The organism is Xenorhabdus aichiensis (assembly GCF_028598775.1).
In the GTDB taxonomy this organism is placed as follows: Bacteria; Pseudomonadota; Gammaproteobacteria; order Enterobacterales; family Enterobacteriaceae; genus Xenorhabdus; species Xenorhabdus bovienii.
The window spans coordinates 1-57,671 of sequence record NZ_JAQRFO010000010.1 but is presented as its reverse complement, the minus strand read 5'-3'; the positions used below and the strand labels follow the sequence as shown (position 1 = coordinate 57,671).

37 protein-coding genes and 1 pseudogene (1 of these 38 running past the window's edge) are annotated in these 57,671 nt (G+C 44.4%); 6 read left to right on the top strand and 32 right to left on the bottom strand.

The genetic code is table 11. The features are described 5' to 3' along the window. From PSI22_RS06680 to PSI22_RS06655, 6 genes are all read right to left on the bottom strand, one after another. Nucleotides 1-4,493 carry the 5' portion of an RHS repeat-associated core domain-containing protein gene (locus PSI22_RS06680; protein ID WP_273579092.1) on the bottom strand. The gene continues 25 nt to the left of window position 1, outside the view, so the window shows 4,493 of its 4,518 coding nt (coding positions 1-4,493); it begins with the start codon at nucleotides 4,491-4,493; the stop codon falls past the left edge of the window. Between the two features lie 10 nt (nucleotides 4,494-4,503). Further along, nucleotides 4,504-4,860 (bottom strand): DUF4150 domain-containing protein, encoded by a 357-nt coding sequence (locus tag PSI22_RS06675; RefSeq protein ID WP_273579091.1) that lies wholly within the window; start codon nucleotides 4,858-4,860, stop codon nucleotides 4,504-4,506. Next, a complete protein-coding gene (locus PSI22_RS06670; RefSeq protein WP_273579090.1) occupies nucleotides 4,850-6,070 on the bottom strand; it encodes a DUF2169 family type VI secretion system accessory protein in 1,221 nt (406 codons plus the stop codon). Before PSI22_RS06670 ends, PSI22_RS06675 begins: the two co-directional genes overlap by 11 nt. Nucleotides 6,071-6,082: 12 nt before the next feature. Beyond that, nucleotides 6,083-7,972 carry a type VI secretion system tip protein TssI/VgrG gene (tssI, locus tag PSI22_RS06665; RefSeq protein ID WP_273579089.1) on the bottom strand — a complete coding sequence of 630 codons (1,890 nt, stop codon included), beginning with the start codon at nucleotides 7,970-7,972 and terminating at the stop codon, nucleotides 6,083-6,085. 11 nt (nucleotides 7,973-7,983) lie between these two features. Further along, on the bottom strand, nucleotides 7,984-9,720 hold the full coding sequence (locus PSI22_RS06660; protein WP_273579088.1) for a type VI secretion system baseplate subunit TssF: 1,737 nt from the start codon (nucleotides 9,718-9,720) through the stop codon (nucleotides 7,984-7,986). A gap of 635 nt (nucleotides 9,721-10,355) precedes the next feature. Continuing rightward, nucleotides 10,356-11,792 (bottom strand): NAD(P)/FAD-dependent oxidoreductase, encoded by a 1,437-nt coding sequence (locus PSI22_RS06655; protein ID WP_273579087.1) that lies wholly within the window; start codon nucleotides 11,790-11,792, stop codon nucleotides 10,356-10,358. 432 nt (nucleotides 11,793-12,224) lie between these two features. Here PSI22_RS06655 and PSI22_RS06650 point away from each other — a divergent pair. Further along, nucleotides 12,225-12,326: pseudogene (locus PSI22_RS06650) on the top strand (fructose-bisphosphate aldolase class-II family protein); the annotation flags it as partial. A 3-nt stretch (nucleotides 12,327-12,329) separates the two neighbouring features. On the opposite strand, the gene PSI22_RS06645 reads toward PSI22_RS06650, so the two are convergent. The 20 genes from PSI22_RS06645 to PSI22_RS06550 all read right to left on the bottom strand — a co-directional run bounded on the left by PSI22_RS06645 (nucleotide 12,330) and on the right by PSI22_RS06550 (nucleotide 35,939). Then, nucleotides 12,330-13,277, bottom strand: coding sequence for a hypothetical protein (locus tag PSI22_RS06645; RefSeq protein ID WP_273579086.1), 948 nt, complete (start codon nucleotides 13,275-13,277; stop codon nucleotides 12,330-12,332). A gap of 201 nt (nucleotides 13,278-13,478) precedes the next feature. Further along, nucleotides 13,479-14,639 carry a YwqJ-related putative deaminase gene (locus PSI22_RS06640; protein WP_273579085.1) on the bottom strand — a complete coding sequence of 387 codons (1,161 nt, stop codon included), beginning with the start codon at nucleotides 14,637-14,639 and terminating at the stop codon, nucleotides 13,479-13,481. A gap of 244 nt (nucleotides 14,640-14,883) precedes the next feature. After that, nucleotides 14,884-15,867: a hypothetical protein gene (locus PSI22_RS06635; protein WP_273579084.1), complete on the bottom strand. Its 984-nt coding sequence runs from the start codon at nucleotides 15,865-15,867 to the stop codon at nucleotides 14,884-14,886. Nucleotides 15,868-15,993: 126 nt separating this feature from the next. After that, entirely contained in the window at nucleotides 15,994-16,284 is a 291-nt protein-coding gene (locus PSI22_RS06630; RefSeq protein WP_273579083.1) for a LysR family transcriptional regulator, read from the bottom strand. A 317-nt stretch (nucleotides 16,285-16,601) separates the two neighbouring features. Further along, nucleotides 16,602-17,483, bottom strand: a complete 882-nt coding sequence (locus tag PSI22_RS06625) for a Pvc16 family protein (protein WP_273579082.1) — start codon at nucleotides 17,481-17,483, stop codon at nucleotides 16,602-16,604. A gap of 82 nt (nucleotides 17,484-17,565) precedes the next feature. Continuing rightward, nucleotides 17,566-19,653 (bottom strand): ATP-binding protein, encoded by a 2,088-nt coding sequence (locus PSI22_RS06620; protein WP_273579081.1) that lies wholly within the window; start codon nucleotides 19,651-19,653, stop codon nucleotides 17,566-17,568. 36 nt (nucleotides 19,654-19,689) lie between these two features. Next, the gene (locus PSI22_RS06615) at nucleotides 19,690-21,351 is read right to left on the bottom strand and encodes a contractile injection system tape measure protein (RefSeq protein ID WP_273579131.1); all 1,662 of its coding nucleotides are present in this window, start codon (nucleotides 21,349-21,351) and stop codon (nucleotides 19,690-19,692) included. Between the two features lie 10 nt (nucleotides 21,352-21,361). After that, the gene (locus PSI22_RS06610) at nucleotides 21,362-22,630 is read right to left on the bottom strand and encodes a tail fiber protein (protein WP_273579080.1); all 1,269 of its coding nucleotides are present in this window, start codon (nucleotides 22,628-22,630) and stop codon (nucleotides 21,362-21,364) included. A gap of 49 nt (nucleotides 22,631-22,679) precedes the next feature. After that, nucleotides 22,680-25,592, bottom strand: coding sequence for a baseplate wedge protein (locus PSI22_RS06605; RefSeq protein ID WP_273579079.1), 2,913 nt, complete (start codon nucleotides 25,590-25,592; stop codon nucleotides 22,680-22,682). Then, a complete protein-coding gene (locus PSI22_RS06600; RefSeq protein WP_273579078.1) occupies nucleotides 25,585-27,771 on the bottom strand; it encodes a baseplate J/gp47 family protein in 2,187 nt (728 codons plus the stop codon). The genes PSI22_RS06605 and PSI22_RS06600 overlap by 8 nt, the downstream gene beginning before the upstream one ends. Before the next feature lie 90 nt (nucleotides 27,772-27,861). Then, nucleotides 27,862-28,293: a contractile injection system spike tip protein gene (locus tag PSI22_RS06595; protein ID WP_273579077.1), complete on the bottom strand. Its 432-nt coding sequence runs from the start codon at nucleotides 28,291-28,293 to the stop codon at nucleotides 27,862-27,864. Beyond that, entirely contained in the window at nucleotides 28,290-28,712 is a 423-nt protein-coding gene (locus PSI22_RS06590; protein ID WP_273579076.1) for a GPW/gp25 family protein, read from the bottom strand. The genes PSI22_RS06595 and PSI22_RS06590 overlap by 4 nt, the downstream gene beginning before the upstream one ends. A 10-nt stretch (nucleotides 28,713-28,722) precedes the next feature. Then, on the bottom strand, nucleotides 28,723-30,339 hold the full coding sequence (locus PSI22_RS06585; protein WP_273579075.1) for a phage baseplate assembly protein V: 1,617 nt from the start codon (nucleotides 30,337-30,339) through the stop codon (nucleotides 28,723-28,725). Then, nucleotides 30,336-31,025: a CIS tube protein gene (locus PSI22_RS06580; RefSeq protein WP_273579074.1), complete on the bottom strand. Its 690-nt coding sequence runs from the start codon at nucleotides 31,023-31,025 to the stop codon at nucleotides 30,336-30,338. Before PSI22_RS06580 ends, PSI22_RS06585 begins: the two co-directional genes overlap by 4 nt. Further along, complete coding sequence (locus PSI22_RS06575; protein WP_038202106.1) at nucleotides 31,022-31,204, bottom strand: DUF5908 family protein; 183 nt, start codon at nucleotides 31,202-31,204, stop codon at nucleotides 31,022-31,024. The genes PSI22_RS06580 and PSI22_RS06575 overlap by 4 nt, the downstream gene beginning before the upstream one ends. After that, entirely contained in the window at nucleotides 31,201-31,659 is a 459-nt protein-coding gene (locus PSI22_RS06570; protein ID WP_038246066.1) for a phage tail protein, read from the bottom strand. Before PSI22_RS06570 ends, PSI22_RS06575 begins: the two co-directional genes overlap by 4 nt. Before the next feature lie 15 nt (nucleotides 31,660-31,674). Further along, nucleotides 31,675-32,883, bottom strand: a complete 1,209-nt coding sequence (locus PSI22_RS06565; protein WP_273579073.1) for a phage tail sheath family protein — start codon at nucleotides 32,881-32,883, stop codon at nucleotides 31,675-31,677. An 84-nt stretch (nucleotides 32,884-32,967) separates the two neighbouring features. Beyond that, entirely contained in the window at nucleotides 32,968-34,362 is a 1,395-nt protein-coding gene (locus tag PSI22_RS06560; protein ID WP_273579072.1) for a phage tail sheath family protein, read from the bottom strand. A 22-nt stretch (nucleotides 34,363-34,384) separates the two neighbouring features. Beyond that, nucleotides 34,385-35,452, bottom strand: a complete 1,068-nt coding sequence (locus PSI22_RS06555) for a phage tail sheath family protein (RefSeq protein WP_273579071.1) — start codon at nucleotides 35,450-35,452, stop codon at nucleotides 34,385-34,387. Nucleotides 35,453-35,489: 37 nt separating this feature from the next. Next, nucleotides 35,490-35,939, bottom strand: coding sequence for a phage tail protein (locus PSI22_RS06550; protein WP_273579070.1), 450 nt, complete (start codon nucleotides 35,937-35,939; stop codon nucleotides 35,490-35,492). A gap of 772 nt (nucleotides 35,940-36,711) precedes the next feature. Between PSI22_RS06550 and PSI22_RS06545 the strand changes: the two genes are divergently transcribed. Together PSI22_RS06545 and PSI22_RS06540 are read left to right on the top strand one after the other, a co-directional pair. Further along, complete coding sequence (locus tag PSI22_RS06545) at nucleotides 36,712-36,975, top strand: type II toxin-antitoxin system RelB/DinJ family antitoxin (protein ID WP_273579069.1); 264 nt, start codon at nucleotides 36,712-36,714, stop codon at nucleotides 36,973-36,975. A gap of 3 nt (nucleotides 36,976-36,978) precedes the next feature. Then, the gene (locus tag PSI22_RS06540) at nucleotides 36,979-37,254 is read left to right on the top strand and encodes a type II toxin-antitoxin system YafQ family toxin (RefSeq protein WP_273579068.1); all 276 of its coding nucleotides are present in this window, start codon (nucleotides 36,979-36,981) and stop codon (nucleotides 37,252-37,254) included. A 171-nt stretch (nucleotides 37,255-37,425) separates the two neighbouring features. On the opposite strand, the gene PSI22_RS06535 is transcribed toward PSI22_RS06540, so the two are convergent. Together PSI22_RS06535 and PSI22_RS06530 are read right to left on the bottom strand one after the other, a co-directional pair. Next, nucleotides 37,426-48,807, bottom strand: a complete 11,382-nt coding sequence (locus tag PSI22_RS06535) for a non-ribosomal peptide synthetase (protein ID WP_273579067.1) — start codon at nucleotides 48,805-48,807, stop codon at nucleotides 37,426-37,428. Between the two features lie 1,091 nt (nucleotides 48,808-49,898). Further along, complete coding sequence (locus tag PSI22_RS06530) at nucleotides 49,899-50,429, bottom strand: HPP family protein (protein WP_273579066.1); 531 nt, start codon at nucleotides 50,427-50,429, stop codon at nucleotides 49,899-49,901. Between the two features lie 176 nt (nucleotides 50,430-50,605). Here PSI22_RS06530 and PSI22_RS06525 point away from each other — a divergent pair, with 176 nt between their 5' ends. Next, entirely contained in the window at nucleotides 50,606-51,142 is a 537-nt protein-coding gene (locus PSI22_RS06525; protein WP_273579065.1) for a TetR/AcrR family transcriptional regulator, read from the top strand. 698 nt (nucleotides 51,143-51,840) lie between these two features. Here the strand turns inward: PSI22_RS06525 and PSI22_RS06520 are convergent. Both PSI22_RS06520 and PSI22_RS06515 read right to left on the bottom strand, forming a co-directional pair. Continuing rightward, nucleotides 51,841-52,698 (bottom strand): queuosine precursor transporter, encoded by an 858-nt coding sequence (locus PSI22_RS06520; RefSeq protein WP_038185909.1) that lies wholly within the window; start codon nucleotides 52,696-52,698, stop codon nucleotides 51,841-51,843. Next, a complete protein-coding gene (locus PSI22_RS06515; protein ID WP_273579064.1) occupies nucleotides 52,682-53,296 on the bottom strand; it encodes a helix-turn-helix domain-containing protein in 615 nt (204 codons plus the stop codon). The genes PSI22_RS06520 and PSI22_RS06515 overlap by 17 nt, the downstream gene beginning before the upstream one ends. Nucleotides 53,297-53,703: 407 nt before the next feature. On the opposite strand from PSI22_RS06515, the gene PSI22_RS06510 reads away from it, so the two are divergent. Both PSI22_RS06510 and PSI22_RS06505 read left to right on the top strand, forming a co-directional pair. Beyond that, nucleotides 53,704-54,399 (top strand): helix-turn-helix transcriptional regulator, encoded by a 696-nt coding sequence (locus tag PSI22_RS06510; RefSeq protein WP_038202129.1) that lies wholly within the window; start codon nucleotides 53,704-53,706, stop codon nucleotides 54,397-54,399. Between the two features lie 22 nt (nucleotides 54,400-54,421). Next, nucleotides 54,422-55,711 (top strand): cytosine permease, encoded by a 1,290-nt coding sequence (locus PSI22_RS06505; RefSeq protein WP_273579063.1) that lies wholly within the window; start codon nucleotides 54,422-54,424, stop codon nucleotides 55,709-55,711. Between the two features lie 43 nt (nucleotides 55,712-55,754). Here PSI22_RS06505 and iolB read toward each other — a convergent pair whose 3' ends face one another. Both iolB and iolE read right to left on the bottom strand, forming a co-directional pair. Then, nucleotides 55,755-56,585: a 5-deoxy-glucuronate isomerase gene (gene iolB / locus PSI22_RS06500; protein WP_273579062.1), complete on the bottom strand. Its 831-nt coding sequence runs from the start codon at nucleotides 56,583-56,585 to the stop codon at nucleotides 55,755-55,757. Nucleotides 56,586-56,644: 59 nt separating this feature from the next. Further along, the gene (iolE, locus tag PSI22_RS06495; RefSeq protein ID WP_273579061.1) at nucleotides 56,645-57,535 is read right to left on the bottom strand and encodes a myo-inosose-2 dehydratase; all 891 of its coding nucleotides are present in this window, start codon (nucleotides 57,533-57,535) and stop codon (nucleotides 56,645-56,647) included. Between the last annotated feature and the right edge of the window lie 136 nt (nucleotides 57,536-57,671).

Genomic DNA, 57,671 nt, shown 5'->3' with positions numbered 1-57,671 from the left:
TTGATTCCCTTGAAAATACTGACGAATTGGTCTATTACACTATCACATGAACGACATACTCGTAGCTCAGAATGTAAATAAATATGCCCCTGAGCTGTTCGTGGAAATTTACGAGCCAGATGCTCAAATATTTTCACTTCAGAGTCAAAACCTCTTAGATTTTCAGTATTCCGACCCACTGCATAAGTATAGAACTCCCTATTATTTAAATCAGGAATATCCACAAAGTTGTCAACATTCCTCCTTGCTCCACTGATGGCATCTGCTGTACCTGATTCTCCATTAATATTATAGTTAGATGTAGCAATATTTCTATTCTCGTCAACAAGACCTTTTTCTCTGTAATTGATAAATCTGTCCTTAGGCGAACAAGCTACCAACCCAAACGGATCAATCCAAGTTAACGGATTATACACATATCCATACGGATTCACTCCCCCCAACAGCCCTATCGGGTCGGGCGAGATATACTGCCCGGTCTCCGGTGAGTAATACCGAAAACGGTTATAGTATAACCCACTTTCTTCATCCAGCCACTGGCCGGCAAAGCGCAGATTACAGCTAACGTGATAATCTTCATCATTTGCAGCTAGTAGCGGCATCCGCTCGGCTTTGCCCCAAGTGGTCAGCCGGTTTGCCCATACCAGCTTACCGGCTTCGCTCAGTATTTCCCGTGGCGTCCCCTGATGGTCACTGACGATGTAATGTAACTTGCCCTTTTCATAACGAGCCGAAGGCGTAAAGGCACCCGGCGCATACAGCCAACAAATGCGGCGATCATGGGCAGGTGAACCATCTGCATACAGTGGGGTTTCCTCAACTAACTGGTTGCCGCTCCACAGGTAGTCATACCCCGTAATGGTATCCGGTTTCGCCGTCAAATCCGGCTTACCATCCAGCCAGCGTTGCAAATTGGCTGCGGTCAGTTTACCATCGTGGACTTTCAGCTTACGGATACGCCGCCCAAAAGCATCATAACGATAGTGCCAGCGTGAGCCGTCCGGTGTTTCGCAATGGGTCAACTGGTTTTGGGTATCCCAGCGGTAACGCCATATCTGCGGCCGGAAACCATCATGGTGCTCGGTTTTCTCCACCTGTCGGCCATTGTCATCGTAACGATAAGAAACATTACCGCGTTTAACGACCCGTCCCGCCTGCTGGCGCTGTTCAATCTGCTCAACCGCGCCCCGTGCGTCCACCGGCAGGTGTTGGCTCAGGTTGCCGTTGGCGTCATAACCAAACTGTTCTTCATAGGGCAGCCGGCCATTGAAGGTTGCGCTGACTATCTGGTCATTCTGGTTATAGCGGTAGCGGGTTTGCCCCCAGATACCGTCATCAATCACTCTGACGCTGTAGGCGCGATCATATTGCCAGCTACGGTTAACCGCCGTGGCCTGCGGTGGGAAGTGCGGATCATTTTGTGCCAAGGTTTCGCGAAACAGCGCCGTGGCGCGTCCTGCGGATTGGTGTGCCAACAGCCCCGTGGCGGTATAACGGCTGGCAAGGATAAATCCCTCCGCGCTTTCCCGCACAGTTTCCCGCCCCAAGGCATCATGGCTCAGAGTCAGTGGCGTATGCTGGTTAAACTGAAAGTGATTCAGCCCTCCCATCACGGAGTAACCAAAGTGCAGGGCATGATCACCAACAGTCTCGGTGGTGATTTGCCCTGTCAGGCTATTCCACTCACGGGTGATTTCCCGCCCATTGATGCGCTCACACACGGGCAAACCAACCGCATCATATTCATATTCCACAACCGCATCGTTATTGACTGCGCGAGTAAGCTGATGGCGGGCGTTGTACTCGTAGGTAGTGGAGGCTTTCAGTTCAAGCCTGTCCCCGTCCTGATACCAGGTTTCCTGTCGGGTTACCAAGCCCGCCGTTGAATAATGCCAGCGCAGCAAATGGTTATCCGGATAGCGCGCCTGAATACGACGCCCCAGCGCATCATACTGATAGTCGATGGTGCGGCCGGTAAAATCAATTTCACGGATAATTTGACCGGCAGCATCCCGCTCATAGCGGTAAGTTTCTCCTGTAGACGCAGTGACGGAACAAAAACGGGTGAGGCGATCATAACCAAAGTGCAATGTCGTGCCATCGGGACGGGTAACGTGGGTAAGCAAGTCAAAAGCGCCATAACTATAGCGGGTAGTACGGCCTTCTCCATCTGTAACAGCGATAACACGTCGTTCACTGTCATATTCAAGATGCTGGGTAACACCATCCGTCAGTTCAACTTCGGTCACGCTGCCATTCAGGCTGGCATGGACGTTACTGTAGCGATAACGACTTTCCTGCTTCAGTGCATTGGTAATACGGCGCAGACGCCCCAGTTCATCCAACTCCAAACCCGTCGTTTGGCCATCAGGCGTCATAATTGCGGCAAGTCGCTGATGCTCATCATAGGCATAATGCCATTGCCGGCCATCCGGCAACAGATGCTGCCGCAGTTCCCCATGAGTACCGTACTGATATTCTTCTTTGTGTCCTTGCGGATTGGTGACCGCAGCCAGATTACCCTGCTCATCATGATGGAAGTGCCAAGTATCGCCCGTAGGCTGAGTTGCCTCGATCAGTTGACCATGTTCATCATAGTCATAATAAAAAGCGTCCCCCGTTGGTAATACAATTTCAGTTAATGCACCGTCATTGTTGTAATCAAAAGTGGTATAACCACCCAGTGGATCAATTTCCCAAACCTTCTGGTTGTAACGCCACTGAGTCCGCGTTTCACGCCCTAACGGATCAACCTCACGGATCACTTGATTATTTTGGTTGTAATAGGAAAGGGTCTTTCCCCCTTCGGCATCAAGATAAGTGGTCACACGGGCCTCATCGTCATAGATAAAACGATCGCACCAGTGGCCGCTGGAAGAATTAGTGGAAAGTACCCGCCCACGTTCATCGTAAGTAATATAAAAATCTGTCTGCTCCGTGTCGTGCCAGCGGGTCATAAACCCCTGTGCCGTATATTCATACCACAGATGTTTGTCCTGGAAGGCGTCACATTCAGCAAGATAGCCGTGCGAGTCATAATGACAGGTGACTAATCGCTGCTGTACCTGCTGCCAGTGGTAATCCACTGTCTGGAGTTGATGTTCCTGATAACTGAGGGTTAACCGGAAACCGTCATTGCGCACGACCTCAACCAGCCGGTGTTGAGTGTCGTAGATAAACTGAATCGCATTCTGGCGACGGTCAGTGATAGCAGACAGTCGGCGGCGGTTGCCCTGGACGTAGTTAAAATGGAAAGTTTGTTGGCTCGACCGATCAATCAAACTCAGTTCACCATCGAGTTCCCCCGTCAGTAAACCGTGAAGAAGGTGGCGATTACGGGCCAGCACCTGATTTTTGGGTGTAGTAAAACCATATACTTGCCCGTCAGCATCAGTAAAATGGATTACACCGTCATCTATTACTAGCTGGCGTGACCAATCATCTATCCATTTGGATCCAAAAATCCCACTCAGATTGGAAGTAGAACGATAGATTCGGGTCAACCTAATCGGTAACAGCCCGGGAATGTCAATGACTGGGTAAATTTTCAGGTAGTCTCCCGTAGTTATATCGACAGGATCACCTTTTAAGTTACATAAAGAGCCTTTGCTGTTTTTTTCTTCAGACTCGGTTTCTTCTTTTTTCTCTTTTTTCTCTTTGTCTGTTGATTTCTTGGGCTCAGTAGGTTTTCTCTCCCCAGGCTTTACTTTGGAGCCAAGTCCTTGCTGCTCTGCTTTGGCTGTTTTAGATAATGACTTTTCTGCATCAGTTAGCGGCCTGGCTTTATCCAATACTTTTTCTGTTGCAAGAATTTCAGTTATCGCCTTTTCTCCTTTAACTGCTCGTGACAAAAAAGTCACTGACTCAGTACCTGCTTTGATAATTGTCTTTACCTCACCAGGGCCAACAAACAGAGAGGCAACTGTGCCTATCAAAGCCCCGCCTTTTTGAGCAGGGTTACTTAATTCCATATGTAAAGACCCCAAAGCTCCTTGGACTGTATCTCCATACCATTGACCTGCATTAGAAAATGCAGAACCTACTTTGTCAGCCCCTACCGATGTCAGTACATACCCTATTCCTTTCAATTCCATTTCAGGAATTTTCTCTACAAGTTGAGAGAGATCTACCAAAGTATTAAAAAACTCCTTTCCAGCTCCTTTTATTGCCTCTCCTGGGTGCATTACTGCCTCAACAAGATTATGTCCTTGTTCCTTACCCCATTGAGCAACAGAATCAAATTTTTCTTTAAAAAGTTGCGGGGGATGCTCACTAACATAGTTGAATTTTTCCTGTAGATCCCTGAAGACGTCACCAAAGATATTTCTTCTATCTCTATTATGGCTTGAAGCTTGTAATTCTTGTGGTGTTTCCGACTTAACAGGAAGATTAGCTTCTCTTGGACTTTTCCCCGCCTGCCCTGACTGCCCAACAATAATACCTTTCGTATTCCCCGTGCCGGTCGGGCTATCGTCCTTTACTCCTTTTGACATAATCGCCCCCTTATGCCCCATTCATCCAAAATTTATCCCCGTGGCGTAACGTCAATTTGCCACCCGCCCGCACCGTTTGCGTGTGTTCTTCCGGGTGACACTTCCCCCCGACTGTGCCGCTTTTAACACCAGTGGCCGTCCCCGCTTCATCACCCAAAGTCTGCGGCACAAAACTTTGCGCAAATACCACCACCGGCTGCCCGTTTGCCCGTACCGAGGTTGTCGGCACAGAGGCATCCTCCAGTTTGGCGATAACGGGATAGGGGATCGGTGGTGTAGCAGGACCCATCGGGGTTTTACATACATCAGGAACCAGACTGATAATTAGCCATTGAGTATCTTTACGGGCAATATAGTTATCCGCCATGATTCTGCTCCGGTTGGGGTGCAAATGTGATTAAGGGGGCTTTGGGATTTATTTCAAACCGCGCTTCTGTGACTCTGATGAGTAAGTCGATGCTGAAATGCAGACGAAAAGTCAGTTCCAGTGTCATTGCATCGGTGTCAATAATCAGGGTATCGAGGTTCATCAGAACCGGAAAAAGAGCACCATCCTCCATGCGGAACAGAATAAAAGGACGATGCCCCGGCAGTTGAGTTTGTAAGGAGCCATCCGGTGTTAGGTTAGTCAATTGCAATGTGATATCGGTAGAGGGCCAGTCAATTTGCTGATCTTGTGGCGCACCATTCCAGTAACCGAAATCAAAATCCTGTGGCAGATAGGGATGGCGTTGATCCAGCCATGTTTGGTCATAAGTGCCGGCCAGCGTTCGCCGTGGCAGCCACGCCCGCCCGATAACGCCCATCCCTTGTGGCTGGCAGGCGGGTTCAGTCGCCGATAAATGACCGGACAGCATGGCAGCAAAGTGCTGCGCCGTTATGGGCGCATCCGGTCGGGTAATACGCGGTGCTACATAGCGCGGTAGATTTTTGGCCTGCGCATACCAGGGCAAGATAAAACCTGAACCGATAGGGTTGTATTCCAAAACCGCATGAGCAATCGGTGCCTGTTCACCATCAGGGTGCTGGCTGCGCTGTTCAAGGGAGAGTTTATCGTCTTCCGTCAAAGTATTGGCAGCTTCATCATCACCCGCCTCAATCCGGCATTCCCCCCCAAAAGCGTAACGGTAATCAAGGGGCAGGCGATCAAAAGGTTTGGGTTCAGAGAGTTGCCATTGCCCGTTATCCGTGCGGAAAAATTCCCGCTCGCCGGAGATCTCCAGTGTCTTGTCAAGCAGAGTGTCACCGTTAGCATCGGTCAGTAGCAGACGCACAGGAAAAGCCGGACACGGCTGACCTTCTGGCGCATAGGCGGTGCCATTGACAATCACGTCACATTTCGGCTTAAACGGTGCCAGATCACTTTCCTGCAACACCTGCGAGACATTCAGCGCCCCCCGATACTGATCCTGTACACACAAGGACATCACGGGGAGCAGCTCGGCCAGGTATTCGCCCTTTCCCGCCGACAGCAACTGGTAGCCCACTTTCATGGCAACCACATGGTATTCTTCATCTTCCGTATCCAGCATCCGGTAGTTCATGACCGAAAAGGGGGTGAGGTTTCTGAATTCCATCGCCTTGTCTCCTTAGTTCAAGTCAATATCTTTGCCGTGGATTTGCACAGGGCCGCTGGCTTCAAACAGGAACTCCTTCCCTTTGATGGTAATCTTGCCATCGCTGTCCATCCGCATCGTACTGTTACCGCATTTCAGTTCGATCACCTTGCCGGCCGAGATCGTCAGTGTTTGCCCCACGGAGACGGTTTTTTGCATGCCGACCGTTTCGGTCTGACTCATGGAAACTGAGGTATTCATATTGGCACCGACAGAAATGGTATAAGACTGTCCGACCGTCAATGTCTTGGCGAGTCCGACGACTTCGGTGCTGGTATGCTGTACCACTTCCTGTTTGTTTTTTTTCACTATAACGGCCTGATTCCCATCAATCGTTTCCGTATGATTACCCTGCACTTGCGTAGTCCGGTTATTCAGCACCTTGGTGTTCATGTCTTTTTGGGCATGGATAAACACTTCTTCGCTGCCTTTCGCATCCTCAAACCGCAGTTCATTGAATCCTTCCCCTTTATGGGTACGCGTCTTGAAGGTGGTACGGGTTTTCTGCGCGGGTAAATCGAGAGGGGGACGGTTCAGGCCGTTGTAGTTACACCCTGTCACGATAGGACGATCAATGTCACCGTTCAGATAAGAGACAATCACTTCCTGACCGATACGCGGTATCGCCATAAAACCGAAGCCATTGCCGTTCCAACCCTGTGCCACACGCACCCAGCAGGAGGAGCCATCCCCCGGCGTATCATGGCGGTTCCAGTGAAAATGCACCTTAATAGCGCCGTGCTCGTTGACAAAAATCTCTTCGCCCGGCGGCCCCACTACTATTGCCAGTTCATCCCCGTCGGCCAGCGGTTTGTAACGGTACGGGGGACGCCAGTCGTCTTTGCCCGGAATAAAGGTGACGTTATTGGTCAGCGTAGTGCCTTCACCCGCAAGACCTGCCGCCTGTGGCTGGGAACCATAGTGATTAACGGTCACCACCTGCCAGCGGTCATTCATGGTCGCAATGGGATGGGATTTCAGGATAAAGATTTTGCCGGGACGCAACTGAATACAGTTGGTTTGAGCCGAACCCAGCTTACTTTCGCTGTTCAGTTGGTTAAGCCTCACCTCGCCCAGCGGCTTACCTTCTTTGCTCCCCGGGAAACGGCCGTAACTTTCAAACACCGCATGACGCCCGCCCTGAGGCAATGTGGCCTGTGTCTGCAACGGCTGGGAAGGCCGCAGGTAGTTGTAGTCCTTGTGAATATACTCATCCGGACAGAGGTATTCTGCGTACTGCCACTGCCAGGCGGTAGTATCTTTGTCATCGGTACTGGGCTGGACGTTGTAAGTCAGATTAAGATCCGCCGTCATCCCCAAATGGGAATCACTGAAAAACAGTTGTTCTTCCTCAAACCAGAAAACAATCCCCTCTTCCGCCGCCAGCCGACACCAGAAGTCATAGGCAGATTCGCGCTTCTGAGTGGTGTATTCCCGAACGGGGTGGTGATCACTATCGTCATAAAACTTGCTGTCCGACTTGACCCGATGCTCTTTCAGCAATTTTTTAAGTATGTCCGGTACGGGCTCCCGCTGAAACAAACGGCTGTCCTGATGAAGGCTCATCCGCCACATCTCCGGCCGGACAGTAAACGTGTAGTAAGTCTGTCGCCCGTCAGTATTGCCCTGCGCGGCACCCGCTACGATCCCTTTGACCGTGCGATCCACCTTGCCATTGCGGGTGACGGTCAGAGAAGCATAAGTGCCCAATTGATCATTGAGGACCACACTGTTAAGCGGGCTGACTACGGTCAGAGACAAGTGATAAAGCTGTGACAGCCCTTCTTGTAAACTGAAACTCACTACCTGAAAAGTCGTGGCCGGTAACGCACCTATCTGGCAAGTAAACACTAATCCATCCATTTTGCAGCTCCTCACATAATTGGGCGATACCCTTGAAGCGGACAAGGCGATAAAAGCCAGCGGATATCGGAAGTATTCCCGATGACGGTCATTCGCATACGCATATCTTCGGTAAGACAGAACGGCAAAAACTGGTATAAAGCATTAGCAAACCGGAACAGTTCGCCCTGATGGGTATAAGCCGATTCATCCAGTGTCAGTTCGACATGGATACAGCGGTAAGGCACGCCACGGATCAGCCAATCACCGGGCGTGGATTGAATCGCTAAAATGCCCGCAGTTAACCGCTGGATATCACGATGGGCATGACGGTCAAGATCCGCATAAAAATCGTAATCCCATAACAATTGTTTGAGAGCCGATACCGAGTTCAGCCAGAAACCGTTGGCGGCATGGTGTGACAGCAACCCCCAATAGCGTGAAGAATCAGTGACCGGCGGATAGCTGGGCGCGGTGGGCGTGAGATTGCTGACTTGCAGGCCATCAGGAATATCCTCACTCGCGTGGCAGATATCGCCCACCGCCAATGTCGGCAGTCCTGTATCGAATGCCACAAAATGGCAGGTAAATTCCTGCTCTGGCGGCTGTTCCATCGGCCGGGCATGGCTGTCGTAAAACATGAGTGCATACTCCAGATGCCCCAACGCATCACGGGTCATCTCCAGCGCATAAAACCAGACTTCTTCATCAGCATGACGGAAGAAATGCGTGAATTGGCTCATCGGATAAAACTGACATCGCTTGCCGCGCTCTTTACCGGGTTCATCTTTTAACCGGAGGTCAGTCATGTGCAAGAGCCCCTGTCCGGGCGGCAAAGGCAGGGGATAACGAGCAGTATCGGTCGCAAAGGACTGTGTCACCTGCGACCGGCGTTCAAGGTTCACGACGGGGACACAATGGAGCTGAAAAGCATCAGCCAGTTGCGCCTCAGACAAAGGCAGAGTGTCATAGAGTTTCAGCGTCACGCTGAACTGCCGGCTTTCCTTCATGGATAACCGACTGCGCATCACCGTAGGCAGGGATAATGTCAGGAAATGATGAACATGGGGCAGATAGAGCGATTCCATCAGCATTTGCGGCGCCCAGTTACCCGCGACAGCGATCGGCGGTGATAAGATCAGCCGGGAAGCCCCTGACAACGGTTCAAACCAGAAAGGCTCGACCGGATAAGTCAACCCGTCATAGTGCAGTTCTACGCGCTGCAAGAGACGGCACAGGGACAGCATCAATGTATCCGCCACTGCCTCATCAGGGCTGAGAAACAGACTGATAGGACGGATAGGCCAGTGATCATCCTTGCCAATATATTGGAACGTAAGGGTGATCAGGGTGGTTTCTGCCTGATAAGTGATATCCCGCGCCAGCAATATCAGCGGTTCAATAGGGCAATCTCTGCTCGTGACAAACGTCACCCCGGTGCCTGATGAAACTTCGGATCCTCTCGGCAGGGTGCAGGAAAAATCAAACCCTTCCCGCCTGTCGAACTGAACGACACTGGTAGCGGGAATGCCTTTGATAGATTGCGCGGTTAATCGTTGCAACAGAGGCAGGGTCATTTCCGGGAATGCATCATCCACTTTCTGATGCAAGCGAGCCATTAAAGCAGCAAAGCCTTGATTCAGTCTTTCAATATCAGGATCATTTCCATTAAAGTGATCTGCCAGATGGGGCTTTTCCTCACCGACCAGTTTTTCGAGTTGCCGCAGATAATCCAATTCCCAGTGGTAATAAAATTGAAAAGCCTCCATACTTGCCTCCTTCAAAAAGCTATGCTGAGTAAAATATTATTTTCATTTTGAAATATATAATTATTTATGTATTTTTATATTGCAGATTAATAATAAAATGGTGTTTTAAGCATAATCTGATTTATTTTAAGTAAGAAAAATAATATAAAAACGATAAGCGTTAATAAAATAGCTAACTAACATTCAATTCTACAAAAAATAAAATAGCATTATAATTATTTTCAATAACAAAATTACACAATAATATCACTCGATAAAACATCCTTTATTAACATCCAGTTAACAATAATTAATGCAAAACAAATAATATTAAATTCATTATATTTATGGGGATAATTCTAAAATACTCTCACACGGATTCGTTATTCAGAACCTATCCATCAAGTGTAATAGTTGCCGTCAGTTAGAACACGGACTACGCGCCGTAACCGAAGCGTACACGTCGCATGTGAGGGTTTTGAGTATAGCTCAGGTTAAAATGACAAATAAAATAATCTTAATAGGATGGGATCTTAAAATAAGATGGCAGAGAGGTATGCGGCCAATATTGCGATGCATCTTTATCAGAGAATGATAAAGATGCTCGCAGCGCATTTAGGCGGATATTTTTCATGTCCCAGATGGTTTCCGGCGACTTATTTCTTCCAACAACGGTAGTAATCACGTAGCCGCTTTGTTATCTGCTCATCCTTGCAAGAGAATGCAACCAAATCTGGGGGAGGCGTATAGATATCATCAATAGATTCAACTTGTGCACCATAACTATTGAGTAAAGATTCATAGATTAATTCATCCCACCCTGGTTTAAGATTCCAGATAAATTCATAACCCATCGCTACCGTTTGCTTTGCCGCTTCCGAAATGGTCATATCTCGGCTGAGCCCCACTAAAGGCCGACGAATAGGTGTAAAATCCGCCAAATCAATCTCCAGATTAGGTAGCCCCATGAGTGCATTCGCAACATAATCCGCTAAAAGCGGGGATTGATGCAGGCCATCCCGGTATGTACCCGTTACAAGCCACAGCCCGTCTATGCCACACGGCCCAATCAATGGAAAACCATCCGCAGAGATGGGTCTGTTACCCACCTGAATGGCAAGGATCTCTGATTCAAACAAATCAACATTTAACTGGTTGTAAGCGCACTCCAAAAGGAACTGTACAGTAGCAACTGTCGCATGTGTACGAGGCTGGTTGGATAAAAGGTTAGTCGCGCCGACGTAGAGAACACCATCACTACGCGGAACACAATGTAGCCCACAAGCAAATGCCCGATTAGGCGTACGAATCACGGATGTCGGTAACTCATCGGGATTTTTAACTTTGAGCAAAACAGACACCCCATAGCCGGCAAAGAGCGGTGGAATTTTCTGCACGATAGAAGTCTGGTCTGATAATATATCGAGGGATTGCACACCTGCTGCAATAATCACTTTATTTGCGGTAAAACGGACTCCATCGACAGTTTCAACGCCCACTATGATTCCATTTTCTGTGAGAACGCGTTTAACGTTGTTATCGACGATTTCTCCGCCTTCCCGGAGCAATGCAGCATCCAACATTTCAAGCAATAGATGGGAATTAAGGGCATGTTCTTCTGGAATATAAAGCCCTTTAAGCGAACGCGCCAAATCGTTAGGTTTCATTCCCTTAATCGATCGCGGCTCAACAACTTCATAAGGCTCATTATATTCACGAAGAACACTCTCTATAGCATCATAATTAACACTATCAACAACCTCCATTCCGGCGGTATTAAGAATGACATGAGTCCCTTTTGCGGTAAACAGAGGGCGGGTATCTCCCGAAGATGCGGCCAAACGCTGCGCCCATGTTGACCAGCGATCCTTCGCGATACGGTCCATTTTGAGTTTCAGTTTTCCATAATCGCTCGCAATAAGCCCACTGGTCACTTCACCAAAACAACCATTCATTGCCCCTGCGGCTCTCGATGCCGCATTGCTACGATCAAGACGCCCCAACCTGCATACTTTCAATTGGCGACCAGCAAGTTCATAAGCAATTGAACCTGCAATAGCGCCAGATCCTACCACAATCACATCATAGTTCATCGGTTCTATCCTCTTCACATGCGCATTGATAGATAAACGCCCCTAAAAATCTTTAGGGACAAATTAGAGATGATTTTCTGACAGCTAAGTTATGGAAAATACTTCCGTTATGTACTTATTCTGGCTTTAAGGAGATCAGGTTAGATTTGTTTATGATAGTGACTATATCAGGTGTATTTAATCTAACAGAGGGTTTTAAGATTAGTCAACCGCAATATAACGCTTACCGAATAGACATAAAAATCCATATATCCATATATCCATATATCCATATATCCATATATCCATAAGTGTTTATGTGGTGTTTAGCTTTGATCTGATATCTTGAAAGCAAAAAAAGCGCCTCATGCGCTTTTTTTGTAACTTGCAGATTTTGATAAAAATCTATCATCCTGAATTTGGAGCGGAAACGAGATTCGAACTCGCGACTCCAACCCAGAAGGCGCAGACAAACCTAACAAAAAATTCTACGATCCACGTGCTTGGCTGTGTGCGGCTCAGGTTTCCATGACCGTTCGTCCAGAACAAACTTAAAATTCAGCGATATCTGTGTTTAGGTTGATAGCTACTCCATTTAGTGTCAGCGAATATTTCGCTATGGGGTACGGCTTTCCCATCTCGCCAAAATTTTAAATTTTCTTTCACTTCTTTAGTATCTTTATGGCGATATAACCAGCGTAATTCGCTAGATGTTATACTTGCACCATGACCTTTTTTTGATATCACCGTATCAATATCATCGCCAATGGTATCAACCAAAAAATGAACAGGGGCTTTATTCACAAAGAGTTGATAGTCTAAACCGGCTTTACTTGTTTTTTGCCAAAGCGGCACTGATGTCGTTATTGAAGGATTATTAATTAGTTTGGTTATAAGTTCATTATCATTTTTAACATTGTATTTAGGATGTTCTGATAAAAAATCTCTAAATCCAATGACACGCTTGTAATCATGCACCTCTTTTTTGATACTTTTATCAGTAGCATATTCCCTGGGTTTACTGGCATCCCAAGTCGCATTTGTGATGTCATTTTGTATCAGTATATTTCTTTTGGTGTCATTTTTTTTTCGAAAATATTGCCTGAACCTAGAAAACACGTTACCTGAATTAGCTGTAGATTTACTCGTGCGTTTGAAACCGACTTTTGCTAAATCTGCTAAAGCAGTAGCTCTGGGATTATCTAAACCATACAGAATATCTCCTTCTTTAAATTTATGCATGAGGAGTTGTGTTTCTGTTTCTTGTAGTGAATCAGGTGCTAGAACTTTATCCCGCCAAGGAGAAGAAATAGCGTTATATGGATATGTCATCATCCGCTCAGGGGCTTTTGGTTTATTTCTTGTATATTCTCCGCGACTCTCTTTATTCTTCTCAGATAATTCACTCAATTCATTCGAGTAAGCTCCCAATTCCGAATTATCATGATAAGAAGATCCGTTTTTTGAATTAATATCTTTATCATTAAGGTATGTAACATTTGGCATATAAGATCCTACTATTTTTTCTTCTATAATAAAGTCCAGATTAATCTGCACCGTTTTCTAATAAACTCGCTTAAAAACCGGTCATTTAATGAAAGTCATAGGGTAAAACAAATAAATTCAGCAAACTGAATAATATCTTATTCATCTGTATAGATAACGGTGTGACTGGGGTGAGTAAACGCGGCTAACAAAAATGACGGTTTATTCACTCAATGACTGGGAACGATGACGTTTTGAGCGCTGCGCAGAAAAATTGCTGCCTGCGCTGCCTACCATTCCCGTGATGACATTAGCGGGCGACTGAATAATCCCAGAACAGTTATGACAAGCTGGGAAATCGTTTCCTGCATTAGCCGTGGTAAGTCGTTTGGTAAAGATTGATGACTGAAGCATTGCCCTGGCATAACGAGCTGGATTTAAGGGGGAAGAAGACTGACCGGATGTCTCGTCCGATTCAATAAATACCTTATTCAACGCCTGTACTTCAGCATGCAACCCAGCAATACCCGCCATCGTCGGCAAAATATTTCCGTTATGTGCGATATGCTCTTCAACCAGACGTTGAGTCATCGGGTGCAGCGTTTGCCCACTTTTTTCATACATGCTTTTTAACCCCGAGATAAATTTACTGGTGTCCTGTACCTGATATTCATTTGCCATGTTATTTCTAAATTCATCTTCTATGTCATAGCTGCGTTTGCTTTGCCAGCATCCCGCAGGCCTGTTTATCTCAATGGTTTTCTGAGGCAGCAGTTCCACACCAGGAAACAATTTTCCAGGGGCCAGGTTTTGTTTTTTATCCTTAAAGTTAACAAACTCATCTTGATAGGAGCCGTTATGCAAGTAGCCTGCATGGGCAGCAAAGTCTTTTAATGCATTTTTGGTATATTTTTTCATCCCCGGTGATTTTGTCTTAGGCGTTTTTTGGGATTCAGTGAGGATTAAGTCCGTTTTATTTTGGAATGTCGTCATCTCCTTAGAAAAAAACTTACGTTGATAATCAGCGGCTACTTTCTCTGTATCTGGTTTATCAAGATGCAAAACATCCAATACCGTATTCAACCCTTGCTTGTTAACACTATCGCCAACATTGATACGATTTTCTCCTTGAGCATGCCAAGAGGAGGAAATGGCGTTATATGGATATGTCATCATCCGCTCAGGGGCTCTTGGTTCATTGCTTGTATATTCTGCGCGACTCTCTTTATTATTCTCAGATAATTCACTCAATTCATTCGAATGAGCTCCCACTTCCGAATTATCATGATAAGAAAATGCGTTTTTTAAATTAATATCTTTATCATTAAGGTATGTAGCATATGGCATATAAGATCCTACTATTTTCTTTTCTATAATGGTCATAACTCAGTCCGTTCAGTTATTTTTGGTGATTGATTAGATCGCAAAAATCGGACTGAGCTCCCTTCATATGAACGATTATATTGAAAATTCATTTATACATAAATCGCAAATATATAACCTTATTCTCATATTATCCAGATGGGTATCGTCTGGTGCAAGATTACGCCCAGCCTAATATCATTAGGCCAAGAATATGATGGAAAATGGCAAAATTATCATGAAATAATTACTGTTCTCTATTTAATCACGAAAGATTTTTCACTTGTTTATTAATGCTACTAATTCTATTTTCTATTTTGTTTCTTGCCCTAGCCATTGTATCTAATGTTAATTTACTTCCTTTTATTTTAGCGGAAATCCCAGGAAGACTCATTCCACTATCACCATAGTTTTTACGCATAAACGTGACTGCATCAGAATGACTTTCACTTAGAACCTCATGAATATCATGAGTAACATCTAATATATGCTGGGCTTTATCATCTCTCAGCAGTTCTGATGATCTATCATGTGATACAGCGAGATCGATAAGTTCATATGCGGGAAATTTTATTGGGCTGATTTGACCCACCAGTGTTGATACTGCCATGCTGCCACCGGTGACATATCGATTATCTTTGTTAACTTTCTTTTTAATTGCATTAGTGATAGGGTTTTTATCATAATTATTGATCGCAAATATCATATTTTTTGTCTTAGGATAAGGATGTGCTATCTCTAATTTATACTTTAACTTGTCAATAGCTATACCACTAAGAATACTTAATCCAAGCCCTGATAATAAACCAACCCCCATACCAACTCCCGTGCCAACCATAGTTCCAACACCCGGAAATACTGCGGTTCCAATAGCTCCTCCAACCGCTCCTCCAATCGCTGTACTGGCTGCGCTCGATCCTGTACTTAACCCAGTTTGGAGGGCGGAAATCCCCATATTTTTAGCCATATTAATTCCTGAGGATTCTGGAGAGCCCATCGCTTTTAAACTCAAATCCAACTTTTTCAATTCTTCTTTGACAACAACCATCCATTTGTAATAATCGGCAATATTTTCTTTCCAAAATTTATATTCTTTAGCTTGATCCAAGCTAACAGAACCGTTCCTAAACATATCATTCGAGTCCCAGCCTATGTCTGATGTAGCGCTGTCTCTATCCTCATCAGTAGAGTGGCTTGGCTGTACTGAACGAATATTTTCTTCTGCTGTCTTTTTAAAATCGAAAGGCATGTTATATTTCCTTTTTAATCCGGCAATTAGCGGCAACAAGATATATGAAATATCATTCCATAAATACTTAGAGTAATTATGTTAGTAGAAGTTTTACAATTTCCGCATTACATTAAATCATTATATCTATTTTTGATAAACGGAATGATAGGGTGATTTATGATTCTTGTAATCATTTTCAATATTTTCAAGTTGCTCACAAATTGATGAAACTTTATTATATAAACACTCTCCTTCTTCTGTTAAAACTAATCCTTGGCTTTTTCTTTGAAAGAGTTTGACACCTAATGAAAACTCCAGCTTTTTCAAGCTACGACAAATGGGTGACTGTGTAATAAATCGCTCCTGTGTTGCTTTATTTATTGATTTATTCTTAGCTACAGCAATAAAGTTTAATAATTCTTTTGAAGTAAACATCTGAACTCCTTTTTTAATATGGTAGAGTTTTTCTAATATGATAGAGCTATTCACTAGCACTATAAGCTGTTAATGAATTTATTGAATTTTTACCTTCAATACCTTATTTGACTCAGCAAATTAGCATAATACGATCATTGCTGAGGCGACAATCATATATAGACATCAGTATTTGTCAACGATTGAATATATAAATTATTTCCCGTGAAAAAAACTATTTTCTTAAATAATAAATACTAATTAAATAACAATTGAATGTTAAAGCACAATAATAAATCAAAATCATTATTCATAAATTTTATTTAAATAACGAAAAATCAAATCCCAAAAAGATTACCTGTTTCTATCTTTTCAATATAGATATTGCAACCATTGATTGTAGTAATAACCACACTATTATTTCCCCAGCCAGATAATATTTTATTAATATCTGTCAGATATTTCTTATGTGTAATACCCGAGACAGACAAAGATAGCGTCATTTGTGTCAGATTGTCTTGTGCAATATTGGTTGGAACCGTGAATATTTCCACTTTGCTCAGCGCCAACCTAATATCATCTCCCTTCCCTAATTCTGTAATAAGTCGTTCCCGTAAAGCATGACTTATTGTTTCTTGGCTAAGTGATGTAGTTTGTTCCACACTGGAAGAAACATCAATAATCTGAGTTACACTATCTTGACCATTGTTTAGACTAATAGGAACTGTCACTGAATAATTCAGAGAAAGCCGTGGGCGATTACCCAATGCCTGCCAAAAATTACCCAGGCTGTTTAAATTTTCTTGTTGTGGAATGATTTTCGTATATGCACCGGGAATACCGGTTAATTGGCGATTATTAATCAATGCCTCCAAGACTTGTGACATCACACATATTGCCTGATTACAGGGTTGGCTATCTGGGCTGCTGCCATCCGATTTTGGGCCGGAAGATTCCCAATAAGTAATCAGATAGTTGCATTTAACATTGACCCAACCAGGCAATAATTTTCCGGCAGAGGCATTAAACCCTCTTGATTCTGCTGAACGAAGTTGCAAATCTTCATGGATATCATAAAGAAAAACACTGACCGTCGCCTTAGGCGGCACCGTATTCACCTCAGGTAGGTCAAAACGAATCTCAATCTCTTTATTCAGATACTTGCGCAGCATAGTATCCATTGCCTTATTGACATCAATAATAGTTTGCGTTTTTAACATAATATCTCTCTTAATTGATTATTGTGATAACTTTTTGGTAATAAGTTTATTTAATATTCTGATATTTTTATTACTGTGATTTTTAGAAACTTAATCGCCCCATTTTGGCTAATTCACGTGCCAATGCAATTTCGATATTTTCGTTATTAATTTCGTTATTTCCCTCCCCTGCGGCAAAAAATGAAGACAACAAAGCAATATTGCGGATATTCGCACCGGTCACGCTGGTTCGTTGAGCTAATTTATTGAAATCTACATTCTGTGATACTTTTATATTTTTAGGCCAAATTGCCTGCCACATTTCCTTACGGATGTTTTCATCCGGGTAAGTAAAGCGAGTGATAAAAGTAAAACGCCGATTAAAAGCACTATCCAAATGGCTGCGGTTATTGGTGGATAAAATAACTAACCCCGGGAAGTTTTCCAACCGTTGCAGTAAATAAGAAACTTCGATATTGGCATGTCGGTCTTGGGCATCTTTGGTTTCACTGCGTTTACCAAACAGGGCATCCGCCTCATCAAAGAATAAAACACCCGCATCCTGTTCTGCCAAATCGAAAATACGGGATAAGTTTTTTTCCGTTTCACCGATGTATTTATTCACAACGGTAGATAAATCGACTTTTATTAAATCAACACCAATACAGTCAGCAATAACCTCCGCCGCCATCGTTTTGCCAGTGCCTGAATCACCATAAAACAGCGCGCTGATACCGGTGCCATAGCCAATTTTATCTTTAAACCCGCCCGCCAAGATCTGTTCCCGATACTTAATTGCCATCAGTATCTCCTGTATCTGTTGAGCCACTTCATCAGATACCAGCAAATCCTTTAATGAACGCTTAGGGGTAATGCGCTGCGCCAATTGGCCGAAATTTTGCTGGGCACGTAAATTGAGTGCCTTGCGTATATCACATTGCTGCAAAATACCTAAAGGCTCCCGCTGCTGCTGATAAATCTTCGCCTCTTGTAAAATCAATGGCAGGGTTTCAGGGTTAAACGCGTAGCGCTGACTTAAGGTGATAACATCAATATCTTCTGAACAGTTATCCGGTAAATTGGCCGTTAATAGTCTGTTTTTTTCCACCGATGTGAAAACGGGCATTTCAACCAATAATGTCGAGATCTTTTTCAACCATACCAGTGGGGAGTACGGTTCGACCAAACAGACAACCCTTAATTCAGGTTGATTCAATAACGCTGACAGGGAATCCAGTAGCTGTTTATTTTTCTCGGCTAATAAGCAGAAATTCCGTAATAATAAACAAGCTCCACGCATACGGGTTTCCCGCAAAATATGCTTTATCTGGAGAAGTGTTGTTTTATCATCGCTGTCAGCCAATTTAGCGATATCCACCCATAGCGTTTGCCGCTTTTCCGACGCCATCATATTGGCAACGGCATGAGCTCTGGCACTACCGGCCATGCCCCGTAATAAAACAAGGGGTCGAATATCATCATGGTCAGATAATAATAGGTTACCCAATGCCTGTTTTAAACCTACCGGATAACTACTGATCTCTGTGGGTGTGATCCACTCAGCGTAATGTTCTAAAGCCGGCGCAATATAATGATGCCCAAGTAAAAAATGATACACGCCGCTGTCAGTTACAAAAGAAGTCTGGAGCCAGGTCAAGGTTTTTTGACGGCTATCGACGGATAAGAGTTGGCAGCCAATCAAAGGCGCTCGGTGTAGAAAACTGGCTTGCTGCGCCTGTTTCTCCAGCGCCGAGTGACAAAACAGCTCCAATGCCAGCGCAAAACAGGGGAGCCGAGACTGTTGATCTCCTTGAATCAGTGCAAACAGGCGATAATAGCGGCTATCGAAATGAGGCAATAAACCTAACAGCAACACATCTCTTTCAAAATCAGTCAACTCAAAACGGGCAATCAGGTCAGTTAATCGGGATGCCACGGGGTTCACTGTCTGGGGTATTGCCAAATAATCATCATTGACCCAATGAGGTTTACCCAGCGGTTTATCCAGTCTGGCTATGACGTCTTCTTCACTTAACAGAAATTCATCGAGGAGGTCACTTCGCTGACCGGTTATGCAATGGAAATGGTATTGCAATACCAGATCTATGCGTTCCAGTTGGCTAAATAAAAATGACAGATCACGGTCATTATCTTGCTTAAATGCATCAGAGAAAACAGGTGCGATATTCATAAATTTTTACTCAAACTAAATTATTGAGGTCAAGGGTTATAACCACGTCATCGTTATTGGTTGTTTCAACCAGCTAAAACTCGCCATATTAATTGGCCACGGCCATTCGCTTATCAGCGCATCATAAACTTCGGGTTTAATATGGATATTTGTCATGCCGTTTAGCTCACTTAATTCCCCGGATCGTTGTAGAAATAAATAACGTACATCATTTACCCCCATTTTTTTCCAAGCCGGAAGTTGTACGATGGTTTTTTCCAGCCATTGACTGATTGCAATTTGCTGTTCTGGTTCTGGTGTATGCCATAGCGCGTTGTCATTGATGGGGAGGCCGCAAATGATTTTATTCAGCGTCAGCCGCCATGCGGGTATTTCATCCTCAGCCCAAATCAGCCAGTCAAGTAAACAGACGGCCTCTCTTTGTGCTTCAAGGCGGGTAAACCGATTTTGATCCAATAAATCAAAGGAGCGGAAAAATGTTGGTAACAGAGGCCATAAAATCATACAACCGGCATTGCTGATGGGTAAAACCGACGGTGATAATTGGGGATGAATAGTATTATCAGAGCCATGCTGTATGGGTAATACCTGTTCAGGTGGTGCTGATTTCAGTGCAACTTTATGTTGATCCTCATTTTGTAAGATTGGGTGTTTTTGCTCTCCAGAATTCTTAACCAAGCCATAATTCAGTTGTACGGGATTTATTTGATGATGCGTTTGCATGGAATGCTGTGAAAACGACTGCGCTACACCCATCAGGATATTGGTTTCCAAAATATCTGGTGTTAATGGGCTATTGCCATTTCCCGTGACACTTTTCACTGGTGTCAGATTATTTATATCTTGTAATGCTGTTTTTACCTGCTGTGTGGCATTTATATATCTCATCTGATGCAGAAGATAATATTCAGCCGCTAAACTCAATTTTTCTGGTGTCACTTTTGTGTTTATGATTGTCTGCGAATTAACACATTCAGATGTTGTTGTTTCAGTAAATAACTGACAAAGCATACTAAGAACGTCTGGCGGGCAGATCTGAATTAAGCGACTTAGCCCTGTAGGTTGTAAACAGTGTTTAGCTAACATAGGCAACCATTTCTGTGGCTGGTGGTTAACATGTTCTATTAACCAATAACTGAATTCAACATCTTTTACCTGCTGCCGTAAATCAGGTGATTTCCAGCTACCATGCTTTAAATAATTATCAATATTCTCTAACACAGATTGTTCTGAATATAAGGTTTTGGATGTCATAAAATAATATTGAGATATTGATGGAATCTTACTCATGGATTTAACTTTCCTTGAAGCAGATAAATCATTATCAATATTTTGTTTTATATTTTTCGTGAAATCATGAGTTTTGTTTTTTAATTCTCTTTCCAGTCGACAGATAAATTGCTGTTCAAAATTTTCGAAAGTTATCTCTCCAAGATCTAAAATTATTTTTTTAAATAAAGAACCATTCTTCTGTATTGACCATTTTCCCACCTCTTCATTAATTAAATGACGTAGTTTTGATTTAAATAAATTAGAACATTTTTCAATTATTTTATCACTATGACATTTTTCCATTTCAAGTACGATAGATAATTTATCAATCACACTTTTAAAATTTATTTTGTGATTTTTTTTCACAATAATAGTCGCTTTACATTCTATGATTGGGTTTAATGGGCGAAAAATATAAACGCCCATTTTCAAAAAACTATAATTTCATAATAAATGCTAAAATATAGTAAGGTGGAATAACATTTATTGAATGATTATGTGACCCAACGGAGACATTAGTACTATGGGAATGACCATTTCCATCTCCTTCAGAAGAAGTATAAGCATAAACTGGACTACTACTTGTTTCAGCAAATAAATTTCTTCCATTGCCCCCTGTTGCTTGAAAATCATATATCGAATTTTGGTTATCTATTTGTCTACTAGATACTCCTGAAGAAATAGAACTATATTTAAATCCTGTATTTCCATGATAAGCCATTCCACCAGTATGTTTATGGCTAGGTATTTGAGATAAGGTTAATTTTGTATCATTTATTTGAACACTGACAGAACTTTTTTTATCATCAGTTGTTTTACTATACGTTTTATTATTACCAGAACCTGATAATGTAGCATTATTTTTAGAGTTTCTGTCACTGAATTGTCCACCCAAAATAAATCGATCAATTAAGTTTGGTGTATCATTATTTCCATCACATAATGCCCAGCCTTGTGGTGCGCTACTACCAGAAAACATCACAATCATGCCTTTTGGCAATACCTTGTTAGGATCGATAGCAACCCCATTAGTATCTACCTTAATACCATTACCCGCTTTAACATAAATACCTGATGAACCATTACCAATACCGCCATTTGCGAGAGTATTTACATCCAAACCTTGACCACCCACCTTAACTCCCCAACCAACAGCAACTTTTATTCCTGAGTTATCAACGGTGATAGTAGAATTAGCCGATTTCGCTGCCAACGCACCATCTGCGCTAAATTGCAACCCATTGCCCGGTTTTATGGCGATACCACTGGCATCAACAGCCATACCTTTATTGCTCGCTAATTTTACAGCAACATCATTATTGTTAACCTTTATGCCACTTCCTTCACCTACACATATTCCATTGTCTTTATTTACTAAACCACTGCCTAAGTCTACAACCAGCACATCATCATTCAAAATTAAAGGACTATAACCTTTATCATCATATTTCGCATTTATTTTTAGCTGCAAAAGCCCATTTCCAGCCAAATGCATGCCTAGTGCTGGGCCATTTTGACCTGGTGCCAGCCCAGTCGCCTTACGTCCAATATTGGCAATATCAATTAATGTATTGAAATCGGTTTGCAGGGGAATACTGCCCTCTTTAAATTTTTCCTTTAATTGATCAATACCTGGCCCAAATGCTTTTGATTCAGATAATGTTGGTTGTTCTTGTACAGTTGCAGAATAACGCTTCTCTTTCATGGTCAACTCCATTAAATATATTTAATTCAATATGGTTAGAAATAACTATTTATTCTTTCTCGTTCTCTTTAGGAACATAGAATAATTCATTCTGGGTTATCTTATCGGTATACCATTGTTCTCCATTCTCACCGACAACTTCTTCTCTCTGATTAGGCGTCGCAATACGCATTGTACCAATGCCTTTTAAGGCGGAAGGTAATTTACCCAGCGTCAGACTTTCCAAAATGGAATAAGCCGCATCACCCAGTGGAGCACCATTATTTTGCCAATGCTGATAGGTATTGCCTAAATTTAAAAACGGTTCCCGATCCATCCAGTGAATAATCATAGAAATATGAGCAGGAAATTCAGTAAGAATCGTTTCCTTAACCCATTCTTCTAATTTATACGGGTCAACACCGGGTATTTTAATTAAATCACTGTTTACCACCACGCTAATAACAAATGAGAAACGGTCAGTTCTTTCATATTCTTTACCTGAAAAATGCCAACTGTATCGCCATGACTCTTCCGATACAGGAAAAGGTAATGTGGAATTATCTTTACGCTCAATAACCAAGGTGCCTTTGATGCGATCAAAGCTAACCACTTTGGCATACAGTTTCTCTGAATCCTGAGAATACTCCCGTGTTAAATTAATAACTCCAAAGTTCTTTGTCAGGGTAATTTCATTACCTACAGTAATCAAGGCAGGGAAAGGAGTTTGTGTTGTTCGGGTCAAGCGCCGTTGGTTTTCAGGCAATGGGCGGCCATTCTGGGATTGGTCGCTATCGTAGGCCAGACGGTAGTTCATATCTTCCATCCAGACTACGCTATTTTGCCAGAACAATTTTTTTGCTTTGGCAGCGGTCATCACCCGTTCCAGATTGTATTTCAGTTGAGAGCTATTACCCACGTCCAGCCAAAACTGATCCCCCTCTGTTTTAACTATCATTTGACCACGTACCGTAAATCGGTTTTTGTTCTGTTCGCCTTCATAGAGGACTAAATTGATCACCTGCCCTTGTGTCAGTTTGCCATTAATACCGGCCTGCTTAATCACCACATAATGCTGACCAGTTTGGCTCTCTTTTTCTTCTGTTACCGAATCTGGCTTCTGCTCTTTATCAAATTGGCTATTGGGTTTAATTGGCAGCAATGCCCGATGTTCCACCAGATAAAAAGGCAGTTTGCTCAGGTCAGGTTCCGGTTTAAACAGTTCACCGCCTAACCCCATGCGGGCAGCAATGCGTTTTTGTAGTGACGAGACTTGATCAATACGAATATTAGCCCGGTGATAAGTCAATATTGGTTGCTGCGCCAGATAACCCTGTTGCACTGCGCGGAAATCATCAATGGGCGTTGTAAAAGTACGGGGCGCTCGCTGGGTACCAAAATAGCCAAGCAGATAATTGACGATATCCAATTCATGATCACTGTTATGTGCGATCTGTTCTAACAACTTCTTTAACGCAGGTGCATAATCCTGATGAGCTTCATCATTGACAGAACCTGGCTTAAATGGCCATTGATCGCCCCAGACTTCATATCCTTCACGCTTAAAAGCCAACAATTTTGGCAGCATGGCAACTTGCTGGCAGCCGCAAGCCAACAGTTGTTCAAATGGCAGCAGAAACTGATGAAGTGACGATAAGCGCTGGGCATGTTTACTGTCAGATAAGGCAGATAAATCATGCTGTAACTCATAGCAAGCGGGTAGCGTATCGCTGACGGGAGAATAACGACCCACATCGCGATGCTGACCGTAAGCCAATACCACCGGTTTATTCTTAATCAGGGGGGGATTGGGTAAACTGTCTCGAATTTGGTTTTCATCAACCGTGACGCTGATCCCACCTTTGGCTACCACTCTCAGCGGGCCATCATGTTGTGCCAATTGATGGAGTGGATCTTTACCCCAAAGACGAGGGTAGTAGCCTTCTTTAATTGACCATGACCAAGCATCTTCTTTAGCTCGTTCAATCAGGGTTTTATCAAAGTTATCGTCCAGTTGAAGGCGATTAACGTTCTGAATGCCCTTAATCTCAAGCAACTTGTTAACCAGTCGGCTCAGATTGAGGGTGATCCGTTTGGTATAATCACGGACTGCCGGCAATTCAGTGATCCAGCCATGTTCCAATTGTGGCCCGTCAAAAATTTCATCATTGCGCATGCCGGCATCTTGCAGCGTTACCGTACTGAAACGCTGGGCCTCAGGCATCAGATATTGTTCTGCGGTAGTATAGACGGCAGCAAAAATACCCGGAACATCCTGTACCTTTACATCGTCATCCAGTTCAATATCCAGTAATAGCGGAAAATCAACCGGTTTTGACCAGATAATCTGACTGACAGATTCACCAATATTGCGGTTTTGGGTCAAAAAGTCTTTCAATTGTTGTTCGGCTGCTGTCAAGTTCTCCTGTGTCCGACGGGTCGGCTCCAGATAGAGCCAGTAATTTCCCCGCAGGGTAAACTTTTTCGCCTCTTTACTCTCGACAAAGCTATATTCCCTTTTGGTAGCATCATACCAATAGGTATAGCGGTGCTCTTCCTGCTCGCGTACCAATTGCACGTTACGGAACAGAAAATCCCCTTTATCCTGTTCTGACTCTGACTTTGTTCCTGCCCAGTCACTGCTATGCAGATCCAGCAACGCTTTACGATAATCATCAGTGGTTATAGGTCCACACGTCAGCGTATTGTGGGGGCCAAATTCAGCGGGGAAAATTCCGTCTTGCTGTTCCTGCTCATTGGGCGCAGGGGTCAGTAAGTCTTCCAAAGGAAGGGTATGGCGGTAAGCCAGATCTGACACACCGTAACTAAGCCCTTCCAGAAAGGTGATACCGGGATCGTGCTCCGCAGTGTCGCTCCACAGTTTTCCGGCCTGTTGCTCAACCACCTGATGAGCCTGTTCCAGCAAGGTATCAAAGTGAATATCGTCTTTCACACTGTGAAACAGTGCCTCTTGATTACTCATCGTTATTTCCTCGACATTGCAGCTTATCGTCTGCTTCCCAGACCAAAATCAGCACCTCATTATCTTTGGCTTCCACTGATGCGGTGATATCACTGCCTTTGGCGGCATCCGACCAACACAGTGTCAGACAAGTAACCCGTTCAACCAGTGGTTGCTGTTGGATGGCTGCCAGTAACTGGTAATAACTAATGCTGTTATTCAGCATGACGGGACGCTGCTCATCAACGCTCCAGGGCATATACGCCTCACTGAGTTGCTGTCGTAGCTGGCGATAGCCAAAATCTTCGTTAACATCCGGCTTAAACTTCACCGCGTAATTGATTTTCACATCAACATATTGGGGATTGCTGATCTTAATCTCTGCCCAGGGAGAACTTTTTTGCTGTAACCACCCGGCCATTTCTTGCAGGCGTGCCGGGTTGAGTACCGGACGAAATGGATCATCACTGTCGTTGTATCGGTTGGCCGGAATGATGGTCAGTTGCTGTACCTTCCGTGCCGGTACTCGGGTGAGTTCATCATCGCCCGGATACTTAACATCAAAGATGCTGACATAACGCTCTTTTAACAGGGTCGCCATATTGCCCCACGTCAAGGCGCGATTTCGGTGAGACAGATGCTGCGCTGTACGTTCAAAAAAGGCGTTATAAGATTCCGGCACGCGTCCACTCCATGACGGCCAAGGCTGGTTGATTGATGCCACCACAATGATCGGTTCAACCGGACGCTGAATGCTGCCGGCCGGCAAAGGCGTTAAGAAATGGTTGTTGTTGATGCTATCGGCATTGACCAATGTTGCTGTTATGGCGTTATAGATCAGGCCGCATAACCAAGGGTTTTTTCCCCATGAACCTTTGTGTGTAGGGATGACCACGACGGCTTTTAGCCAATAGCGTTCTGTTGGCATCTGTGTTGCTTGCTTGACAGCATCCACGGGCAGGACAACCTGCCAAGTGCCATCCTGATACAGATGTTGGGTTTGATCATTGACCCACGCATCCAGTGCAGCCCATTGATTATTTTGGTTCAAGTAATACCAGAAAACTTTTTCAGGTTGCTGTGGGGATTTCAATTTCCAATATAGCGATAGGGTTTGTCCCGGCTCTACGTCAGTGATACCAAGATATAAAGCGGGATTTTCTGCCAATGGCTCAATTTCAGAGCTATAACCAAAAGGAGTTAGGTGATATGTCTCGAATGCGGCCTTATCGACCGGGGTTTCTTGTACCTTAAGAGCTGTCACTACTGGCAGTGGTTGGCTGTCTTTGCCTTGTAGCCTGAGGACTGGCTGGCTGAAAACCAGATTATCCAAATCCTCCGGGGCAGTGATTGCGGGTTCTTTATCTGAAAGCGTTAGTGTGATTCCTTCTTTATCCACCTTCGCTGTCAAAGTTAGCCATTGATTACCGCTGCTGATCTGGGCGACCAGATTTTGGCTACTAACGTCTTTATCAAAGGTAATAGTAATCTTTCTTACCCCTTCCTCCATCGCCAGTTGTGCAGAGGTGATTAACACGCCGCCCAGCACAGGTTTATCCTGATCCGTTTCACTGAATAACCTTATCCCACCAGATGGCAATGATAACTGTGCCTGAGAATCCCACGGTGTCGCGGTAACCCATTGCTGTTTTTCTTTATTCCGTAACCAGTACAGATCACTGATATAACCACGGTTCGCCAACAAACTGGCATCCAGTGCATATTGCAGGACATTGCCTTGTTCATCTTGTCCCGCTTCAAATAAGGTGCCTTTAGTGAGTAGTTGCTCTATCACGGTGGCATTCAGCTCCACCGATAAGGCAACTTGATCAGGTTGTGCCGGACGGTGGGATAATCCCAAAAGCGCCCGATAATAAAGATTGCGATGTGCCGCAGGCAAGGTATTAAATAAGGATATTGGCGTTTCCAATAATCGCAGTACCGCTAATAGAAAAGCCTGATGAGGTAATAATTCCCCATTGAATTCGATTTCCCCCTGGTATAATTCTGCCAGCTTTTCCGGCGTATTATTCGCCATAAAGAAAAAATCATTCCAATATTTATCACTTTGATTAAAGGGAATTAATGTGGTGTACTCTTCAATATATTGGAGTAATTGCAAATTGGTGCGATTATCTAATTTAAAATCGCTCATCGGCACCAAGTTTGACAATTTATTATTTAACTCAGTTAATTTCATAATATCACCTGTGTTTATTTGGCACAGCGATTCCTCTGTGAATAAACATTTATTCACACCTTTTAAATTCTGTTTAATTCAACCAGTGGCTTAATTTACAGTGGCAAAATTCTGTTGGGTAATAAAACTGCCCTTTCCCGATGAAGGGCTTGGATAATTAGGGTCCGGTTGTGGCGTAGGCCCGGTATTATTTATGGCAGGCGATTCAGGCATAAACAGCGCCGTGAATTTCTGCCCCTTGATAATTAAAGCCGCGCCACTGGTACATTGAAGGGCTTGCTGGCTGGTATCCAATGCACTGATGGTAATGGTTCCTTTTCCCGGCGTTGTATGCGTTGCAGTGATATAGGTGGCAGAAACCCTGACCTGTCTTTCATCCCCCAGAATGCAGACTTTCTTTCCGTTCACCTGCGCATGCCCTGTGCCGCTGATCTTGCCTGGGTTGGGAACCATCACCTGCCGATTTCCAAAGCTGGGATCAAACTGTAGCATGTCTCCGTCCACCACAATGGCTTCACTCATACCGCCTCCATCACCCGACCTTCATTCAATGTCAGTGTTCCCTGCATATGCTGATAGATATCGCTTCCCCGCAGGCGATATATGATCTTCACCTGTAAAGTACTCTTGGTATTTGGGGCTTGACGAACTTGGATATCCGTAATATCAGCTCGGGATTCATAGCGTAATACGCTGTCATGGATACGGGATTCAATATCAGCCAGCAATTCATTGCGGATATTATCAAACATGAAATCATTTAACCCGCAGCCATAGTGTTCACGCATCAGGCGTTCTCCCGGCTCAGTGCTGAATAGAATGTGCAAACTCTGGCGCACATCTTCCGCACCTTCGGCCATCTTTACCCCTTTCTCAAGGGAAAAAGCCGGAGGAAAAGCCCAACCACGACCATAGAGTTGTGTCAGTATTTGGTTTTCCATTGTTCACCTTTCACTGGGTAAGATTAATTTTGGCACCCTTGATTTCAACACTGTTTTTGCCCGATATCGCCACGGATTTATCCATCGTGGCATTCATGGTCTGTGCTTTCAGTGTTAATTCTTTTTTCGTTGTCAGAGCAATATCTTTATCTTGCTGGAGGGTTATTTGATTCTCTCCCGCATTGATTTGGATTATTTTCTCTTTGCCATTAATAAATAACTGTTGTTGGTTTTCACCTTTTTTAACCACCAAGACTTTTTCCTGATTATCCTGGCTCGGTTCTAACGGCGCTTTATTTTTCGGATTATGCATGGCACCGAGAATAACCGGATAACGCGGATCATTTTCAAAAAAACCGACAATTACTTCATCACCCGGCTCTGGATAAAAACAGAAACCGCTTTCGTGGCTGGCATAAGGTTTCCCTAACCTTGCCCACAGAAATTCATTCGGCCGATTTAATACTGGCAGAATAACCGGAATGCGGTTTAATGCCGCACTGTCCTGCTGATATTTCGCCACCGTCGCAATATGCAGTTCAGGGGCATCAGGTAACACCGGCAGATATTCCTGTTGCAAGCCAATATTCACGGTGGTTTCCCAACCCATTCGTCGGTTAAAACGATGGCGAACCGCAGTAATACTTGCCGTGCCGTCCAGTTGTGAACCAAATCCTGTCAGCTGAATATTGTCTCCCAACTGATAACGTCCATCGCCTTTCAGTAGGAACTCGCCCGTAACGCCGGAAATACGCTGATTGAGCAATAATCCCTGTGCCAGATAGCCACTTTCCTGTGTTGTCAGCGGGCTGCTGTAGCGAATATCCCAACTCTCTTTGTTCAGAGATGCCAATCTATCAGGAGAGAGCGCCGCTTTACCCACAGCAATACTGCCGTGACGCCCTCCCGACAACACTTGTTGTTTACTGATATCCCAGCCACTGACTTCCAGCGACGCCGGGTTAAGATGGTTGTCAAACTGCCAGCAGGCATCCTTGACGACGATATCTTTTTTCTCATCTCCGCGACTTTTCAGGGTATAGACGTGATTTGATTTCAGTGCCTCAGGTTGAACAAGCTGAACGCCTTCTATCGTCGGTAACAGCCACACGCCGGTTGCTGATAGCCGGCATAACAGAAAATGCCAGTCTGAACAGCGGAATTGCACCATCTGTTCATGTTTTTGGTCTAACGCCGCGATCCGTTCAAAATGCGCCTTGATACCCGCCTGATTCAACAGGGTGTTTAAGATCGATTTTTCGCTGCTGGCCTTAAACAGTTGTGAATGCTGGGTATCCACCATCAGTTGCAACCGATGCTTGACGACCAGAGTGAGCAATAATTGCTTATTTTTGATCTTCAATGTTTTACGGGTAATCAGACCGTTAAACAGCACCCATTTTCTGCCGCCGTCCGTCAATTCCAGACGCAGAGTTTTCCCTACCTGACAGTGAGCCAGTTCTGCCTGAACATCCTTTTGACTGAAAGAAGAGAGTGGCCTGTCCGGTACGCTCAGTTTCAGAGTTGCAGAAGGGATACTGTTAACCCGGTAACCGGTATCCACATCGACGGCGGCCAAAAGTGACAGTGCCCTGCCATCTGCAATAATTTTCAGTTGGTGGCTCATGATGCGTCTTCTCTGGTGGCCTGCAAGATTTCACCCGGGACAAATCCGTTAAGGTTATCCAGACCGTTTTGCCAAGCCAGTGTCAAATAATCCACCCCACCTGATAACGTCGATGCGGTACTGGCCGCCATCAAAGCCAGAGATACCCCATCCTGTACCCGTAATGCGATTTTCGCCGGCGATTTCAGGTTTTTTTCTGTTTCCTGCAATACCAGACTTTCATCCGCTACCAATGTCAGTATCACCCGCGCCCGCAAGGGAGTAGCATCACGATCAAACAAGGTGTAATTCACCGACAAGCCTTTAGCTCTGCCGGAAAAATAGCCGCGATTGTCCCAACGCATTTTGCCCCATTTAATTTGCAGGAATCGCGTTTCATTACTGGTGGCATCCACGCTGCAAAGCTGCTTAAGCTGCGTAAGTTGCGCTTCAACCGGGGTTTTGTTACCCGGCATGGTGGCATCAAAAATCAGCTCAAGTGATAACCCTGCGGGTTTAGCCTGCACATAAAGGCTGCTTTGTTTCTCGCTATTAATGGCTTGGGATTGCTGATAATCCGTCTGGTAATCCAGATGCAGGGAATCCGGGTTATACATGGCCTGCACAGTGCCTGCCCGTATTTTTCCTTCCCTGTCTTTATAACCATTAATGGTCAGTTTCGCTAAACCACGTTCAATCAGACTCATGGACGCCACCCTTCCTCATCGCGTAATGCGGCCAACACTTCGCGTTTAATTTTTTCAACCCAAGTTGCTTCATCCAGACTCTCCTGAACCAAAGAATGGCCTTGCCTTTCGGATTCAGTCGGTTGCGCTGATGAAACCACTTTTGCCTGAATGATTAATTCTCTGATTTCGACTGTCATACTTTGACTCCTAACCAGCACATATCCTGATAACGCAGTTCAAGAGTATTCACCAATATGGCGTTGCTGTTCGCATCAAAGTCGCTGGTTTGCCAACGTACCGGCAGCGCATTGCTGAGTGTCCAACTGGACAAGGGCAGTGAATTTTCGTTTAACAGCATCACCACCACATCGGCATAGGCGATTTTTTCACCACGTAATACGCGATCAAACATCCAAGTCAAAGGGGAAACCGTCATCACGCCACGTTCCAGCGTTAATGTGCCGTGTTGGATCTTCTCGGCCAGATAGTCATTGCGGGCATTTTCACCGCCTTGGCTATGCTGGGTCACTTGCAGTTCCCGACTGAGACCGGAAATGCGCTGAAAGCGGATATCCAGTGGATCGGGAATGCCATTAAAAATAAAACTCGCCATAAAACGGTGGGATACCACGGGTGTGTAATAATCATTCATTCTGCTCTTTCCTTCTTAAGACAAAAGCGCTCCCGTTTGGGTATCAAACACCAAACTGATCTCAATAAATTCAGCGGGATACAACACGGCCAAGGAGACTTTCATAATCATTTTGCCGGCACGGACATCCTCTTCCGTCATCGTCTCGTTTACCCCTAACTGCACGGTAAATGCCTCATCTTCCCGTGAACCATACAACCCCCCCTGCAACCACAATTGGCGTAACCAGTTGTAGCTTTGCCCCTTGCATTTCATCCAGGTCAGCTCGTTATTAGGCTCAAAGACATACATACGAGCCAGTTGCGCCAAATGAACAGTCACATAGGAAACCAGACGACGCGTTTGCAGGTAGCGCCACGGCGTGTTATCCGAGTTTTCCAGCGTGCGGCAGCCCCATACCCGTATGCCTTTAGCGGGGAAACTGCGGATCACATTGAGCGAGGTGCCATTGGTGTTAAACAGTACAGCTCCCTGAAGATAAGGTTTAACCGGCCGAATAACCTGAGACAACGCAATATTGGCAGGTGCTTTCCACACTCCTACTTCGCTATCCGTGCGCTGGATAACTGCCGCAATGGCGGCGGTGGGAGAAAGTACGATACCTTTTTGATTGAATTTATCCTGATAAGTGGTTTCCAGACGCGGCCAATAGGCGGCTCCCCATTGGCGATATTCTGACGATAAACTTTCCAGACATTGTTGTGCCTGTTTAACCTCATCCGGCGCATCCAGCAGCACAAAGAGATTGGCGCGGATCTGGCTCAGTTGCAGTAGTGTCATCCAACCTTGAGACCATAGATTCACTAAGGTTGATCCATCATCAATAGCGCTGTCATTGAGCCGGGCGATATCCGGTGCCAAAACCAGAGTAATCTGCGTTTCCCCGCCGATGGCTTCTCTTACCGCGTCAGAGCCTAATGCGGCCATCAGTATTTCGGCTTCCGCTTGGGTGATATTAGCCGAGGGCATATTGCCTTGCAGCGGCAAAACAAAAGCCTGTTGCCCGCCATTATCGAAATAGAGCCTGACCGCCAGCGCCATCAGATGATCATCACCAAATAACCGGGTATATTCCGCCAGATTGTTGATACGAACCGCAGTTTTTGCTTGCCGTAGATCATGGGCGGTATAGCCAATAAATACCGGCACCGCGCTGGGAATTTCTTGCTGACCCGTGGTGGTAATACTTTCTGTTAAGGTTACGCCCGGTTGAATTCTTTCCATCATCATCTCCTCTAAAGTGGTGAGATAGGCACTGCCAATACTGTCAATATTGTCAATACAGTGCCTGGTGTTTAATCACGGAGATTACTGAGCAACATCCTGCGTAAATTGCAGAACGATAAATTCAGCCGGTCGTACTGCGGCCAGACCTACTTTCATGATCATTTTGCCTTGTTTGATATCAGCATCAGACATGGTGACATTCTGACCAATCTGCACAAAGTAAGCCTCTTCAGGGCTATTGCCCATCAGGGCATTTTTCTGCCACAGGGTATAAAGATATTGATCAACGGCGGCCTTGGCGCGCATCCAGGTCGGTTGATTATTGGTTTCAAACAAAACAGCGCGCAGCGCCTGACGGATATCGCGCTCAACGGAATTGAATAAACGACGGACAGGAATGTAACGCCAGTCGGTATTATTGGCCTCCACACTCGTGCGGGCTCCCCAAACCATCAAGCCACGGCCGGTAAATGAACGGATGACATTGATGCCCTTGTTATTCATATCTCCCTGCCGTTCATCGTCAACTTTATCAAGCAGACTTTTGACTCCAGTCAGTGCAACATTTGCAGGGGCTTTCCAGACACCTCGGCTGCTATCTGTCCGGCAGTAAATTCCCGCGATGGCCGCGCTCGGTGAAAGGATGAGAGCACTTTGTTGTTCCTCTTGCAGTTTTTCATCAATCCTTTTTGCAATCGATGCATTAGTCTTCCGCAGGTCGGCCAAATTCTTCTGCTTATCCTTACCTGAGTCATCATCATAACCACTGATGCGAATATCCTTATCTTCAGGCAAGAGGGAAAATTTCAGGTCAGTTTGCAGCTGGGGATAATAGGCAGCAGCCTTAGCATTGTTCCCCACCCCTGATACGGATTCGCCATCATTGCTATCTGCAATCAGGAAATAACCCACTTTTTTATCATCCAACAGCGGGAGCAAGGCACTGTAGACTTCAGTTTTATAATCCAGATCAGTTTCCGGACAAACCAGTAGCGTGATATCCCCTTTTTGTTCAATCAATTCAGGGATAACCGCCAGAACTGACTCGTCTTTAACATCATTTAATGGGTAGATGTAGCAAGCTCCGCCTCCATTTTGGAAATAAAGCTGCAAGGCTTGCACGGCTGGCGATAAATTGACTTTCTCAATATCGTGAATCCAGGTTTTTTTATTTTCAGCTTCAGAGAGAGTTCTGGCTTTAGGAGTCTCTTTATTGTCAGTCTCTTCTTTTGTTTCAGGATTAGCTGGAGGTTCAATGCTCGATCTGATCACAATCTCTGTCGTAGGTGCCAGAGAGAAAGCAGAAGTAAACTCAAGCCAGTTGCTGATACGGGCACAGATTTGGGCTGGATTTTCCTTTTTCGGGGTAAATTTTCCGATAAAAACAGGTACAGCCGTTGCGCTGTTGCTGACCGACAATGCAAGGGAAGCATCTTCTTCAATATAAACGCCGGGTGCTTTTAGAGTAGCAGGCATGATAATTCCTCAATCGATATGATTAACGCTGTTCTACATCTTGCGTAAACTGGAGAATGATAAATTCCGCAGGTCGAACAGCCGCCAGACCGACTTTCACAATCATTTGCCCTTGATTAATCTGGTCTGGGGTCATCGTGATGCCTTTGCCAATTTGCACGAAGTAGGCTTCTTCTTCTTTACTGCCCGCCAATCCCCCTTGCTGCCACAGGCTATGAAGATAATTACTGATTGCTGCCCTGACGCGTTCCCAAGTCGGCTGGCTATTAGGTTCAAACATAGCAAAACTCATGGCTCGCTTGACATCCCGCTCAACGGTATTAAACAAGCGGCGCACAGGGACATAGCGCCAATTGTCACTATCTTCCAGCGTTCTTGCACCCCAAACTGTAGTGCCGGTATTGCTGAAATTTCGGATCATATTGATGGCACGACCAGAGTTATATACCCCCTGCAACTCATCCGTGACCAGAAATTCAGGCTCCAAGCCCCCTTTCAACGCGACATTGGCCGGTGCTTTCCACACTCCACGGGATAAATCAACTGCAGCATAAACCCCTGCCATCGCTGCACTCGGTGGAATGGCCGCTTCAGCCCAATCCGCTTTCAACCACGGGTAATAGACCGCAGCAAACTGGGTGGCGGTATACTTTCCTTTCGCCTCTTCTGCCCCGTTAATCGTCAACTCTGTTTCAGATCCATCAAAAATGGCAAATAACCCTTTTCCTGCCTGACATAAAATATCAACTGACGTTTTAATCTCTTCACCCGCAGCCACCAGTAAGGTCACATCATCCAAAGTTGGAATAATTTTTTCTAAGCTCTTAGTTTGGATGAGATAGCAATAGCCACCGCCATTGGCAAAATACGCCCGCAGAGAAACCGCTAATTTATCTTTATTATCAAATTCACCCGTCAAATTAAGATAATCCATCCAGGAATTAATCCGGATTGCAGTATCTTCGTTGATATGTTTGTTTTGTTCATTCACTGCAAAAACAGGAACTGCGGTAGCACTATTTGATACGGATAAAGCCAGGCTATTTAATTCTTCAATATAAACGCCAGGATAACTGGTAACAGTTGTCATAAAACTTCCTTACACGAAATGATGAAATATCAATGCTTCAAACAGCCTGCATGGTTACGCGATCTGCTGTCAGGGTAATTTCCTGCACGGCAATATCATTGCTGGTGGCATCAAATGAAGGTGAAGTCAGTGAGGTTGGGAAGGCATTGGAGACATTCCAGGTCATCAATAATTCAGTGCCTGCGTCATTGGTTAAGCTAATGGTAATATCTTTTTTCTCGACTTGGTTCAGTTGGATAGAATTAATCCAATCAAACAGTTCGGTTTTGCCGGGAAAAACGCCCTTACGCAGGGTGATATTAGTAGGTTGGCGTTGACCCGGCATTTTGAACCAATGACCTGTGCCATCGCGGTATTCAATCGTTTCATAACTAATATCCAGCCCTGAAACACTGCTAAATGGAACTTGCTCATCGCCTACAGAAACAATGAAGCGATAAACAGGAATAGGATATTCAACCGCAATTTGAGATGTACTTGTAGACATAAGGGCCTCTTTTTGAATAACAATGGTTATGATTAGTTACAATTCAGGTATGATGAAAGACAATATATTGAAGAAAGCTACCGCCACAAAATGACAAAGGATCATTTTGAATTTTCTGTTGTCACATAATTCTTACATCGGTAATATCGTGCCGAAAAATCCATAATGAGTACATTGCCAATAATGCATTTTGCTTTTTATGCATTTTGCTTTTTGTGCAATTTCATTTACATCAGAATGAATATAGATATATTATTCGTTGCCTTAATCATATTAATCAGGCATTAAATATAATGAGACAGGAAAAAACATTAATAATAATCTCATCTGATAAAATATATTTAATATAATTTCACCCGAAGTTATATAAAATAAATATACAACAGTAATTAATTTTAATCTTATTGCAATTATATGAAAAATTAATTGTTGAAATTATTTTATATTTTCAATGGAAAATATAAAATAAAATTACATTCAATTAAAAATAAATAAATTCACTTATTATTTCGTTAAAATTAATAATATTAAGGAAATAATTATGTCTTATTATAATAATTTCAAAACACTTGATGATTTAATAATATATTTTACTGTCAATATATTTAATAATATTTATGGCAATAGATTAAATCAGATAGAGATTATTATTGGCATTAAAATAATCGATACGAATAACCAACCGCATTGATCAGTGCAACTTATCACACTATATTTGATTATGTAGCCCAACTGGGCTACGATTAACTATTAACCAAACGGAGGTTTCAACATGGCTGCAAATGCTATTGTTCGTGCTCGTATAGATGAGACACTAAAAAATGAAGCTACTGATGTGCTGGCTAGTATGGGATTAACCGTGTCCGATCTAATACGTATAACTCTGACCAAAGTGGCAAGAGAAAAAGCCTTACCATTCGATATGCACATTCCAAACGAACTTACAGCTGAAACCATTGCCAACAGTGAAAAAGGCGTGGATGTTCATAAAGCGAAAAACGCTGATGATCTCTTTGATAAACTGGGTATCTTATAGACCATGAAACAAAGGGGAATTGAATACTCGGGCCAGTTTCAGAAGGATGTGAAACTGGCTCAGAAACGCCATAAAGATATGGGTAAGTTGAAAGAGCTAATGAGACTCTTAATTAACGATGAACTACCTCTACCAACTGTATACAAGGATCACCCGCTACAAGGCAACTACAAGGGGTATCGGGATGCTCATATAGAACCGGATTGGCTTCTTATCTACAAAATTACTGATGATCTGCTTCGCTTCGAACGAACTGGAACCCACTCTGACCTTTTCTAATTAGAGTGGAACTACGGCAAAGGGGAATAAGCAGAATCGCAGGTTCATACCAAAGTAGAGTTATTTAATTAAGGCCCGGTTCATCAATAAACCGAGCCTGTTCTCATCATCATTCGGCGCAATCAATATACCTGCCATAAAAATCGCGCCGTTTTTTCACTGAAAGTCAGCTCAATCCACCAGCTCCAACACACCTTCAATAATCTGTGATTTCAGTTCGATAATATTGTGGTGGTCACAAGGCAGTGGTATGACAGACAGATGCCGGCAAGCCTGCCCTATCTGGTTATCATCAGCGTGCAGTGCTGCCGGTATTTTTCCCTGCTCGTTTAATTGAGCGTGAAACTCCGGCAACTGAGTCGCTTTAAATAGAGTGACCGGGCTATGTTGTAGAGGTTGCGAGAGCTCATGCTGACAAATCGCATCGTCCGCAGGGCCGGCCTCCAGCGCTCGTACCGCGGCATCCCCTTCCAGCCCCAGCTCCTGTAATAGCATCTGCCGCCAGCTTGGATGTAAAGCCCCCAGACTGACTCGATAGAAGCTGTCCAACAGGTAGAGATGGATATCACGTATCCCTCTGGCTTCCAGTTGTGCCGCAATCTCCAGCGCAATTAATCCCCCCATTGACCATCCCAAAATGCGTACCGGGCCTTGTGTCAATGGCTGATACTGTTCCATCTGCTCCAGATAGAAACTGGCTATGTCAGGCAGTGAAGTGATTAACGGCCGGTGGTACAGGTTGTAATTATCCACGCCCAGACACGTCAGTTTGCCATCCAGCGTTCTGGCGATGTCCAGATAAACTTCACATCCCGCCATAGCCGGATGGATCATCCATAACGTTTCTTTAGCTGAACCGTTATTCAATGGCTGGATCAGTTGATATTCAAGGCTTGCAAGAATGCCACGGATGCTGCGCCGCTTGAACAGTTCCATCACAGTGACCGCCTGCCCCAGCAAGGCCGACATCTGCTGGCAAACAGGAATAGCCAAAATGGAAGTCCCGCCACATTCAAAAAAGTCATCGTTTACACCAACGTGATCCAGCTCCAGCTTCTGCTGCCATAACTGACAGAGTTGCTGCTCCTGTTCGGTCTCGGGCGGTTGATACTGATGCTGTCTTGGCGCGACGTAATTTAACGCCGACAATTGTTTACGGTCTATCTTGCCACTAGCATTCAACGGCAGTTTTGGCAGATGCGTCAACACAGCAGGCACCATATACGGCGGCAATACTTGTGCAAGACGCTGACGCACATCGGCTTCATCCAACGGTTCGTCACTGACATAATAGGCAGCCAGGCTATCAGATAAGCCACTGACTTTAACCAACGCACACTGGCGAATGCCCGGTATTGCCATCAGCGTATTTTCAATTTCCCCCAGTTCTACCCGATGACCATTGATTTTGACCTGACTGTCTATCCGTCCCAGAAATTCAATGTTGCCATCCGGTAGCCAGCGCCCTAAATCTCCCGTCCGGTACAGACGTTCACCACTGATCGGATGATGCAGAAAACGTTCTTCTGTGCGTACCGGGTCTCGATAGTAGCCAATGGCCACACCGACCCCACCGATATACATCTCACCAATGGCCTGAGCGGGTACGGGTTCCAGATCTTTATCCAAGATAAGGAAGTATTGATTAACCAGTGCCTTGCCATAAGGGATGCTCTGGCTATAGCCGGCACCTTGTGGTACTTCGAAGAGAATTGACCACACCGAAGCTTCCGTGACGCCACCACCGCTAAAGACGCGGCAACCGGGGAGCCAGTCACGGCAGCGCGATATATGATTAACCGGTATCCAGTCGCCGGATAACAGAACGCGATCCATCGCCACAGTAGGCCGCTCTGCCAGATTTTCTACTTCCTGCAATAGCAATTCGAACAACGCCGGTGCCGCATTCCAGATCGTGACGCCGTGTTCACGGATTAATCTGAGTAAGGTCTCTGGCTGGTATCGCTGCTCTTCGCTTGGGATCACCAACCTTCCCCCCACGCCCAGAATACCGAACATGTCATAAACCGATAAATCAAAGCACAGGGCATTAAGAGCCAGTAAGGTATCTCCCCGCACAACGTTCAATTTACGGTTGATGTCTATCAATGTGTTGCAAGCCGTGTCATGACGAACAGCCACGCCTTTCGGTGTTCCTGTAGAGCCAGAGGTGAAAATCACATAGGCCAGACTGTCACAGGGGATCGGCACGGGTAATGACATCGGTTGAGGCTCAGTCAGGTGAATGGCACAGCCGTACGGATCAAGTTGAATGATTTCACAGGTTTCGGTTGTCCACGCTTTGCTACTGATCACCAACTGCGTTTCAGTCTGATCAATGATCTGCTGACAGCGTTGCTGCGGCCATGAAATATCAACGGGTACGTAGGCTCGTCCCGCCAGTAAGACGGCCAGAACAGCAATGATCTGCGCCCTGCCTTTGCTTACCTGAATGACGATCAGTTCAGATTGATTACGCGGATGTTGATGGATCTGCGCGGCCAATGTCTGCGCAGCCTGAAGCATTTCGGCATAGCTGCACTGGCCGATAGTATCAATCAGAGCGATGTCATTCGGCTGCTGCCGAGTCCAATCGAGGAGCCCCTGATACAATGGATGACTGTAAAGAGCAGCATTCTGCGTTTCCATCGGCGGCTGCAACAGAGCCATTCTCTCTTCCGGTGAATACAGGCTGATGTCTTGTACCCACTGTTCTGGATGAGCCACCATCTGCATCAATATATTCCGGAGGTGGCTAACCATTTCATCGATGGTTTCCGGCGCAAACAGCGCTTTGGCGTAATTAATGTTGCCGGACAGCACATCATTCCCCTCTTCAAACCCGAAGCTGAGATCAAACTTGGCAACATCATATAACTCCGCCAGATTTTGCATGATGAAAGGGGCATCAACATCCGTCGCTTTCTGTTCCAGCGAAAAAGAGATCTGAAACAACGGATGGCGTGATAAGTCACGGTTTAATTTCAGGAATTCGACCAGTTTTTCGAAAGGCATCTCTTGATGCTGCTGGCAACTGATCGTGTTGGCAAAGACCTGACGGATTTGTTCAGCCACGCTCCATTCTGGTGATATTTGGTTACACAGTACCAACATATTGACGAACATGCCAATCAGTGGCTCCAACTGCGGGTGTGAACGGTTGGCTATCGGGTTCCCGATGACAATATCGTGCTTGCCGCAATACCTGACCAACAGGAGGTCCATGCCAGTCAATAAGACCGCATGCAAGGTCACATCCAATTGGCTCGCCAGTTGCCGCAGTTGCTGGCTTAACTGAGGCGTAAGGGAGAAGAAAGTCGTACTGCCACGATGGTCAAAAATATCAGGGCGCGGATAGTCGCAGGGAAGTTCCAACTGAGGGCAATCCTGCAACTGTTTCAGCCAGAATGGTTTTAGCTGTTCCAGTTTATCGCTGGACAACATCTGTTGGTGCCAGGCGGCATAATCCATATATTGGATGGATAACGGCGGTAGTGCAGGTGGACGTTTATCCAATTCAGCACCATAAAATTCGGCCAACTCCTTTAAAAACACATTCAACGACCAGCCGTCAAAACTGATGTGATGAATGTTGAGCAGGCAGAAATGAGACACATGTCCATCTGATTCTATCCGTTGTAACAGCGTCGCCCGGATGGGATATTCGTGGCGTAAATCAAAGACACGGAAAATCTCCCGCTGTAAGAAATCATGCCACTCATTCGCCTGCACTTCCGCATGGGCAACAGCCAGCGCCTCATCATGGGCTTGCAGGAAAGATTCTCCGTGCTCATCTTGCTCAAAGGTACAACGTAATATCTGATGACGGTGTACCACGGCTTGCAAACTATGAACAAAACTGTCCATCTGAATATCGGTCTGCAAACGGAATAACAGGGGAATGTGGTAAACATTGTTTTCCTGCATTAGCGTTTCGATAAACCAGAGTCGCATTTGTGAAAAAGACAGAACACCACGTTGCAACCCGGCCTGCGGGATCACTTCAAGGTGTGTGCAATTATCAGACAGAAAGGCACTCAGGGATCTGACAGTAGGATGCCGATTCAATGCCGCCAGTGGGATTTCGCACTGCAATGACTGGCTTAAGCGATTACTCAACTGGATAGCCATAATCGAATTACCACCCAGCCGGAAAAAATTATCATCTATGCCGATACGCTCACATTGCAGCAACTCCGCCCAGATATCACAACACTCCTGTTGCAACGGCGTCTCTGCGGCGGTGTATTCCTGCTGTGCATCGGTAAACGTAGGCGCAGGAAACAGCCGGCGATCCAGCTTGCCATTGATGGTCATCGGAATGCGGGGCAATGGAATCAATGCACTGGGTTGCATATAGTTAGGCAATACCTGTGCCAATGTCTGCCGGATCTCGGACGAAAGCTCATTATCGGTTGATGTACTGCTGCTCAATGTGTTGCCGTTCAACGTGTAGTAACAGACGATTTTCGGGGTTTCCTTACCATGAATGATCGCCACAGCTTGATCAACACCGGGAATATTAGCGAGTACGCTCTCGATTTCCCCAAGCTCGATCCGATACCCTCGAATCTTCACCTGACTGTCATTACGGCCGAGATATTCCAATGATCCATCATCCAGCCAGCGCACAATGTCGCCCGTGTGATATAAGCGTGAGTGATCTGAATGCTGCTGGAATGGGTTAACGACGAATTTTTCGCGGCTCAATTCCGGTTGATTCAGATAACCACGTGCCAGTCCCGCACCGGATAGGAACAATTCACCGGGCGCACCCACCGGCAACGGTTGCAGACTGCTATCCAGCACATAAGCCCCACACTGTGCTAACGGCCTGCCGATATTACACGCACCATTATAGTGATAAGGGTTGACGGTGCAGCAGACACTCGTTTCAGTTGGGCCATAGCAGTTAAATACATTACGCCCCTGTGCAGCATAATGATCCAATACGTCCTGAGAGGAGGCTTCACCGCCCACCGCCAGCCATTGCAGACTATCCGGCAGCGTCGGTTTGAGTTTGAGCAGCACAGGCGGCAACATCGCATAACCAATCTGCCACTTCTGCAACAACGTTTGCAATTCCTGCAAGTCATAACGCTGCGCGTCAGAGGCCACCACCAGCGAATGTCCACCCACAAATGCCGGGAAAATTTCCATCAGATGGGCATCAAACACGATGGAAGCAAATTGCAGGAAGCGCATGCCTGACTGCGTCATTTCCATTCGGGTAAACAGACTGCGCGCCATAACAGCAGAACCCCGGTGTTCCACCAGCGTACCTTTCGGCTTGCCTGTCGTGCCTGATGTGTAAATCACATAAGCCAATTGCCTTAGATCCACCTGCGGCAACCGCGATTGTATCTCGTCTGTGGCCTCTGAATCGGCCAATTCGCTCAGGTATAGCTGTTGTAGATCGGGGCGTTCAAACAGCGGTGCCAAATCTGGCTCAGTCAGTATCAGCTTGATTTGGCTGTCTTGTAAAATGTAACCCAATCTCTCTGCGGGAACATTGGTATCCATTGGCACATAGGCAGCTCCGGCTTTGAGGATCGTCAGCAAAGCTACGATCATGTCGATACCGCGTTCGCAACACAGACCAATCAGTTCACCGGCAGCTAATTCACGCTGGAAAAGACGACGATAGGTAGCCCGCAGCCGAACGGCCTGACGTGATGAGAGATCATCCAGTTCTTGATAGCTTAATGTCCGGTAATCATCCATTAACGCCGGATTTTGCGGTGTTAATCGCGCCTGCTTTTCCAGTAAACCATGCAGCGTCATCGGCTCCCAGGTTTCTGAAGCCGCAAAAGCCCACTCTTCCAACAGTTGCCGACGTTTGTCATCACTCAGCGCCAATAACCGCTGATGAGGATAATGAAGATGGGAAGGAAGACGAGCCAGCAATACCCCCAACATCTGCAAAATGGCGTTGGCACGTTCAGCATCAAGGCAATTCTGGTTATAGGACAGAGATAGCGTCAAACCTTGTTCTACATCACCCTCAGCAATCAGGTTCAAGGGGTAGTCGGTCGTATTGTCACTGGTAGCCCGCAGATTGGCTCGCAGGGTATCTAATTCTGTCATTGGATAATTTTCATAGACAAAAATAGTTTGGAACAGCTTTTCACCCGCGGATTGTAATTCGACCAGTGGCTGATAGCTGTAAGTATCCAAATCAATCATGCGTTGATGAAGCGTGCGAAGCTGTTGCAGACAGGTCGATTGCTGTTCCCAGTCCATCACCAGTGGCAAGGTATTGATGAATAACCCGACACTGCTCTCTATACCTGATACGGGGTGGTTACGGCCAGACAAGGTAATACCCACGATGGTCTGTGATTGTTGGCTAAACAGATGCAATAACTTGTGCCAGGCGAACTGAAGCATTGTATTGAGTGTCAAGCCATGATTGCGGGCGGTTTCCTGTAATGACAAAGTTACTGCATAAGGTAATACCTGACGCACTACCGCCTGAGTATCAGGCGTTTCATTACCGGAGGTATTCCGTGCACCACGAGCCAGCAACAGGGAAATATCCGTACTCTCCCAATGCTGAGTCCCCAATTCCTGCCAGTGATGACGGCACTCTGCAACCTGACTGGCGTAATAACGCTGGGTCGCCAGATAAGCTGTATCAATGCAGGTATCGGGCATTTGTCCCGCCTGTAGCTGCTGATAAGTGCGATGGACATATTCCAGCAGTATCTGGCTGCTCCAGCCATCAATAATAATGTGATGACTGGTGTGGATCAGGCTGTATCGGTCGGCGGCCAATTTAACGAAGCAAACCCGCATCAGCTCTGGTTTATTCAGTTCGAAAGATTCGTGGTATTGTTGCTGACAAAGCGCAGCCAGTGCCTGCTCCTGTGTCGGACTGGCACTGAAATCATGGTATTGCCATAATAATTCAGCCTGCCTGAACACAATTTGCTGTGGCTGTTCCTGCCAGTCAAAGCCTGTACGCAACACCGGATATCGTTGCTGGGCGTATTCCCAAGCGCGGTAGTAATCATTCAGATCGATCGGTTGTTCATAATCCAGGACAAACTGAAAATGGTAGGTCGAGTTATCGGGATAACTCAGATAATGATGGATAAATCCTTGTTGCAGACTGTTGGCGGGATAAGCAACCACGGGTGCCAATCCTGCCGGTAATCGAGCCAGTAATGCAGCATCAATCCCATCGTCCACTGTCTGCTGAATCTTACTGGCTGATGGTGCCATCGTGTCGATAAGCGATATCAAGGCTGTTTGGAAACCGTGATCTAACTGAGCAAGCTGCGACTGGCTGAGTAAGCCATCCCAACGATAATGCAGCTCTTGGCCGATAAGCCAGATATTGAGGGTAAGCAAACCAGAATCAACATTGCGCGAACTGATGGTTTGTCCGGCCGATTCTGCACTGATCTGCCAATCATTTTCAGGTGCCTGTAACTGCCCCAGATAATTGAATATCACCCCAGGATATGGCAAAGACAATGCCGACGCCTCAGCCCCCAAATGACATAGTGCCCCGTATGAAATGCCTGAATCGGGTACGCCGCCAAGGATGGCATGAACTTGCTGCAATGAAATCGCCTCTTCACCCTCAACAGAAAAATGCAGAGGATAAAGAGCCGTAAACCAACCCACAGTACGGCCAACATCCAACTGTACCGATGGCAGATGGCGGCCATGACCTTCCAGAAGCAACGTATGGTTTGCTATTCCACTAAGATGACCCAATGCGTGCAGGAGCGCAGTCAGCAAGACTTCATTAGGCGCAAAACTTGCCGCACCTGTGGTCACATCCAGCAGTCGGATACTGGCGGCAGGGTCTAAAGATTGTTGCAGGAATTGACGAGTATGGCTGGCCTCCAATAATGGCCGGTAATCAGATTGTGAAACACATTGCTGCTGCCAGAATTCACACTGAGATTCAAAGCCGGAAAGCTGTTCAGTCAAGGCAGTCTGCCATTGCCGATAGCTGGCTGTTTTGGTGCCGAGATTTTTACCATGATAAAGCTGTTTTAAATCATCAAGCAGGATGCGCCATGACACGGCATCCACAATCAGATGATGCAAGGCACAGTAAATGCGGGCTGAACCATCTGGATATCCATCAATATAGGCAAAACGCCACAGTGGGCCAGCCGTAATATCGAAATCACTTTGCCAGCTATCCAGACAGTCATGGAATGCGTCATCGGTCAACGGGTCATAATGGCAAATTTCCAGCGCCGTTGGTGCTATCTGGTTGATATCCAGATAAAGCTGGCGTTCAGCAGGAATAAATCTGGCTCGCAGCATATCGTGCCGTTCCACCAGTGCCTGAATCGCTGTTTCCAGTTTCTGCGGTTGTAAAGGCGGCACCCGAATCAAAAAAGCCTGATTCCAGTGATGAGGTTCAGCAAACACCTGCTCGAAAAACCAATGCTGAATAGGATGAAGAGGAAAATCACCCTGTAGTATTCCCTGTTCGGAATGCATCATCTGGGAATCAGGAGTGGCGGCCAGTTGTACCGCCAGTTCAGCAATCGTGCGGCATTGATATAATAGTTTGGTGCTGCATGGCAACTGCTGGCGGCGCATTTCTGAAACCAACCGGATAGCGGAAATGGAATCGCCCCCCAGATGGAAAAAGTCGTCATCAATCCCTATTTCGTCCAAACCCAGAATCCCGTGCCAGATGTTTTGCAGCCGGTGTTCTAACTCCGTTTCTGCGGCACGATAAACATAGCGGCTCTGTTTAAAATCTGGCTCTGGTAACGCTGCTGCATCCAACTTGCCACTAATCGTCATCGGCAGCGATGCCAGTTGCACGAATGCAGATGGCATCATGTAATCCGGCAGGGAAAGCTGCAAAGTACGGCGTAGGTTATCTTCGTTTAAGGTCATCTCTGACACATAGTAGAGCACAATGTGCGAGCGATCCTGACCGCGTACCTGCGCTGTGCATTGACTCAGCCCGGATACCGCAATAAATACCTGCTCAATTTCAGCCAGCTCAATGCGATAGCCATGAATTTTTACCTGAAAATCCTTGCGTTCCAGATATTCCAGTTCCCCATTCGGCAACCAACGCGCCTGATCTCCCGTGCGATAGAGCCGCTGATCATCGGTGTGTTGAGCAAACGGGTTGGCAATGAACGCCTTGGCTGTTAATTCCGGCTGCCCCAAATATCCTCTGGCCAGCACGGCGCCAGAGAGGTAAAGCTCACCGCTCATGCCCATCGGGACTAACTGCAACTGCTCATCCAAGACATAAGCCTGAATGCCGGGAAACGGACAGCCAATATTTTGGGCACCATCCCACTGATAATGGTGCATAGTGACACATACGCTGGCTTCCGTGGGGCCATAGGCGTTGAATATCCGCCGTCCCTGCATGGCGTAGTGATCCAGAATGGCTTGAGGTGTTGCTTCGCCTCCCACCAGAATATTTTGTAACCGGGCAGGCAACGCCGGTTTTGTTTTCAACAGAGTGGGAGGGAAAGTGGCGACTTCAACCTGATAATTTTCGATTAATTTTATCAGCAGGTCAGGATCATGACGCTCTTCTTCTGAAGCAATCACCAATGTGTGACCAAAACACAGTGCCATAAAGGTTTCGAACACATGAGCATCAAATGCCAGCGAAGCAAATTGCAACCAGCGTTGTGGCCGTTCAATACCCTCAATCACTCTGGCATATAGACCATCCAGCATGAGCAATACCCCGCGATGTTCCAGCAAGGTTCCTTTCGGACGGCCTGTCGTGCCAGAAGTATAGATGGAGTAGGCCAATGAATTCGGCTCTGAGGCTGCTTGCAGAGCCCTGTCTGGCTGATCACGATAATCATCCCTGTCGTTTCCGAATGTCAACAAAGCCAGATTTTGCCCGTAATCGCGCAATATGGGCTGATGTGTCATATCTGTAATGGCCAGCCGGGATTGACTATCGGTCAGGATATAGGCCAGCCGTTGCGTTGGGACTTGCGGGTCAAGAGGCAGATAAGCCGCTCCCGCTTTCATCACCGCCAACATGGCAATCACCATATCAACCCCACGATTCATAAAAATCGGCAATAGGGTGTCCGGGGGCAGTGATTGTCCTGTCGCTTGCAGATAGCGTTCCCGTATTAAATGAGCCAGTTGGTTACTACGTTGTTCCAATTCCGCATAACTGAGTTGCTGCTGATTATCAATCAACGCGATTTGTTGTGGATGCAGGCAAGCCTGCTGTTGGAATTTTTCATGAATCGTTGTTTCGGGAACATCACCCTGTTCTCCCTGATGACCGCATTTCAGTAAGGCCATACGCTGATCCGGTGTCAGCAACGGAAATTGTCGGATCGGTTTTTCTGGATTTGTCAGGGCATTAACCAGGAGTTGCTGGAACTGTTCGGCCAAGGCAGTAATTTGTTCAGGGTGGAAACGGCGGCGTGGATAGCGGATACGGAAAGACCATTGATCACCTTGCTGCTGATATTCCAGCGCCCATTCTGAATCCGCTAAGTCGTTGTCGAAACGATGATTGTAATGGACTTCACAATTCTCCAATTCCAGACAGAAATCCTTGAAATGGGCTTGATTCACGACGACATTTAACTTACGGATAGGTGTTAAAGGCAACACCTTAAAAAGTGGCCAATATGAGAAACGCAGGCCGGAGGGTGTCTTCAATGATGAGGTGTAATGTAACGTCTGCTGGTAAAGCGCAGCAAAGCTGACCGTATCATCTAGCTGTAAGGGAAAAACAGCGGTGTTGATTTGGGCACCCAATGAAAGCGATTCTCCTCCTGTCACGGCAACCGGATAACTGACGTGAACCTTTCCATCAGGCATATATTGGGCAATCAATGCCGCCCACAGCGTTTTGAACACCAGAAATGGCGTACAGTGCCGCAGAGAACGCTTAAGCTGCTGCCAATCACTTAATGGCAGATTGAAACGAACCTCTCCCACTAATTCTTGTTCATCTTTCGCCGGCTCTGATAAATAAGGCAACGGGTTAGTTGCTGCCACTTCCGTCAAACATGTTTTCCAGAACTGTTCAGGCTGATGTTCTTCCAGTGTTTTTATCTGTTGACGATATTGTGCAAATTTTTCGTCAATTTGATCCAGTGTTAGAGGAGTGTGGCGCAGGGGGCGCTGATTATAGAGATCCGATATGGCGTGATAAAACTCTTCGGTACTCCCGCCATCGACCACAATATGGTGCAGTACAATGACTAATTGAAATTGTCGCTCTGTCTGTTGAAATAACCCAAATCGAATCAGTGTCCCTTGCCTTAAATCAAAGGGCTGTAAGGCAAACTGACGCAGTTTTTCTTCACTGTCAAAAATTTGTAGGGTATTAAGACTATTCGAACTCGGTTTCCAATATAATTCACCATTTTCTTCATCAAGCTGATATTGAAATAATGGATATTGATTCATCAATCCCTGTATAGCCGATCTCAATTTACTTTCATCCAAATCGCCTTGGATAGTTTGATCCATAACCATATTGTATTTAACTGAATCAGGTTCAAGAATCCATTCATTCCAAAATAGGCGTGTAAATGGCGAGGCCAGAATGTTATCCATATCGATACTCCCTTCGGATTTATTATTAAATAAAAATTTGCTTACCTGACCGGATATCAGGTAATGACTTTTTGAATCAGTCCTGGCGATAAATTGGAAAAGAAATGCCTCAGCTACCCTCATACCTAAATTGGCTGATAGATAGATATCGTGAGTTATCGTCGTTATCGGAGTTTTTAATTAGGCAGGCATCCTGCTTTCGAGACATATTCAGCCCACTATTTGATTAAATATGGTCTCTTACTGCCTCTTTTTTATTAGTCTTCGTCCTTGATATAGCGGTGCATAGAATTGAAGGTTGCCCTAGTTACTCAATTATTTTTTTGAAAATAATTGATTATATAAATAGTAACAAATAGAAAATTAACTTATAGTTATTAATAAATAGCATTTCGAACGGTAATAATTTTATTATTCTGCATAGCGGAGTTAATTCAGAAGTAAATAAATAAAATTCAAATATTAATAGATGCTTTTATTAAGTTGAAATTTAACTAGCAAACAACTTATTCGCAAAAATATACTTTCATATCAAAATTAAATAAATATCATTTTAAATAACACAACAGTCATAAAATATTTAGCAATATAAACAAAATAACCATTTTTATGTATTATAGACATCATGATAATATTAACTAATTATAAAAATAACATTTGTTACTATATATATAGGTGATTTTTAGAATGAGAATTACAACATGGAACAACAAACAATAGAATTGTTGATATCGCACCATCAAATTCATCTCTGCTCAAGAGAATTTGACGAACAGTGATATCAATGAGAGAGGGGGAAATAAGATACTTAGGGAGGGAATAAAATAGCCTATTTGGATAATGTGCTTTACATCTGCCAGTTATTTACTTTTTTACCGGCATCAGGAATTTAAACATCATTTTAACAAACAGAAGTAAAATTCGCCCAATAGCATATATTCTTTAACCATCAGGCGAAAACAGAGAATATTAAATATTAATCCAATTTATTATCGTGCTATATAGCACAGTTAAATAAATCAACAAACCATATTTAAATACCTATTAGTATCAATAAAAGCAGAATAAAATAATCACTCTTCGAATGAACGTCAGCTATCTTTTCTTTTGGTAAAACCATACCAATATAATGGCCAACCGCTTTCTTTTCCTAGGTTATTAATAAAAGATGCAATAATGACCAGTGCCAGGCTCCCCGTTAATACAGGCGTTAAAAGAAAATCAAAACCCACGGCCTCTTGCCCTGCGAGAAGTACCACTAACGGATTAGCCCCCGCAGGCGGATGAACTACCCGAAATAACTGCATCAGCATAATCGCAATGCCTACTGCCAGAGACATCACAATCATGGAATTGCCCAATGTATATAGTGCGACAAGCCCCACCGCCGTAGTGAGTAAATGCCCACCAATGACATTCCGTGGTTGAGCAAGCGGAGAAGTGGGTGCCGCAAACAAAATGGCACATGTCGCTCCAAAAGGCGCCATTAACCAAGGATATTCCGTCGCTTGGCTTAAATAACTGAGCAACAAGATCCCCAAAAAACCGCCTGATAATCCTTTCATTAATTGAACAAGATCCGGCTTAGACGGTAATCCACCTCCTCCCTTCAATTTACTCATGTTTTAGTCTCCATATGATTCGTTTGCGATATGACTCAGTCAATGTGATACTCTAAGTGTACAGTTCTGTACACATGCAGCAAATGGTACAGATCTGTACACTTAAAGGCAACGTTCGATTTGTCAGGAATATGGACGATCATTAGAACTAATTAGAATAAACAAGAAAAAATATTATGAGCAAAGAAGAACATATCTTAGATATCGCTGAATCCCTGTTTAATGAATTCGGCTATAACGCGGTGGGAGTCGATTTGATCCGAGATAAGGCGAATGTGTCAAAAACATCCATGTACCGCTATTTCGGTTCCAAAAACAAACTGATAGAGAGTATGTTAATCAGACGACATAAGAGGTTTGAAGAGGAACTCAATACGGCGGTATTCGCCACCAAGGGAACGGAAAATAAGCTGAATGCTATCCTTGACTGGCACTTCTCATGGTTCAGATCAGCCGATTTTCAAGGATGCTTATTTATGCACGCTTTAGCCGAGTTTAAAGGCCACGATGAGCTTATTGTCAAACAGGCTCAACGGCATAAGATGTGGTTAAAATCACTCTTATTTTCCATTTTCTCTGCCAATCAGACGGATGCAGAAATCAAAACAGAAGCCCTGATGACATTTATAGAAGGGATGATCGTTAGAGCAGAGTTTGGCGAAATGACAGGCCACGAGGAGATCTATCGCCTATCTGCCAAGATGCTAGCTTAAATGTGTTTTCTGAGAGGGTACCCTTATCTTTCAAGTCACTGCGTTGTTAGCGGCGTTAACTTGCCTCTGAACGGCAGATTAAAATCCATTGGGTATAGTAGATTGTTCAGTCCCTTAACCAAAAAATCTGGTTAAGGGACTGACTATTATAAGAATAAAAAATGTACTAATATTCTGGTGTTGGGCGAATAGAAATCATCTATTCAAAATAATGAAAATAATTTGTCTGTTTAAAGGGAGGTCAGACTTCCCTTATCAGGACCCAGACAAAAAACTTAATTATAACTTATATTTTAACGGTTAAATTAATACACCAGACACACGCTAAAATCAACATATAAAAACATAAATGTTGATTTTAGTGATGAATATTCGTGTCATTATTTGATGCCTCATGAACAAAACAACAAATAAAATACAATATCTAATTGATATTTAATTAAATTTTTCATATTGGCACAGAAACCATTCTGTGCAACAAAAGACAAGGTAAAGCACCCGCCATAATGGATAGATAACATGAATATGTGTAGGGTTACTGTACAAAAAATCGAAATAGCAGCAGTATCACAATAACGGAGTGAATGACAAATAGTGACACATAGCAAAAGTGTCAACCCATCACTGAAGACGATGCAAAACAAAATAAGACAGGGTTTTATCAAAAAATGGCATGGAGAAGTTCCCCATGCCATTCATTAATTTGCTGTTTTACCAACCCACCGATTAAATAAATAACGTGAGCCGTAAGCAGGGAAAATATTAAATAATGCAAAGAATATTTTAATTAAAATCTGAACAAGCATCATGACAACAATTTGATTTACAGGCAGTTTTCCATAGAATGCGATGAAACAGAAAACAAAACTGTCAAGAATTGATGCGATAAAGGTACTAAAAAATACTCTTAACGCTAAAAATCGGGAGTTTGTCATATCCTTCAGCTTACATAAGATATAGGAGTTGACAAGCTCTGAAACTAAAAATGACAGTGAAGAAGCAAAGATCGCCGATAAAATATGATTCATCAGGGCATTGTACTGATCATTTAAATCCCAGCTTGCGATGGCAGGTAGACTTGTCGAGATACTCAGCAAGGATACAATGATCAGATTAGAAGCCAATGACATATATATCGCTTTTCTTGCTAGCCTGAATCCATAGAATTCACTCAGTAAATCAATGACTAAAAATGAAAAAGGATAAATGAAAGTACCTGGGGTAACAATGATATCAAGATAATCAATGTAAACGGGTTTAGCTGCCGCTATATTACTGAAAGTGTAGAAAATTGTCAGTAGTAACGCGAGAAATGAATAAACAACCCAAGATTTTTCATTACGTTCTTCAATTTCATAGACTGAGGGGACATTTGGAAAGCTAGAATATATCTTTCTATAAAGTGATTTTATTTCGTGATTGTCTAGATCGTCTGCTATTTCACTTTTCTCAAGCTCCTTTACGTTTATTTTTAAAACTTTTCCTGTTGATAAAATTAATACATTCGCTGTACTATCTTGGCTGTTAAATCCCAGTAATTTATATTTTTTTCCCATATCCGAACCGCTCTTCCATTATATCTCCAATCACCATCAAATTTGTCGTAACTTCACTATTAAACTCTTTAATATGAAACAGTTGCTGTCTTTGATCGAAACATAACTTTGGATTATTGTTCTGGTAATTACCTCTTTTGATTATTAATAAATCACCAGCATTATATTTACCCGGAAAATCATTCTCAAGTAGAATAGCAATGATATTCGGGCCAGAACCAAAATAATAAGTGAGTTTTCTTTCAACAATAAGCGAACCGATTTTACTGTCAAAAAACCCAGGGATAATACATGCAGATTGCATAAATAGCGGAACGGCACAGGGGTTCATGTTTCCTTCATAAGAAACAATGGCATCAATGCGTTCTTTTTCTGCAATATCGATCGTTTCTATCTCTCTATACGACACCCCAAAAAAGTTGGATACTTTCTGTATCGTTGAAGAATGAACGTTTTGAACTCTCCCATCCAGAATATTATAAATAGTCGTGCGGTTAAGCCCGGTTCGATCACAGATCGATACCCTGCTCTCCCCTCTGGAATCAAGTAAGTATTGCAAATTTTTTCTCAGGTGTTCCATTTTTTGTTTTTTATACATATCAACGCCTAGAAAAATATATAACCAATTAATTTACATGACTTTTTAGGATAAACACTTTTTGTTGGGTCTGGAAAGAGTGAAAAATACCCTTGTCGTAAAACATAAAAAGTGATAGCAATTTATTTTTGAACAGAATTATATAATAATACTATAAAACTATCGTATATAGAAAATATTGCATCAATAGGTTATATTTTAATAGACACCCTAAGAAACAGATAATAAAAAACCGTAAAATAGTCAAAAAATAGAGGAGATATCGATTATGTTGATATTTTTTAGTTTAAATACACCATTTTTCAAAAAAAATTAGTATTCATACATCAGAAGTTAATAAGTACATAAATACAACTGTTATTATTTTTAATATAAAATTTAACATATATAAATTATATGAGATAAAAATGAGTTTTTCCTATAAAAATAATGAACCCTATCTCAAGGGATTGATCGCCATGATGGAGCATCTAAGCGATCCTTGGGGCATTAAGGATTTAGCGTCCCGACATATCTATATGAATAAAGCCGCTTATCTTTACACCAACACACCAGAAGATTTTGACATAGAGGGTAAGCTTGACTGTGAATTTCCAACACATTGGTCTGAGGATCAATTTTCACAAGACCTAAAAGAACATGACAGGAGAACTGAAGAATCTAAAGACAAAGTTTCTATCATCGAGACACATTATTGGTATGGAAAAAACAGTTTAGCTCCTTTCATCAGTGAGAAATTCCCGGTGTATAACGATAAGAAAGAGTGCATCGGGATAGTTTGGAATGCCAAACCAATGAGTACTCTCTCCCCTCTAAAATATATTAATCGCCAAAAACCAAGCGTTCTCACTACAGAAGCTACAACAGATCTATTTACCAAAAGTGAACTGGATACCATCTTTTTTATGTTGCAAAGACGTTCAAATAAGGAAATCGCCCAGATATACAATGTTAGCCATAAGACGATAGAAAACAGAATATACACCATCTATCAGAAGGCTAATGTCCACTCCATCCAGCAATTTGAAGAATTTTGTAGGCACTTTCAATTAGATAGCTATATTCCTGAACGCCTCATTGAAAAAGGCGTCCTCTTTATCTAAAACAAATCGAGGAACGATGATAGTGCTCAAAATTGAACACTGTCCATTAAGCCGAGTGCCACAAAATCAGCGCTTATCCCTGCTGTGTGTGGCCGTCGTTCATATGGGCATGTTAACGGCATTGGATCAGTTTATGCTTGGTGCTGTACTCGGCAACTCGATGACTCTGATCGATGCATTTATTGCCGTTTTTATCGGCAGTCTGATCTTTGGCGTTGTCACTTTCGGACTAGGATTTGCGGGTATGCGCGAAGGGCTGTCTGGCAGTTTGCTGGCTCGCTGGTGTGGCTTTGGCCGAATGGGTTCGGTGTTAATCGGCCTTATCGTTGCTGTCAGCTTACTGGGCTGGTTTGGTATTCAAAATGCTATTTTTGCCAAGTCTCTTAATTTTGCCTCTGGTAATAAATTGGGATTTGGCTGGGCGGCAGCAATATCCGGCACGTTATTAACAACGCTGGTCGCTTTTGGCTTTAAGGCATTGCGCTTTACCGCCAGAATTACAGTTCCCTTGTTTATTCTACTGGTCGCTTATATCTCAACTATCGTGCTATCAGGCAAAGCAGGCCAGCCTCTGCATGAAGTAATAAACCTGCCCCATTCTGGAGAAACGCTATCCATTAGTGCCGGTATCACAATTGTTGTAGGTGGTGCGATTGTTGCCAGTTTGATGACCCCCGATCTGACTCGCTATACCAAATCAGGCAAGCATGTTTTTGGCATGACACTACTGACCATCATCGCAGGAGAGTTTGTAATTAATGGGCTGGCGATTCTAATTGCAAAAACACTGAATACGGCGGATGTCGTCACTATTATGTCGCAAGCCGCGGGTGGAGCAGGTTTATTAGTTGTCGTTTTTTCGACATTAAGGGTCAATGACTTAAATCTGTACTCTTCTTCATTGGGAATTATCAACGCCGTAGAAGGCATCGCAGGCAAAAAACTGCGTTACCCGCCAACAACTGTCGTGATCGGCGTGTTAGGCACTTTGCTTTCCATTTTAGGTATTCTAGACCGATTTGTAGATTTTCTGACTATACTTGGCGTCGTATTCCCGCCAATTCTTGGAATTATGCTAGTTGATTACTATATCCTGCGTACCCATCGCAAAGTGCTGGACGAAAGTCGGCAGAAAGGAAACCTTCCTAATGAAACACCCACCATCGGCTGGGCGGCTATTATCGCCAGTATTATCGGCTGCATTGTTGGGTTAGCGACGGAATGGGGTATACCAACAATTAACTCATTATTGATGGCGAGTGTGACTTATTGGCTATTTAAGATAGCCTTTAGCCGCCGCTCTCTGCCATAACCACTTATGCTATTGCTCCCCATCAGGGGAGCAATTTGCCAGCTTAACGGCGGGTATGTTTTTCCGCATACGCTGCACCATTAACCCACTGATGGTCTTTTTCCCATGTAAATAGCCATTTACGGCTAGGACCAGCCATCACATTCAGGTAATAACTGTCATATCCGGCAACAGTCGCCACGGGGTGATACCCTTTCGGCACCATGACAACATCTTTGTTATAAACCGCCATCGTTTCATCCAGCGAACGGTCATCCGTATAGACACGCTGTAAACAAAAACCTTGCGATGGATTTAACCGATGGTAATAAGTCTCTTCCAAATAGGTTTCCTGTGGTTCGTTATCAGTGTCATGCTTGTGGCTGGGATAAGAACTGGTACAACCTTCGTCTGTATACACTTCAACAACCAGCAGGCTATCCGCTGATTTGTCATCTGGGAGGATGTTATGGACATAGCGACGGTTATTTCCGTTTCCTCGCTGTTCAGCGTTAATATCCTTCGGCGCAATCAAGCGAGTGGGATAGTTCCCCTTGCCTTTCGCCTGACAGACAGCCAGTTCAAGATCAGTCTGCGCGATAATTTCTATGGATTCATTCGGCGCAACGTAAACCGCATAAGGTTTTTTACGTTCAAATGGATTCATACGCTCACCAATCTGTTCAAATCGCTGCAAAGGAGTGATTACAGTGGCTTTTCCCGCGACCAACACTAAACAGGTTTCTTTTTCCGAGGCGGGCAATGTGATGGACTCTCCTGCGTTCAGTTCATAAACAGCAAAGTAGACATATCCCCAGTTTGCTGTTTCTGGCGTGATATGCTGTGTACGTTTGTCCTGATCAGGCGCATGGTATTTTGACAGTAGCTTAGACATGTGACCTACCTCTATGCCTATGTTTATGCTTAGAATTAATGCGATTAAAATGTCAGCGTTTAAATCAATCCGGCGTCTTTCGCAAACCGGTGCAAGTTATTATATCCGAGCGTAGCGTAAGTCAGTGGATGGGCAATCGTGGGGTCCTGCTCTGCTTCTACAACTAACCAACCGTCATAGTGGCTAGCCTTCAATACATTGAAAATAGCAGGATAATCAACACAACCATCACCTGGCACAGTAAAGACGCCACTCAACACCGCGTCAAGAAAGCTGGTTTTACGGTTTTTGACATCTTTCAACACATCTGGGCGAATATCTTTGCAATGAACGTGATTGATACGTGCACACCAACGTTTTGCCACAGCCAGCGGATCGTCTCCCGCAAAGGTCAAATGCCCGGTATCCAGCAACAAGCCGACTTCTTCACCTGTATACTCCATCAAGTAATCGACATCCTCCGCACTTTCAATCACGGTTCCCATATGATGATGATAAGCAATCTGAACGCCTTGAGACTGAGTATAACGAGCGAATTCCGTCAGTTTTTCGCCATATTCCTGCCAGCGTTCGACTGGAAACCATGGCCTCAGGTGCACCGCTTTTCCCTGATCACCATGTATACAGTCAGTCACTTCGGCAAATACCATCACAGTAGCACCCAATTCGCGTAGCAGGGTCAAATGCGGCTGAACGGCAGCAATTTCTTCTTCTACACTGCGCGTCAGCAAGTTACCGGAGTACCAGCCAGACACCAGTTCCAAATTATGGGAAGCCAGTATTGGCTCCAAGATCTGAGACTGACGGGGAAATTTATTACCCAGTTCAAAACCAGCAAATCCCGCCTGACGTCCTTCGGTCAGACAAGTTTCCAGTGGGGTTTCTGCGCCCAGAGAAGGCAAATCATCATTAGTCCAGGTCAGAGGATTAATGCCAAGTTGAACAGCCATGATGGATCTCCTGTAAGATGAAAAATCGGTAAGGTTTTATTTTTTATCTACTTGTTTTTACTTAATTCGCTTTTATCCACGTTGACGCCAGTAACTAATCAGATTGTGGTAATTCGTTTTTATCTGAAGAATGAGG

Bases quoted from the DNA above. Each gene is read 5' to 3' on its own strand.
- PSI22_RS06600 (WP_273579078.1), bottom strand. From the start codon at position 27,771: ATGAAATTAACTGAGTTAAATAATAAATTGTCAAACTTGGTGCCGATG.
- PSI22_RS06565 (WP_273579073.1), bottom strand. From the start codon at position 32,883: ATGGAAAGAATTCAACCGGGCGTAACCTTAACAGAAAGTATTACCACC.
- PSI22_RS06675 (WP_273579091.1), bottom strand. From the start codon at position 4,860: ATGGCGGATAACTATATTGCCCGTAAAGATACTCAATGGCTAATTATC.
- PSI22_RS06580 (WP_273579074.1), bottom strand. From the start codon at position 31,025: ATGAGTCTGATTGAACGTGGTTTAGCGAAACTGACCATTAATGGTTAT.
- PSI22_RS06595 (WP_273579077.1), bottom strand. From the start codon at position 28,293: ATGAGTGAAGCCATTGTGGTGGACGGAGACATGCTACAGTTTGATCCC.
- PSI22_RS06575 (WP_038202106.1), bottom strand. From the start codon at position 31,204: ATGACAGTCGAAATCAGAGAATTAATCATTCAGGCAAAAGTGGTTTCA.
- PSI22_RS06555 (WP_273579071.1), bottom strand. From the start codon at position 35,452: ATGACAACTGTTACCAGTTATCCTGGCGTTTATATTGAAGAATTAAAT.
- PSI22_RS06655 (WP_273579087.1), bottom strand. From the start codon at position 11,792: ATGAACTATGATGTGATTGTGGTAGGATCTGGCGCTATTGCAGGTTCA.
- iolB (WP_273579062.1), bottom strand. From the start codon at position 56,585: ATGTCTAAGCTACTGTCAAAATACCATGCGCCTGATCAGGACAAACGT.
- PSI22_RS06570 (WP_038246066.1), bottom strand. From the start codon at position 31,659: ATGAATGATTATTACACACCCGTGGTATCCCACCGTTTTATGGCGAGT.
- PSI22_RS06590 (WP_273579076.1), bottom strand. From the start codon at position 28,712: ATGGAAAACCAAATACTGACACAACTCTATGGTCGTGGTTGGGCTTTT.
- PSI22_RS06550 (WP_273579070.1), bottom strand. From the start codon at position 35,939: ATGTCTACAAGTACATCTCAAATTGCGGTTGAATATCCTATTCCTGTT.
- PSI22_RS06645 (WP_273579086.1), bottom strand. From the start codon at position 13,277: ATGCCAAATGTTACATACCTTAATGATAAAGATATTAATTCAAAAAAC.
- PSI22_RS06610 (WP_273579080.1), bottom strand. From the start codon at position 22,630: ATGAAAGAGAAGCGTTATTCTGCAACTGTACAAGAACAACCAACATTA.
- PSI22_RS06640 (WP_273579085.1), bottom strand. From the start codon at position 14,639: ATGACCATTATAGAAAAGAAAATAGTAGGATCTTATATGCCATATGCT.
- PSI22_RS06615 (WP_273579131.1), bottom strand. From the start codon at position 21,351: ATGGGCGTTTATATTTTTCGCCCATTAAACCCAATCATAGAATGTAAA.
- tssI (WP_273579089.1), bottom strand. From the start codon at position 7,972: ATGGATGGATTAGTGTTTACTTGCCAGATAGGTGCGTTACCGGCCACG.
- PSI22_RS06585 (WP_273579075.1), bottom strand. From the start codon at position 30,339: ATGAGCCACCAACTGAAAATTATTGCAGATGGCAGGGCACTGTCACTT.
- PSI22_RS06620 (WP_273579081.1), bottom strand. From the start codon at position 19,653: ATGAATATCGCACCTGTTTTCTCTGATGCATTTAAGCAAGATAATGAC.
- PSI22_RS06515 (WP_273579064.1), bottom strand. From the start codon at position 53,296: ATGTATAAAAAACAAAAAATGGAACACCTGAGAAAAAATTTGCAATAC.
- PSI22_RS06660 (WP_273579088.1), bottom strand. From the start codon at position 9,720: ATGGAGGCTTTTCAATTTTATTACCACTGGGAATTGGATTATCTGCGG.
- PSI22_RS06560 (WP_273579072.1), bottom strand. From the start codon at position 34,362: ATGCCTGCTACTCTAAAAGCACCCGGCGTTTATATTGAAGAAGATGCT.
- iolE (WP_273579061.1), bottom strand. From the start codon at position 57,535: ATGGCTGTTCAACTTGGCATTAATCCTCTGACCTGGACTAATGATGAT.
- PSI22_RS06535 (WP_273579067.1), bottom strand. From the start codon at position 48,807: ATGGATAACATTCTGGCCTCGCCATTTACACGCCTATTTTGGAATGAA.
- PSI22_RS06545 (WP_273579069.1), top strand. From the start codon at position 36,712: ATGGCTGCAAATGCTATTGTTCGTGCTCGTATAGATGAGACACTAAAA.
- PSI22_RS06540 (WP_273579068.1), top strand. From the start codon at position 36,979: ATGAAACAAAGGGGAATTGAATACTCGGGCCAGTTTCAGAAGGATGTG.
- PSI22_RS06520 (WP_038185909.1), bottom strand. From the start codon at position 52,698: ATGGGAAAAAAATATAAATTACTGGGATTTAACAGCCAAGATAGTACA.
- PSI22_RS06605 (WP_273579079.1), bottom strand. From the start codon at position 25,592: ATGAGTAATCAAGAGGCACTGTTTCACAGTGTGAAAGACGATATTCAC.
- PSI22_RS06510 (WP_038202129.1), top strand. From the start codon at position 53,704: ATGAGTTTTTCCTATAAAAATAATGAACCCTATCTCAAGGGATTGATC.
- PSI22_RS06630 (WP_273579083.1), bottom strand. From the start codon at position 16,284: ATGTTTACTTCAAAAGAATTATTAAACTTTATTGCTGTAGCTAAGAAT.
- PSI22_RS06670 (WP_273579090.1), bottom strand. From the start codon at position 6,070: ATGGAATTCAGAAACCTCACCCCCTTTTCGGTCATGAACTACCGGATG.
- PSI22_RS06635 (WP_273579084.1), bottom strand. From the start codon at position 15,867: ATGCCTTTCGATTTTAAAAAGACAGCAGAAGAAAATATTCGTTCAGTA.
- PSI22_RS06530 (WP_273579066.1), bottom strand. From the start codon at position 50,429: ATGAGTAAATTGAAGGGAGGAGGTGGATTACCGTCTAAGCCGGATCTT.
- PSI22_RS06525 (WP_273579065.1), top strand. From the start codon at position 50,606: ATGAGCAAAGAAGAACATATCTTAGATATCGCTGAATCCCTGTTTAAT.
- PSI22_RS06625 (WP_273579082.1), bottom strand. From the start codon at position 17,483: ATGTTAAAAACGCAAACTATTATTGATGTCAATAAGGCAATGGATACT.